Source organism: Rhodovulum euryhalinum (assembly GCF_004342445.1).
Lineage (GTDB): Bacteria > Pseudomonadota > Alphaproteobacteria > Rhodobacterales > Rhodobacteraceae > Rhodovulum > Rhodovulum euryhalinum.
The window spans coordinates 1-43,099 of sequence record NZ_SLWW01000019.1; the positions used below are offsets into that span (position 1 = coordinate 1).

Annotated in this window: 46 protein-coding genes and 1 tRNA gene; 29 read left to right on the forward strand and 18 right to left on the reverse strand. The window is 66.4% G+C overall.

Going from position 1 to position 43,099, the window contains the following annotated elements; translation table 11 throughout:
* The 12 genes from EV655_RS17010 to EV655_RS17065 all read left to right on the forward strand — a co-directional run.
* Positions 1 to 1,200: phage tail tape measure protein (locus EV655_RS17010; RefSeq protein ID WP_207902014.1), on the forward strand; the 1,200-nt coding region annotated here is incomplete at its 5' end.
* Entirely contained in the window at positions 1,200 to 1,727 is a 528-nt protein-coding gene (locus EV655_RS17015; RefSeq protein WP_132546558.1) for a hypothetical protein, read from the forward strand. The genes EV655_RS17010 and EV655_RS17015, both read left to right, overlap by 1 nt.
* Positions 1,724 to 3,370: a hypothetical protein gene (locus EV655_RS17020; protein ID WP_132546559.1), complete on the forward strand. Its 1,647-nt coding sequence runs from the start codon at positions 1,724 to 1,726 to the stop codon at positions 3,368 to 3,370. Before EV655_RS17015 ends, EV655_RS17020 begins: the two co-directional genes overlap by 4 nt.
* Positions 3,370 to 5,877, forward strand: coding sequence for a hypothetical protein (locus EV655_RS17025; protein WP_132546560.1), 2,508 nt, complete (start codon positions 3,370 to 3,372; stop codon positions 5,875 to 5,877). The genes EV655_RS17020 and EV655_RS17025 overlap by 1 nt, the downstream gene beginning before the upstream one ends.
* A 69-nt stretch (positions 5,878 to 5,946) precedes the next feature.
* The gene (locus EV655_RS17030) at positions 5,947 to 6,483 is read left to right on the forward strand and encodes a sigma factor (protein WP_165905385.1); all 537 of its coding nucleotides are present in this window, start codon (positions 5,947 to 5,949) and stop codon (positions 6,481 to 6,483) included.
* Positions 6,484 to 6,497: 14 nt separating this feature from the next.
* On the forward strand, positions 6,498 to 6,794 hold the full coding sequence (locus EV655_RS17035; RefSeq protein WP_132546562.1) for a YjcB family protein: 297 nt from the start codon (positions 6,498 to 6,500) through the stop codon (positions 6,792 to 6,794).
* Positions 6,794 to 6,985 carry a hypothetical protein gene (locus tag EV655_RS17040; protein ID WP_132546563.1) on the forward strand — a complete coding sequence of 64 codons (192 nt, stop codon included), beginning with the start codon at positions 6,794 to 6,796 and terminating at the stop codon, positions 6,983 to 6,985. Before EV655_RS17035 ends, EV655_RS17040 begins: the two co-directional genes overlap by 1 nt.
* Positions 6,982 to 7,380: a hypothetical protein gene (locus EV655_RS17045; RefSeq protein ID WP_132546564.1), complete on the forward strand. Its 399-nt coding sequence runs from the start codon at positions 6,982 to 6,984 to the stop codon at positions 7,378 to 7,380. The genes EV655_RS17040 and EV655_RS17045 overlap by 4 nt, the downstream gene beginning before the upstream one ends.
* Positions 7,359 to 7,631, forward strand: coding sequence for a hypothetical protein (locus EV655_RS17050; protein ID WP_132546565.1), 273 nt, complete (start codon positions 7,359 to 7,361; stop codon positions 7,629 to 7,631). Before EV655_RS17045 ends, EV655_RS17050 begins: the two co-directional genes overlap by 22 nt.
* Entirely contained in the window at positions 7,631 to 8,512 is an 882-nt protein-coding gene (locus tag EV655_RS17055; RefSeq protein ID WP_132546566.1) for a metallophosphoesterase, read from the forward strand. Before EV655_RS17050 ends, EV655_RS17055 begins: the two co-directional genes overlap by 1 nt.
* Before the next feature lie 69 nt (positions 8,513 to 8,581).
* The gene (locus EV655_RS17060) at positions 8,582 to 8,779 is read left to right on the forward strand and encodes a hypothetical protein (protein ID WP_132546567.1); all 198 of its coding nucleotides are present in this window, start codon (positions 8,582 to 8,584) and stop codon (positions 8,777 to 8,779) included.
* Positions 8,776 to 9,873 carry a tyrosine-type recombinase/integrase gene (locus EV655_RS17065; protein ID WP_132546568.1) on the forward strand — a complete coding sequence of 366 codons (1,098 nt, stop codon included), beginning with the start codon at positions 8,776 to 8,778 and terminating at the stop codon, positions 9,871 to 9,873. The genes EV655_RS17060 and EV655_RS17065 overlap by 4 nt, the downstream gene beginning before the upstream one ends.
* 74 nt (positions 9,874 to 9,947) lie before the next feature.
* Here EV655_RS17065 and EV655_RS17070 read toward each other — a convergent pair.
* A tRNA-Ile gene (locus EV655_RS17070) sits at positions 9,948 to 10,023 on the reverse strand.
* 116 nt (positions 10,024 to 10,139) lie between these two features.
* Between EV655_RS17070 and purM the strand changes: the two genes are divergently transcribed.
* The 3 genes from purM to rnd all read left to right on the forward strand — a co-directional run bounded on the left by purM (position 10,140) and on the right by rnd (position 13,085).
* A complete protein-coding gene (purM, locus tag EV655_RS17075; RefSeq protein WP_132546569.1) occupies positions 10,140 to 11,186 on the forward strand; it encodes a phosphoribosylformylglycinamidine cyclo-ligase in 1,047 nt (348 codons plus the stop codon).
* Positions 11,183 to 11,773: a phosphoribosylglycinamide formyltransferase gene (purN, locus tag EV655_RS17080; RefSeq protein WP_132546570.1), complete on the forward strand. Its 591-nt coding sequence runs from the start codon at positions 11,183 to 11,185 to the stop codon at positions 11,771 to 11,773. The genes purM and purN overlap by 4 nt, the downstream gene beginning before the upstream one ends.
* Before the next feature lie 148 nt (positions 11,774 to 11,921).
* Complete coding sequence (rnd, locus tag EV655_RS17085; protein ID WP_132546571.1) at positions 11,922 to 13,085, forward strand: ribonuclease D; 1,164 nt, start codon at positions 11,922 to 11,924, stop codon at positions 13,083 to 13,085.
* 37 nt (positions 13,086 to 13,122) lie between these two features.
* Here rnd and EV655_RS17090 read toward each other — a convergent pair whose 3' ends face one another.
* On the reverse strand, positions 13,123 to 13,587 hold the full coding sequence (locus tag EV655_RS17090; protein WP_132546572.1) for a hypothetical protein: 465 nt from the start codon (positions 13,585 to 13,587) through the stop codon (positions 13,123 to 13,125).
* A gap of 135 nt (positions 13,588 to 13,722) precedes the next feature.
* Here EV655_RS17090 and EV655_RS17095 point away from each other — a divergent pair, with 135 nt between their 5' ends.
* Complete coding sequence (locus EV655_RS17095; protein ID WP_132546573.1) at positions 13,723 to 14,154, forward strand: SufE family protein; 432 nt, start codon at positions 13,723 to 13,725, stop codon at positions 14,152 to 14,154.
* Positions 14,155 to 14,170: 16 nt separating this feature from the next.
* Here the strand turns inward: EV655_RS17095 and EV655_RS17100 are convergent, their stop codons facing one another.
* From EV655_RS17100 to EV655_RS17110, 4 genes are all read right to left on the reverse strand, one after another.
* Positions 14,171 to 14,809, reverse strand: a complete 639-nt coding sequence (locus EV655_RS17100; protein ID WP_132546574.1) for a DUF1638 domain-containing protein — start codon at positions 14,807 to 14,809, stop codon at positions 14,171 to 14,173.
* Complete coding sequence (locus EV655_RS18760; RefSeq protein ID WP_165905386.1) at positions 14,806 to 14,964, reverse strand: hypothetical protein; 159 nt, start codon at positions 14,962 to 14,964, stop codon at positions 14,806 to 14,808. Before EV655_RS18760 ends, EV655_RS17100 begins: the two co-directional genes overlap by 4 nt.
* Before the next feature lie 60 nt (positions 14,965 to 15,024).
* On the reverse strand, positions 15,025 to 15,729 hold the full coding sequence (locus tag EV655_RS17105; protein ID WP_132546575.1) for a corrinoid protein: 705 nt from the start codon (positions 15,727 to 15,729) through the stop codon (positions 15,025 to 15,027).
* Positions 15,730 to 15,878: 149 nt separating this feature from the next.
* On the reverse strand, positions 15,879 to 16,868 hold the full coding sequence (locus EV655_RS17110; RefSeq protein WP_165905387.1) for an SGNH/GDSL hydrolase family protein: 990 nt from the start codon (positions 16,866 to 16,868) through the stop codon (positions 15,879 to 15,881).
* A gap of 114 nt (positions 16,869 to 16,982) precedes the next feature.
* On the opposite strand from EV655_RS17110, the gene EV655_RS17115 reads away from it, so the two are divergent.
* From EV655_RS17115 to EV655_RS17125, 3 genes are all read left to right on the forward strand, one after another.
* Positions 16,983 to 18,053 carry a PA0069 family radical SAM protein gene (locus EV655_RS17115; protein WP_132546576.1) on the forward strand — a complete coding sequence of 357 codons (1,071 nt, stop codon included), beginning with the start codon at positions 16,983 to 16,985 and terminating at the stop codon, positions 18,051 to 18,053.
* A gap of 89 nt (positions 18,054 to 18,142) precedes the next feature.
* Positions 18,143 to 20,119, forward strand: coding sequence for a heme lyase CcmF/NrfE family subunit (locus EV655_RS17120; RefSeq protein ID WP_132546577.1), 1,977 nt, complete (start codon positions 18,143 to 18,145; stop codon positions 20,117 to 20,119).
* Positions 20,120 to 20,129: 10 nt separating this feature from the next.
* Positions 20,130 to 20,585 carry a cytochrome c-type biogenesis protein gene (locus tag EV655_RS17125; RefSeq protein ID WP_132546599.1) on the forward strand — a complete coding sequence of 152 codons (456 nt, stop codon included), beginning with the start codon at positions 20,130 to 20,132 and terminating at the stop codon, positions 20,583 to 20,585.
* Between the two features lie 73 nt (positions 20,586 to 20,658).
* On the opposite strand, the gene EV655_RS17130 is transcribed toward EV655_RS17125, so the two are convergent.
* Positions 20,659 to 22,230 (reverse strand): lysine--tRNA ligase, encoded by a 1,572-nt coding sequence (locus EV655_RS17130; protein ID WP_132546578.1) that lies wholly within the window; start codon positions 22,228 to 22,230, stop codon positions 20,659 to 20,661.
* Positions 22,231 to 22,344: 114 nt separating this feature from the next.
* Between EV655_RS17130 and EV655_RS17135 the strand changes: the two genes are divergently transcribed.
* From EV655_RS17135 to EV655_RS17160, 6 genes are all read left to right on the forward strand, one after another.
* The gene (locus tag EV655_RS17135) at positions 22,345 to 22,764 is read left to right on the forward strand and encodes a tellurite resistance TerB family protein (protein ID WP_132546579.1); all 420 of its coding nucleotides are present in this window, start codon (positions 22,345 to 22,347) and stop codon (positions 22,762 to 22,764) included.
* Positions 22,764 to 23,132: an inorganic pyrophosphatase gene (locus EV655_RS17140; protein WP_132546580.1), complete on the forward strand. Its 369-nt coding sequence runs from the start codon at positions 22,764 to 22,766 to the stop codon at positions 23,130 to 23,132. The genes EV655_RS17135 and EV655_RS17140 overlap by 1 nt, the downstream gene beginning before the upstream one ends.
* 290 nt (positions 23,133 to 23,422) lie before the next feature.
* Positions 23,423 to 24,310 carry an ABC transporter permease gene (locus tag EV655_RS17145; protein WP_132546581.1) on the forward strand — a complete coding sequence of 296 codons (888 nt, stop codon included), beginning with the start codon at positions 23,423 to 23,425 and terminating at the stop codon, positions 24,308 to 24,310.
* The gene (locus tag EV655_RS17150) at positions 24,307 to 25,110 is read left to right on the forward strand and encodes an ABC transporter permease (RefSeq protein ID WP_132546582.1); all 804 of its coding nucleotides are present in this window, start codon (positions 24,307 to 24,309) and stop codon (positions 25,108 to 25,110) included. Before EV655_RS17145 ends, EV655_RS17150 begins: the two co-directional genes overlap by 4 nt.
* Positions 25,107 to 26,216, forward strand: coding sequence for an ABC transporter ATP-binding protein (locus tag EV655_RS17155; RefSeq protein ID WP_243645127.1), 1,110 nt, complete (start codon positions 25,107 to 25,109; stop codon positions 26,214 to 26,216). Before EV655_RS17150 ends, EV655_RS17155 begins: the two co-directional genes overlap by 4 nt.
* Before the next feature lie 233 nt (positions 26,217 to 26,449).
* On the forward strand, positions 26,450 to 26,935 hold the full coding sequence (locus EV655_RS17160) for a HugZ family pyridoxamine 5'-phosphate oxidase (RefSeq protein WP_132546583.1): 486 nt from the start codon (positions 26,450 to 26,452) through the stop codon (positions 26,933 to 26,935).
* Positions 26,936 to 26,944: 9 nt separating this feature from the next.
* Here EV655_RS17160 and EV655_RS17165 read toward each other — a convergent pair whose 3' ends face one another.
* Positions 26,945 to 27,352: a DUF4864 domain-containing protein gene (locus EV655_RS17165; RefSeq protein WP_132546584.1), complete on the reverse strand. Its 408-nt coding sequence runs from the start codon at positions 27,350 to 27,352 to the stop codon at positions 26,945 to 26,947.
* A gap of 98 nt (positions 27,353 to 27,450) precedes the next feature.
* On the opposite strand from EV655_RS17165, the gene EV655_RS17170 reads away from it, so the two are divergent.
* Entirely contained in the window at positions 27,451 to 28,350 is a 900-nt protein-coding gene (locus EV655_RS17170; RefSeq protein ID WP_132546585.1) for a CHAD domain-containing protein, read from the forward strand.
* Here the strand turns inward: EV655_RS17170 and EV655_RS17175 are convergent.
* The 9 genes from EV655_RS17175 to guaA all read right to left on the reverse strand — a co-directional run bounded on the left by EV655_RS17175 (position 28,347) and on the right by guaA (position 37,493).
* Positions 28,347 to 28,964, reverse strand: coding sequence for a TetR/AcrR family transcriptional regulator (locus EV655_RS17175; RefSeq protein ID WP_132546586.1), 618 nt, complete (start codon positions 28,962 to 28,964; stop codon positions 28,347 to 28,349). The genes EV655_RS17170 and EV655_RS17175 overlap by 4 nt on opposite strands.
* Positions 28,957 to 29,829: a polyphosphate kinase 2 gene (gene ppk2, locus EV655_RS17180; protein ID WP_132546587.1), complete on the reverse strand. Its 873-nt coding sequence runs from the start codon at positions 29,827 to 29,829 to the stop codon at positions 28,957 to 28,959. Before ppk2 ends, EV655_RS17175 begins: the two co-directional genes overlap by 8 nt.
* Before the next feature lie 35 nt (positions 29,830 to 29,864).
* On the reverse strand, positions 29,865 to 30,824 hold the full coding sequence (locus EV655_RS17185; RefSeq protein WP_132546588.1) for an alpha/beta fold hydrolase: 960 nt from the start codon (positions 30,822 to 30,824) through the stop codon (positions 29,865 to 29,867).
* A gap of 65 nt (positions 30,825 to 30,889) precedes the next feature.
* Positions 30,890 to 31,762, reverse strand: a complete 873-nt coding sequence (locus EV655_RS17190; RefSeq protein WP_132546589.1) for an alpha/beta fold hydrolase — start codon at positions 31,760 to 31,762, stop codon at positions 30,890 to 30,892.
* Complete coding sequence (gene metA, locus EV655_RS17195) at positions 31,759 to 32,691, reverse strand: homoserine O-acetyltransferase MetA (RefSeq protein WP_132546590.1); 933 nt, start codon at positions 32,689 to 32,691, stop codon at positions 31,759 to 31,761. The genes EV655_RS17190 and metA overlap by 4 nt, the downstream gene beginning before the upstream one ends.
* Positions 32,692 to 32,854: 163 nt before the next feature.
* Positions 32,855 to 33,721, reverse strand: a complete 867-nt coding sequence (locus EV655_RS17200; RefSeq protein ID WP_132546591.1) for an ATPase — start codon at positions 33,719 to 33,721, stop codon at positions 32,855 to 32,857.
* Between the two features lie 408 nt (positions 33,722 to 34,129).
* Positions 34,130 to 34,948 (reverse strand): outer membrane protein transport protein, encoded by an 819-nt coding sequence (locus EV655_RS17205; protein WP_243645128.1) that lies wholly within the window; start codon positions 34,946 to 34,948, stop codon positions 34,130 to 34,132.
* 102 nt (positions 34,949 to 35,050) lie between these two features.
* Positions 35,051 to 35,926 carry a DMT family transporter gene (locus tag EV655_RS17210; RefSeq protein WP_132546592.1) on the reverse strand — a complete coding sequence of 292 codons (876 nt, stop codon included), beginning with the start codon at positions 35,924 to 35,926 and terminating at the stop codon, positions 35,051 to 35,053.
* 7 nt (positions 35,927 to 35,933) lie between these two features.
* Positions 35,934 to 37,493, reverse strand: a complete 1,560-nt coding sequence (gene guaA / locus EV655_RS17215) for a glutamine-hydrolyzing GMP synthase (RefSeq protein WP_132546593.1) — start codon at positions 37,491 to 37,493, stop codon at positions 35,934 to 35,936.
* A 263-nt stretch (positions 37,494 to 37,756) separates the two neighbouring features.
* Here guaA and EV655_RS17220 point away from each other — a divergent pair, with 263 nt between their 5' ends.
* On the forward strand, positions 37,757 to 39,310 hold the full coding sequence (locus EV655_RS17220) for a trimethylamine methyltransferase family protein (protein ID WP_132546594.1): 1,554 nt from the start codon (positions 37,757 to 37,759) through the stop codon (positions 39,308 to 39,310).
* A gap of 6 nt (positions 39,311 to 39,316) precedes the next feature.
* Here EV655_RS17220 and EV655_RS17225 read toward each other — a convergent pair whose 3' ends face one another.
* On the reverse strand, positions 39,317 to 39,622 hold the full coding sequence (locus EV655_RS17225; RefSeq protein ID WP_132546595.1) for a DUF6477 family protein: 306 nt from the start codon (positions 39,620 to 39,622) through the stop codon (positions 39,317 to 39,319).
* Positions 39,623 to 39,853: 231 nt separating this feature from the next.
* On the opposite strand from EV655_RS17225, the gene EV655_RS17230 reads away from it, so the two are divergent.
* The gene (locus EV655_RS17230) at positions 39,854 to 40,948 is read left to right on the forward strand and encodes a DUF6456 domain-containing protein (RefSeq protein WP_132546596.1); all 1,095 of its coding nucleotides are present in this window, start codon (positions 39,854 to 39,856) and stop codon (positions 40,946 to 40,948) included.
* 746 nt (positions 40,949 to 41,694) lie between these two features.
* Positions 41,695 to 43,099: methyl-accepting chemotaxis protein (locus EV655_RS17235; RefSeq protein WP_165905388.1), on the forward strand; the 1,405-nt coding region annotated here is incomplete at its 3' end.

The window sequence follows — 43,099 nt, forward strand, 5'->3', positions numbered from 1 at the left end:
CCCCGACGAACTCCGTCAGGGGCAAGGTTCCACATGGGTCAAATCTCAGTGACAATTCCGACTGCTGCCGGGTCAGTTCTCAGTGACAGCCAACAAAACGCTGTGAAGAATGCCGAAATCCGCGTCCAGGGCCTGATCGGCGAACTCGGCAAGCTGGACTCCGCAACGCGCGATCTGGGGATCGAGCTGGCGGAGGAAGGTGGACTCCTCGAAACCATGACGAAGCTGGTGCAGAAGACCACCGAGTGGGTTTCCAAGCTGGGTGAGGCATCGCCGAAAACAATGCAGTGGGTCGCCGGAATCGGTGTCGGGCTTTCGCTGCTCGGGCCCTTCCTGGTGAATGTCGGTCAAGCCGCGATTGGGATCGCGCTGCTGGCTAAAGGCCTTGCCCTGGTGGGGCTGCGTTTCGGTGTTCTTCGAGTCGCGGTTGCCGGGCTGTTCAAGCTGTTCGGGAAGCTCCTCAATCCAATCCAGCTGGTTGCCGGATTCTTGTGGCGGATCGTCGGCTTTGGTTCGAGACTCGGCGCCATCCTGACAGTCCTCAGAACGATCGCGCTCGCGATCGCCGCGTTCATCGGTGGGCTTGTTTCAGTGCCGGCAGCGATTGTCGTGGCTATCGTTGCTGCCCTGGCCAGTCTTGCCGCCTTGATCTGGAAGTTCCGCGACGAGATCGTCCTCGCCATTTCGAACGCATGGGAAGCTTCTGCGGAAGCCGCAAGAGCTGCGTTCTCCAATGTCCTCTCCTGGCTGTTCGACAAGTTCATGGCGCTCTGGGATTTGATCCCGTCGCGCGAAGATATTGCCAGCGCATGGGAGGGCTCGACGCTCGGCAAGGCGATCAACAAGATCCCCGGCTTCGCTACCGGTGCCGTCGATATCCGCGGGCCCGGGACTGGCACGAGCGACAGCATCCTCGCGTGGCTTTCGAACGGTGAGAGCGTGATCAGCTCCGCGGCGACCAGGTTCTGGGGGCCGGGGTTCCTGGATGCTGTGAATAACATGGTCATGCCGCCCATGCCGGCGATGGCGGCCGCAGGTGCTGCGCCGGCCGGCCGTGTCCTGGTCGATATCCCGGGGCCGGGCGGGTCGATGTTCACGCTCGAAGCTGACGAGGAAACCGCGAACAGGATGAGCCGCTACTACGGCAGGGCCTCCTCAACCCGCATGAAATCGGCGTCAAGATTCCAGAGGAGGGGCTGATGGGATACCAGACTAGGCTCCGCATCTTCGGCGCCGATGGCAACGAGATCCCGATCCCGGAGGGGGCCGGGCGTGGGTTGTCGATGTCCCAGTCGGCGATCGCGGCCGCGCAGAAAATCCGGCGGGATATCTACGCTACCGCGCACAACCTGAGCGATCCAGCGTTCCAGAAATACGCTGTCGAGATCTACTGCACTGACCAGGACCTGCCCGCGTTGGGTGGTGTCTGGCCGGGCGACGTCATCACCATTCATTCGATCCAGTCGATATCGGAGCGGATGTCAGCGTCCGGGGCCATGATCCTGTCCAGGGAGCCTGTTCATGGAACGGTCAAGGCGTTCAACGCGGCTGGGGCGGTCGTTGCCCACACAGAAACCGCTGTCCCTGGGGGCGTCGAGGTGTCCGCACCCGGGGCTGTGCGTGTGAAATACCGCCCGATCCTGCACATCATGGTCTTCGACAAAGGAGGCGATGAGCGCGAAATCGAAGCCTCGATCAGCTGGAGCTTGTCGGGAGAAGAGGTATGACACTGCCGTTCATTGCCCTAGTTGGCCCAGGCGAGACCTTCGATCCCGCGACTCACGCCAGGAAAGACCTGACGCCCTTTCAGTTGCGGATTTCGCAGCGGGAAGAAGAGTATGCCAGGGCTGATCTGGAGATCGAGAATCCGAAGGCCGGCTTGTCGAGCCTGGATGGAAGCCGCGTTTTCATCTCGCTCGATGGTGTTCTTCTCTTCGATGGTGAAGTCGAGACCATGCCGCGCGGCAGCCTTGAGGAGACAGTCGAGGTTGGTTTCGTCGGTAAGCCGGGGACTGCAGACCTAGATTTGGCTTCGCTCCTGGAGAGCCTGAAAACCGCGCCATACTGGGACGCCCTCTGCGTTCCAGAGGGCGAAGAGGACAACCCCTCCGAGGTCCTCGCGGGACATGGTCTCGTTCTTGCCTGGCCCCGCGATGGTGGTCAGGTGCAGGCGGCGGATCCGCTGTCCGGCGCCCGGACGCTGGTTCTGACGCCGTTCGAGGGGTCACTGGATGTCCAGCCCATCGAGCCGGTCCCGCATCAGGTCATGGTGAAACTGTCCGTCCAATTCACGCAGCTCGGCGTGGAGACATTCACGCTGACCTCGGACCTATTTCCCCTCGAGACGATGTGCGCCGACACTCTCCTGGAGAACTGGCCCGGGCCCGGCGCGTCCCTCGGCGACGGCTTCAGGATCCGCGAGTCCACCATCGAAGAGGATGGCGATCGCGAAATCGTTCAAGTGCTGCGGCCCGTTGCATCCGACGAGCTGGATCCTGTCTGGATTGACGCCGGCACGGTTCCGGTTCGCTACGAGGTGGCAACGCTCGACGGCAGGCTCCGCGTCGAACATCGCTACAAGACACGCAGGATCGAGACAGCGGAGATCACCGTCGCGGCCGGCATTCAGCAGTCGCTCCGTTCCGGAGAGGTCGAGGAAATCGAGATCGGGCTGCGCGATATCGCCGGCGTCTCGGATATTCCGGCATGGCGGCCCCAGGCGGAATACAGCGCCGGAGATCAGGTGGTCGACGGTGCCAGCGTTTACGAAGCGCGCGAAGACCACACATCCGGCACAAACCGGGATCCTTCGAAGTGGTTCCTGGTCGGAGAAACAAGCTACGTCGCCTCTAGGCGTGCGGACTCGTTCCTCCGGACTGACCGTGGCCGCGCAGTTATTCAGCATGCGATAGAGCGCGCCAGGGCTCGACTTCGGTATCTCGCTCGGAACGCCCGGGTGTCGTTCGATTGCCCGATGCCTGATCCGTCTCTCTTGGATCACGACTGCATGGCATCTGTGCAAACCGCCCAGGGTATGATCACCGGCCGCGTGGTTTCCTACACCCTGTCCTGGTCGGGGGAAGGCGAGAAGGTCGCGAGCGTCGAGATCGAGGCGGCGATCGGAACAGGTTCCGATGATACGTTCGCCTGGTCCGAGATCCCCGGGGTGCCCGCATATTCCGGCGGCCGGGTTTCCGTTTCCGTATCCGGACGCGGAGAGGATCAGCGCAACGCAGCGACAGAAGGAGACGATATCCCGGAAACCGTTATCCGGATCGAGCCTGTCGCTGCCCCCGCTGTCGATTTCGAACATGAAGTCGAATACGAGGTCAGCGGTGAGATCTCAGTCCCCAGACAGATCGAGATCTGATGTCCACCACCCTCGAGAATGTCGTCCTCTCCGGAGCCCTGAAGCCGCAAGATGGGCACAGAGAGAGTCCGACCGAGGACCAGGCAACTAGCGATCTGGAAATCCGCGGCGGTGTGCCGGCGCCGCGTGATCGCGGGCATCATGACTACGGCCAGACAATACAGCACAATGCCGAGCGCAGGTCGGACCTGAGGACGCTGCGCTATCAGGTCAATGACGGCGCGATCCGGCCATCCGATTACAGCCGATACATGATCAGGACGACCGGCGACCTGACCGTCTCTCTCGGCCGGACGATAGAAGTTCCCGCGGACCAGCGGCATCCGGAGCTGGGCGCGCGCGTCCGAGAAGCGGACGTTGAGGTCATAATCTACCACGCGTCCGACGCGAATATTTCTTGGCCGTCGAATGTGGTCTGGGGAAGGGTGGGCTACACGCTGACGCCCGACAATCCCGCGACCGCGGATACCGACGAGACTGCTCTTGCCGAGGTTGCCGGACCGCCGCCGAACCCTCGCGCGGCCGGCACCGCTGACCGATTCACGCTGCGATACAACGAGCGGACAGCAGAGTGGTGGGCGATCGCGACGCATACCGGCGTCGCTTCAGCGGACCCCGACGACGCGGCAGATGACGCGACCGACCCGGAGCCGGACCCCGAGGATCCTGGCGAGGACGGCACCGCGGAGCCCGGGGATACGGAGCACATCTATTTCGACCCGGAGACTGGCGAGCCGATGGCCACCGTCCAGCCCGGTGGCTGGAGCGGGGATCTCCTGGCCGTCCATCCTGGAGCCGTGTCTGTTTCGGACGACTGCGGCGCCACGTGGACGAAATACAATGACGCGCCTGGCTCGCCGCTGTCTGTCTCCGCGCAGCGCAGCAGCACCGTCATTGCCTCCGGCGGCAAGGCATACCGCAGCGTGAATTATCAGGACTGGACGCCGCTCCAGCTCGAGTCCGAATTCACTGCTGAAGTTCCGCTTGTGAATGGAGATTTCGAGACCGGCGGACTGGACGGATGGACGCTTGTGGCCGGCGACGAGCCGCGCGTGCTCGACACCTCGCAGCCGCCGCAGCGTCCTGGATCGTCGCATTACCTGAGTCGCGACTGGGTGGTTTTCACGGACGGCGAATTCGAACTCGAGCAGAATGTCGTCATCCCGAGCAACGGCGTCGTCCAGCTCTCTGCCGATCTCTTCGCGGAGCCTGGCGCGATCGCGACCGTCGAGTTGCTCGGCCGATCGACGCTGCCCGTGATCCACGGCAGCCCGCAATTCTCCGGCGGCGTTGCGGCAGGTTTCGCCACCGCGCCAACCGGGGAGACGCTCGACCTGCATCACACCGGCGGAAGCCTCGCGGGCGTCGCTGGAGGCGTCAATGGCGGCGATGGCACCAGAACTTTCGAAGTCCGATATGCTGAAACGAGCGAGATTTACAATCGCCCGATCGCGCTGTATTTCGGCGATATCGACGACCACGAAATGGTCGAGGTCGATACGGCGGATATTCTCGGCTATGACTTCGGCGACTCCCAATATCTTTCCGCGAACATAGTCGGATCGAAAACGCGTTTCACATCGTCTCGCGATAATGAAGGTCCTCTCGCAATTATTTTCCGAAACGGGAATATTTCTTTCTACCTCGATCTCATTCTTTCCGTTGTTGGGCTCGGCGGGACGCCCCCTCAATTCGAGGGGCTCTCTGCCGAAAGCACGATTATTTCTGCATCGAATGCCGGAAGCGGGGATTGGCTGAATGTCGTGAAATCAGCTCCTGCAGAATCCGGTGAAGCCGTAATTCGCATTCGCGGCGAGGGTTCGCCCGCGAATGTCTATTTCGACAACATCCGCCTTTCTCTCGTGAGCCAGCGCGACGAAACCGCGACCGCCGTTGCTCGGGATCTGGATGGGCGCCGGCATATCATAGCGACGAATACGTCGCTGCACATGCAGGACTCCGGCCTGCCGGAATACCTGGCGCCGGTGCCTTTCCCATCGGCATTCCTCGCCGCCGCGCACGGCGATACGATCCTGCTTTCCGACGGCGTGAAGGTCGCGATATCCGACGACGACGGACAGACCTGGGCGACTCACGTGCCGGCGGCTGGAGTGTCGCAGCTATTCGCTGCGCCGCGGCCGCTCGCGGTGCTGTCGAGCGGCGCGGTTGTGTCCGTCGAAACCGACGCCCTGACCGTCCTTTCGACGCGCGCGGCCGGCGCCTGGGTCGCCTGGGATGCCCGGCGCCAGCGCTGGGTCGCGGTCGAACCGGGCGGCGCGGTCTCGCAGTCGCCGGACCTCGAAATCTGGTCCGACCCCGGCGTTTTCCCGAGTCAACCCTCCGATACCGTTGCCGGAGAGCGAAGAATCCTCGCGACCGATATCGGGCGATACATCGGCTGGCTGGATGAAGTGCGCGACCTTTTCCATGCCGATCGTCCGATCGACCAATGGTCTCTTTCGCCGTCGCTGACTGCTCCGATCCTGCACCTCGTAGAGATCAAGTGATCCGCTTTCCGAAAGGAAGTCCGAGGACCTAGTTCCCTTATAACGGGAACGGGGACAATGGGGCCTGGGATGATTTCGAAGCAAGAAGCGGACACGCTTTGTGTGCAGTATATGGGGTTCGCTTCAGCGGAAGCTGCCCGATTCCATCGGAAGAATCCGGATATGATTTCGGATGATCTCGAAGGAGTAGCGATTGAAGCGATGGTGAAGGCAGCGCCTCGTTTCAATCCGGCGCGGGGATACGATTTTTCAACATTCGTCCGACATCGAATTCGTGGGGACCTCCTGGACTTTTCGAGAAAAGAGAGGAGGGCGCGTGGAGATCTGGACGCGGAAACGGTGGAACCCTCATTCGAACCGGATCACAGCGAAAAATGCGATGTCGCCGCAGCATTGGAGCGAATGTCGGATATCCCGGGTCAGCGCGGCATGACGGCACGATATGCGCAGGAGCTCCTGCTGCGCCGTGCGTGTGGAGAGTCTCACCGAGACATTGCCGCGTCTGAAGGCGTCCAACCATCCACAATTCTACGGCGCGAAAGACGCGCGCTGGATATGGCTCGCGCAACGCTGAAGGCGACCAGAAGCGATATCTCGGAAACATAGACGGGACGAGATTCATGGCTGAGCCAACCAGTGGCGTCGATTTCGGGGTTGTCTCCTGGGTGATAACCACGCTCCTCGGAATCGCAATGGCGGTGCTGGGTGCGATGTGGAAGCTGCACAACGACGAGATCCGGACGACGAAAGAGCGGCTCGACAAAACGCGACATGATCTCGCCGATCACCGCGTCGAAGTCGCCAACAAATACGTCTCCCATGAGACGCTGTCGAAGATGGAAAACCGGCTCGACAAGCGCTTCGATGAGCTGCGCGATCTCCTGAATGCGGTGCTGCAATACGACAGGAAGCAGTGATGCGAAAGCTGGGCACCAGAGAAACGGCTTGGGTGATGCTCGCATTCCTGCTCGGATCAGCCGGATATCTCATCGCCATTCTGCCGGACGCGCAGAAAGTCCAGGTGTTCGAAAGCCTCGTCGTCCCGATCACCGGTTTCGTCGCCTTTGCGTTCGGCGCGAAGGTCTATCAGGCGCGGGGTGAGCAGTGATCCTGAACATCCTGAAATGGGCCACGCTGCCGGCGATCCGATTCTTCACGAGCAAGCCGGGTCGATGGGCAATTGTCGAGAGCGCGTCTGTGCTCGCGATCGCTGCGCTGGGGGCCCTTTTCTACGTCCAGGCGGGGCAGCGAGCGGACGAGATCCACGCCCTCCGAGATCGCATGTCTGGTGTCCAGGAAGAGCTCCGGGCAGAAAGACAGAAAAATGCCGAGCTGGCCGCCCGCCACGCCGCCGAGCTCGACGCGATCCGCGCTGCCGCCGAACGCCGCGATGTGCTCCGGTTCAGTAGCGACCTGCTCACCGACCGTCTCGATGCCGTCGCCGACCAGCCCCTCGCCGCCAGCACCAGGGAGTTGCTCGAATGGGCCGCCGAAACGCGCTGACCCTTGTCGCCCTGGCCCTGGCCGGGTGCGCGGATCCTGTGGTCCGAGTCGTCGAGCGGCCCGTCATCGTCCTGCCGCCAGCGGAACTGCGGTCGTGCGCGCCGGAACCCGCGGCGCCTGTCGGGACCGCGAGCCAGCGCGATGCAGATGCGTGGGCAGGGGCGGCGATCCTGGCCGGTCGCGACTGTCGTGAGACGCTGGAAGCCGCCATGGATTTTCTCATCGACCAGGACAAACCGAAAGGGCCCTAATGGACCCCGCACGCCTGATCTCTATCTCGCCCGGCAAGACAGCTCTCGTCATCCCGGATCTCCACGTCAAGAACGGAGAACGCCAGCGCACCTTGGACCGGCTGCGGGCGATCTCGAAAATGATCGTCGACCTCAAGCCGGACTATGCGATCGTCATGGGCGATGTCGGCGAGTTCGCGAATGTCGCAGACTGGCTGAAGGTATTCGACGGCGCAAAGGCCTGGCAAGACGCGCTGGCGTTCCGCGAAGCGCTGAAGTTGCTGCGGTCCTTTGTGGATGCAGAGAATGCGCGACACCGGCGCAACCGGCACTCGGAGCGCGTCTATGAGCCGGAAGCCTGGTATCTGCTCGAGGGTAATCACGAGGAGCGCTGGCGGCGCCGGTCCGAAACCCGGGGCGGTGATGGGCAGCGCGGAACCTGGGGGCACGACCTGCTGCAGGTGATCGCTGAAGATCTCGGTTTCACCTGGATCCCGCTCGGAGAATATCTCTGGCTGCACAAGATCGGGTTCGCGCATTTCCAGAAGACAGGGACGAAGAGGCAGGCCGCTGCGCTCTCGACGATGAAGAACCGGCACCGGTCGTTCTTCGCGGTCCACGAGCACACATACGGCCTCCTAATGGATTGGGCGGCTGATGGCGACCGCCTGGTGGTCGGGAAGCTTGGCTGCTTCAAGCCACCAGAAGACACCGATGTGACGGCCGGCGAATGGTCCGGGATCACCTTCCTCGCGGACATGCGCGACGGCCAGTGCATGCCGCACTCCTGGACATATGATCAGGTCCTCGAGCGCTACGGCGAGGGCGACTACGCGGAGGAGCTTCGCACCTCCCGCGCCCTCGATGCCGGCATGCGGTCGGCGGCGGCGGCGGCGTTCTAACGACGCGTTTCAAATGTTTCAGGCGATCACAAAGTCTTACGATAGAGCGCCACGACTAATATTCCACGCATGAACAAGACCCCAACCAAAGCCCTGATCGCTCGCGCGATCTCTGCAGTCGAAGCGGCGGGCATGACTCCTGGCGCCCTGGTCATCCGGCCGGACGGATCGTTCTCTGTTGAAATCCTTCAGCCGTCACGCGAACCAGAAGAGACTCCGCGCGAACGGAACTTACCGAAGAAGTGGGGTGAGAAGAGAGCGGCATGAAGCACCATTTTCCAGGTCTACTGAAAGACCACACCGCCGCCGGCACTCTCCGGTGGCGTGTCCGTGTCGAGGGTCATCCGAACCGGAAAATTCGGATCCCGGTTGGGCCAGGTGAGCCCGGGTTTCACGAGCATTATTTCGCGGCGCGGGCGGGGCACACGCTTGAGACGGTGAAGCCCAAGGCGCCAAAAGCCGGCACGCTCGACGCGTTGTGCGACCGCTATCTTGAAGCTATGGAGGCGAGGGTCCAGGCCGGGAAGGCATCGCCTCTGACGCTCCGCGGCCACCGATCGCTCCTGAACCAAGTCCGCGAATTCAAGGATCCGGACGGCGACAGGATGGGATCGCTTGACGCCGACATGCCGAAAGCGGCCTTCATCCACATTCAGGACTCTTTCGGATCCCGGACCGGGGCCGCGGACAACGCCCTCAAAGCGCTGTGTGCGGCGTATCGTTGGGGCGCGGACAGGGGCTTCCCGGAAGACTCCGCCGTTTTCCGAGTCAAGCGGGTGCATCAGCCTGGTGGTGGTGCGACGCCATGGACAGAGAAGGACGTGAAGGCGTTCTTGAAGACTCATGGGCCCGGCACAACCGCCCGGCTCTGGTTCCTGCTCGCGTTTAACTCGCTCGGCCGTATCGGTGATATGCACCGGCTCGGCCCCGGAAACCTCGACCAAGCTGATGGCGAGACCTTCCTTTCCTGGCAGCCGAGTAAGAAAGGATCTGCGCCGGTCAGTGTGCCGCTCCTGCCGTCCCTCGAAGAGGAACTCGGCCGGCATGACATCCAGGGCGCATTCCTCCGAACGGAATACGGTCGCCCCTTCGCGTCATCGAACTCGCTCGACAACCGCGTCAGAAAATGGACCATCGCCGCCGGCCTGGTCGGGCTCGACGGCAAGGCCACCCGCAGCCAGCACGGCATCCGCAAAGCAACAGCAGAGGCCATCGCCGCAGCCGGCGCCACGCAATACGAGCTCATGTCGGCCATGTCCCACACCCAAGCGAAGACCTCTGAAATCTACACAAAAGCTGTTCAGAGAAGGGGACTCGCGGCCGCCGCGATCGCCCGCCTGCGCGACCTCGACCTCGGCTAACCTGGACCACGGCCCGGATTTCGTGGTCCATATCGCCAGCTAACCGCTTGAAAAACATACAGAAAACAGGAAAATGGTAGGCCCGGAGGGACTCGAACCCCCAACCAAGGCGTTATGAGCGCCCTGCTCTGACCATTGAGCTACAGGCCCGACAGGTTCCCTGACTAGCAGACAGGGACGGTCCGTCAAGCCGTGGCCAGCCCCGGCCCCCGTGGACAGCGCGCGGGCGATCGGCTAACGCTGCCCCGACCAGACGGAGGGCGTCCATGACCGAGCGCAACAAGGGCCTTACCTACGCCGAGGCGGGCGTGGACATCGACGCGGGCAACGCGCTGGTCGAGCGGATCAAGCCCGCGGCCCGGCGCACGGCCCGGCCCGGCGTGATGTCGGGTCTGGGCGGCTTTGGCGCGCTGTTCGACCTGAGGGCCGCCGGGTACACCGACCCTGTGCTGGTGGCTGCGACCGATGGGGTGGGCACAAAGCTCAGGATAGCGATCGACACCGGGGAACTTGGCGGCGTCGGCATCGACCTTGTCGCGATGTGCGTCAACGATCTGGTCTGTCAGGGGGCGGAGCCCTTGTTCTTCCTCGACTATTTCGCGACCGGCAAGCTGTCGGTCGACGAGGCCGCGGCGGTGATCGAGGGTATCGCCGAGGGCTGCGCCCGGGCGGGCTGCGCGTTGATCGGGGGCGAGACGGCGGAAATGCCGGGGATGTATCACGACGGCGATTTCGACCTCGCGGGGTTTGCCGTCGGCGCGATGGAGCGGGGCGCGGACCTGCCCGCCGGCGTGGCCGAGGGCGACGTGCTGCTGGGGCTTGCCTCGGACGGGGTCCATTCCAACGGCTACTCGCTGGTGCGCAAGGTGGTCGAGGTGGCGGGGCTGTCCTGGGACGCGCCCGCGCCCTTTGCCGCGGGTCCGCTGGGCGCGGCGCTGCTGACGCCCACGCGCCTGTACGTGAAACCGGCGCTCGCCGCGATCCGGGCGGGCGGGGTCCATGCGCTGGCGCATATCACCGGTGGCGGGATCACCGAGAACCTGCCCCGCGTCCTGCCCGAGGGGCTGGGCGCCGGGATCGACCTGGATGCGTGGGACCTGCCGCCGGTGTTCCGCTGGCTGGCGGAGACCGCCGGGATGTCAGAGTCCGAGATTCTCAAGACCTTCAATTCCGGGATCGGCATGGTTCTGGCCGTGGCGCCCGACCGGGCCGCGGCGCTTGCCGAGTTGCTGACCGCCGAAGGCGAGACGGTGGTCCGGATCGGCCGGGTTCAGACGGGGCAGGGGGTGGCCTACCGGGGCAGCCTGTTGTGAAGCGCGTCGCGATCCTGATCTCGGGGGGCGGCTCGAACATGGTGGCGCTGGCCGAGAGCATGGCGGGCGATCACCCCGCGCGCCCCGTGCTGGTGCTGTCGAACGTGCCGGGGGCGGGGGGGCTTGCAAAGGCCGAAGGGATGGGCATCCCCACCGCACTCGTCGATCACCGCCCCTTCGGCAAGGATCGCGCAGCCTTCGAGGCGGCGTTGCAGGCCGAGCTTGACCGGGCCGCACCCGACATCCTGTGCCTTGCCGGTTTCATGCGGGTTCTGACCGAGGGCTTTGTCACCGGCTGGGCGGGACGGATGCTGAACATCCATCCCTCGCTCCTGCCGAAGTACCGCGGGCTCGACACCCATGCCCGCGCCATCGCGGCGGGCGACACGCAGGCCGGCTGCAGCGTGCACGAGGTGACCGCCGAACTCGATGGCGGGCCGATTCTCGGGCAGGCGCGCGTGCCGGTCCTGCCGGGCGACACGCCCGAGACGCTGGCCGCGCGCGTCCTGACGATGGAGCACCGGCTTTACCCCGCGGTCCTGCATCGTTTCGCGATGGGCGACCGGCGCCCGGTGATGTTGCCTTGAACGCCCCGCAATGCCGCGATTCCAGTGAGCTTTTGCCTGCTGTACCGGGTCGCGATGAACCCTTCCCAAGGCCTCGGGCTTTCTTTATCAGGGGGTAAAGCGGCACGAAGCCGGGGGTGTGGATGCGAGCGGCAGGATACGGGCGCGGATGAAGACACTGACCACCACCGAAGCGCTGGCCGCCTTCTGCACCGAGGCCGCGCAGGCACCTTACGTCACCATCGACACCGAGTTCCTGCGCGAACGCACCTATTACGCCAAGCTCTGCCTGCTGCAACTGGCCATTCCCGGTGCGACCGGCCCGGATGGCGAGGCGGTGCTTGTCGATCCGCTGGCCGAGGGTCTGTCGCTCGATCCGCTTTACCAGCTGTTCCGCAACACCAACGTCGTCAAGGTATTCCACGCCGCGCGCCAGGACCTCGAGATCTTCTTTATCGAGGGCAAGGTCTTTCCCGAACCGCTGTTCGATACCCAGGTCGCCGCCATGGTCTGCGGCTTTGGCGAGCAGGTGGGCTACGAGACGCTGGTGCGCAAGATCGCCAAGGCCAATCTCGACAAGACATCGCGTTTTACCGACTGGTCGCGCCGGCCGCTGTCCGAGGCGCAAAAGGTCTATGCGCTGGCCGATGTCACGCATCTGCGGGTGATCTACGAATACCTCGCGGCCGAACTGGACCGCACCGGGCGGGCCAAGTGGCTGCACGAGGAACTGGGCGTTCTGACCGATCCCGAAACCTATATCGTCCGTCCCTCCGAGGCGTGGGAGCGGGTCAAGACCCGCACCAATTCCGGCAAGTTCCTTGCCGTGGTGCGCGAGCTGGCGCGGTTCCGCGAGGGCTATGCCCAGTCGCGCAACATTCCGCGCAGCCGGGTCTACAAGGACGACGCGCTGCTGGAGTTGGCCTCGACCCGGCCGCAGAACCTCGAGGAACTGTCGCGCGCGCGGCTTTTGCTGCGCGAGGCGCGGCGGGGCGAGATTGCCGAGGGCATCATCGCGGCGGTCAAGGTCGCCCACGAGACGCCGCCCGAGGATTATCCCAAGCTGTCCGGGACGAACGCCAAGTTGCAGGTCAATCCCGCGCTTGCCGATCTGCTGCGGGTATTGCTGAAGGCCAAGTCAGAAGAGACCGGCGTGGCGCAAAAGCTGATCGCCACGGCCTCGGATCTCGACCTGATCGCGGCGGGCGAACGCGATGTGCCCGCGCTCAGGGGCTGGCGGCGCGAGGTATTCGGCGAGGATGCGCTGCGGCTTTGCTCAGGCAAGATCGCGCTTGCCGCCAAGGGCAGCAATGTCGAGGTCGTGACGCTCTGAAAGGGTGCCGCGGGCAAGACTTACCCGCCGCGGGATCCTAACGGCTGGAGCGTTGCTGGTTGCGGGCGCCACGCACGACGATGGCACGCACGCCCTCCAGATCCTGCGTGCTGAGGAACGCGCCCGCGGTGACCTCGCGCGAGGGCTCTGTGCCGGCCCGCGTCGGCTGGTCGGGGGGCGCGACGCGGAAATCGTAGACGATCACCCCCGCCTTGTCCGGTGTCGCCGGATCGCGCACGAGGTCGGCCATCCAGAATCCCTGGCGCGGCGGGCGCCCGGTTGCCTGGATGATCGCGCCGCCCGGCGTGCGCTCGACGCTCATCTCGACCACGAGATCGGCCAGCGGACGCGGATCGGCCGCCGCCTGGCCCGGGGCCACCGCGACGACTTCCACGGTCGAGCCGCCGAACCAGTTGAACGGGTTGAGGCGCGACTCTCGAACGGTGGAACAGCCGCCCAGCGTCAGCGCGACCGACAGGATGACCAGAAGCGGTGCCCGCATAATGCTCTCCGGGGTTGCCTTCTGCCCACGGGTTAGCCCAATCGGGGCCCGTTGAAAAGCCGCGACAGGCAGGGTGCTGGACCTTTCGCCCCGCGCCGCCTAGGTAAGGGGCGCAATGGCAAGGAGGCCCGGGCAGTGGCGAGCGTGGCGTTCGAGGAGATCGTGGAGACCTTCGACTTCCTGGAGGACTGGGAGGACCGCTATCGCCACGTGATCGAGATGGGCCGCGCGATGGAGCCGCTGGCCGACGCCTTCAAGGTGCCCGCGACCAAGGTGGATGGCTGCGCGAGCCAGGTCTGGCTGATGGCCGAGATCGACGGCACGGGGCCGGAGGCCGTCTATCATTTCAAGGGCGACAGCGACGCGATGATCGTGCGCGGGCTGATCGCGGTGCTCAAGGCGCTATATGACGGGCGGACGGTGGCCGAGGTTCTGGACACCGACGCAGGCGCGCAGATGGCCCGGCTGGGGCTGGACGAGCACCTGTCCTCGCAACGCTCGAACGGGTTGCGCGCGATGGTCGAGCGGGTTCGCAGCCAGGCCGCAGGCGCCGCCGAAGGCGTCTGAACGGACCGTCGCCGGTTCAGGCGCGTGCCGCCAGGAACCGCGCAAGGTCGCCATAGCCCGTAGGGCGCCGCTCATAGGCCAGCCCCAGCCGCGCCGCGCAGTCCCGCGCCCGCGCGTCCAGCGCGGGATCCTCGGTCTGGGCAAGGTAGACGAGCCGGTCGTAATTTCCGAAATAGGCCTCGATCAGGTCGGGATGACGATCGAGCCCCAGCGGGCGCCAGACGAAGGCGTCGAACTGGCGGGCGAGGAAATCGGTCAGGTAGAAGGCCGTCAACTCGTCCTCGGCGCGGGCGGCAAAGGCGTCGAGCCCGTCGAAGAACGCGTAGCAATGCGGCCCCTCGATCATCTCGACGCCCAGTTCGGCGCAGGTGCGCGCCAACGCGCCGCCGGTGCCGCAATCTGCATAGGCCACCAGGATCGTGCCATAGCCCGCCCGGTGCCGCCCGACGGCCTCGCGCAGGCCCGGCGCGATGCGCTCCGGGTGATTGTGCCAGATCGCGGGCAGGCAGGCGAGGTCGAGGTGGTTCCAGCCATTCGCCCGCTTCAGGGCCAGGATCTCGTGGGCAAGCGCGCCGCAGGCGATCACCAGAACCCGGCCCCGGCCCCCGGGCGCAAGCCCCGCTTCGGTCAGCGCGCGGTCGTCGGGGGCGGTCATCTGCGCGGGAAAAGGCGCAACAGCAGCGCCGCGGCCAGCGCCAGCGGAATAAGGATCGCCATCCCGTGGCCGGGCAGGGCGGTCACCAGACCGGCCGTAAGGGCACCGGCTGCGATCACGCCGGCGAGGATCAGGGCGAAGACGCGGAACGGCATGGCGATTTCCTCTGCATTGCAAAGGATATGTGGGGCCCCGGACCCGGGGCCCGCAAGGGGTCAGCCCGCGACGGCCTGGTTGTGCTTGCGCGCGACATGGGCCTTGGCCGTCTCGACCGCCACGGCCGCGTCGCGGCAATAGGCATCCGCGCCGATCGCCCGGCCGAATTCCTCGTTCAGGGGCGCGCCGCCCACCAGAACGATGTAGTCCTCGCGGATGCCCTTTTCGGCCAGGGTGTCGATCACGACCTTCATGTAGGGCATGGTGGTGGTCAGCAGCGCGGACATGCCCAGGATGTCGGGCTGCTCGGCATCCAGCGCAGCCAGGTAGCGGTCGACATCGGTGTTGATGCCCAGATCGACCACCTCGAAGCCCGCGCCTTCCATCATCATCGACACGAGGTTCTTGCCGATGTCGTGGATGTCGCCCTTGACGGTGCCGATCACCATCTTGCCCATCCGGGGCGCGCCGGTCTCGGCCAGCAGTGGCTTGAGGATGCCCATGCCGGCCTTCATCGCGTTCGCGGCCAGCAGCACCTCGGGCACGAACAGGATGCCGTCTCGGAAATCGTTGCCGACGACGGTCATGCCCGCGACCAGCGCCTCGGTCAGCACGCGGTAGGGCGTCCAGCCGCGCTCGAGCAGGATCTCGACGCCTTCCACGACCTCGTCCCTGAGCCCGTCATAGAGGTCGTCATGCATCTGCGGGACAAGTTCCTCGTCCGGCAGTTCGGACAGGATCAGATCATCGTCTTCGTCGGCCATTCCCGTATCTCCGGTTCCCGCGGGCGCGGCCCGCCGGGGCCGTCCCTTTGCTGCGATCTATCGCGATTTCACGCGGTACGACTTGGCCGGTTGCGACATCGCCCGCGCAAGGCGCGACGTTTTCGGCCGGGACCGGCCGCAGGGTTGGCTCAGGCCGCGTGAATGGGGGCGGGACCATCCGCGCGCCGCCGCCGGACCAGCGCAAAGCCCCCAAGCCCCGCGATCAGCAGCGCCCCTCCGGCGGGCAGCGGCACCGGCGCGACGGTCGCGACGAATCGCTCAGCAATGAGCGCATGCGCCTGTTCGGTCGGGTGGATCGTGTCGTAGAACAGGTAGCCGCCGCAGTCGCCAACCGCGCCCGCCAGCAAGTCGGCAAGACAGGGCGTGGCGGTGTTCGTCAGGCCATAGGCGGCGCCGTCCGCCTGGACCGCTGCGAACAGGCCGAAGATGTCGACATAGCGGACCTGGCCGCCGGTCACGCCATTCAATCCGGCCTGGAGGGTGGCGTTGAACGCCGTGGTCGCGCCCGTGGCGGCGGCAGAGGCGGCGCTTCCCAGTGCCATCACCTCGGGGATCCTGCCAAGATCGGGCAGGCCGACCACCGCAACCGTCCTCAGCCCGGCGCCGATCAGGTCCTGCACCCCGGCGACGATCTGCGCGACGGCGCCACCGATCGCCGCGGCAGTCGCGGCGCCGGGATCGGGCGCGCGGAACGCATCGCGCAAGTCGTTTCCGCCGAACCAGACCGCCGCCAGCGGGTTCGCCCCCAGCGTCGGGGCCAGCGGGGCGAATAGCGCGCGCTGGTCGATGAAATCGGGCACGTCCACCGTGTAGGGCCCACCGGGCAGGTCGATGGCAAATTCGCCCTGCTGAACCGCCGTGGCGCCGCCGAAGGCAAAGTTGGTGCCCGAGACCAGATCGGCGCCCAGTTGCGTGGCCCAGGTATCGCCATCGGTAAACTGGCCTTCCGGATAGCGCGACGCAAGTGGCGAACCCGGCGCGGCCAGAGATCCAAGGACATTGCCCGGATCGCTGAGGCTGTCGCCGAAGACGAAGAAATCGGAATAGGGGCCAAGCGACCCGGCGCCTGCGCCAAGCGGCGCAAGCGCAAGCGCGGCCGCGAATGCGAGATGTTTCATGTGTCCTCCCTGACGGTTACGCTTGTCGAGGGAAGTAGACCGGGCGGTGCGCCCGCTGTCCACGCCCTTGTGCGCGACCTTGCGGATGTTCCTTTTATGTTCCATCTTTTGCGGATGGACAGACCGCTTGCGCGAACGCCCGGCCGTGGGGCTGCCTCGAACCCAGCCAACCGCTATGACCGGTTCTCGGCCGAGGCGGTCGCGGATGGCTGGGCGCCCGAGGCGGAGCTGCCCGTCCTGCGCACCGAGTTGCGGCTGGAACGGCCGCGCAGGGTCATCACGCGGAACGCATCGCCGGACGTGCCGTTCGATCGCTCGATCAATCCCTACCGGGGGTGCGAGCATGGCTGCATCTACTGCTTTGCCCGGCCGGGCCACGCCTGGCTGGGCCTGTCGCCGGGGCTGGATTTCGAGACGCGGCTGGTCGCCCGGCCCGACGCGCCCGAGATTCTGGCGCGCGAGTTGTCGGCGCCCTCCTACCGGCCGCGCACCATCGCGATCGGCACCGCGACCGACCCCTATCAGCCGGTTGAGGGCGAGCAGCGGATCATGCGGCAGCTTCTCGAGGTGTTGCTGGCGTTTCGCCACCCGGTGGGGATCGTTACCCGCGGCACGCTGGTCGAGCGCGATCTCGACATCCTGTCCGAGATGGCCGGGATGGGCCTTGTGCGGGTGGGCGTGTCGCTGACCACGCTCGATCCCCGCCTTGCCCGCGCGATGGAGCCGCGCGCGCCCGCGCCCGAGCGGCGGCTCGCCACGGTCGCGCGGCTGGCCGAGGCCGGGGTCGAGGTTCGCGCGATGGTCGCGCCGGTGATTCCGGGCCTGACCGATCACGAGATCGAGGCGATCCTTGCGCGTGCCGCGGGCGCCGGGGCCGTCGCGGCGACCTGGGTGATGCTGCGCCTTCCGCTGGAGGTGTCCGGGCTGTTCCAGGATTGGCTTGCGCGGCACCGCCCGGACCGGGCGGGCCGGGTGATGGCCCGGCTGCGCGAGATGCATGGCGGGCGCGACTATGCGCCCGACTGGGGGAGGCGGATGCGGGGCGAGGGGCCCTATGCCCAGATGATCGGCCAGCGGTTCCGCGTGGCCGCGGCCCGGCTGGGGCTGGCGCGCGACCTGCCCGAACTGAGGACCGATCTTTTCCGCGTGCCGCCCAAGTCCGGCGATCAGTTGTCTCTGTTCTGACCGGGGGCCGCTCACGATCCCGTCAGCGCGGCGGCGCGCCGCGCGAAAAGCGATTGGCGGGGGCGGCCGCGCGGTCTAGAACTTGGCCCATGTTCATCGAGCTTGGTCACTTCGCCCTCACGCTTGCCTTCGCGATCTCGCTGGTGCAGGCCGTCGTCCCCCTGATCGGCGCCCACAAGGGGTGGAGCGGCTGGATGGCCATGGCCGAGCCCGCCTCGATCGCCCAGTTCATGCTGACCGCGTTCAGCTTTGCGGCGCTGACCTACGCCTTCGTCACGTCGGATTTCTCGGTCAGCCTGGTGGTCAACAACTCGCACACGCTGAAGCCGATGCTCTACAAGATCTCGGGCGTCTGGGGGAACCACGAGGGCTCGATGCTCCTCTGGGTGCTGATCCTGACGCTGTTCGGCGCGATGGCGGCGTGGTTCGGCGGCGGTCTGCCGCCGTCGCTCAGGGCCCGGGTGCTGGCGGTGCAATCGGCAATCTCGGCGGCGTTCTTCGCGTTCATCCTTTTCACCTCGAACCCGTTCGAGCGGATGGCCGCGATCCCGTTCGATGGCAGCGACCTGAACCCGCTGTTGCAGGATCCCGGATTGGCGTTCCATCCGCCGTTCCTCTACCTCGGTTATGTGGGGCTTTCGATCTGCTTCTCCTTTGCGGTCGCGGCCCTGATCGAGGGACGCGTCGATGCCGCCTGGGGCCGCTGGGTGCGGCCCTGGACGCTGGCGGCCTGGATCTGCCTGACCATCGGCATCGCGCTGGGGTCGTGGTGGGCCTATTACGAGCTTGGCTGGGGCGGGTTCTGGTTCTGGGATCCGGTCGAGAATGCCAGCTTCATGCCCTGGCTGATCTCGGCTGCGCTGCTTCATTCCGCCATCGTCGTGGAAAAGCGCGAGTCGCTGAAAAGCTGGACGATCCTGCTGGCCATCGTCGCCTTCGGCTTTTCGCTGATCGGGGCGTTCATCACGCGGTCGGGGATCATCACCAGCGTTCATGCCTTCGCCTCGGATCCGGAACGGGGGATGTTTCTTCTGCTGATCCTCGGCGTCTTCATGGGCGGCGCGCTGATGCTTTTCGCAGCGCGGGCCAGCGTGATGGAGGCCAAGGGCGTGTTCGGCACGGTCAGCCGCGAAACGGCGCTGGTGTTCAACAACATTCTGTTGGCGGTCGCGGCCTTTGTCGTCTTCGTCGGCACGATCTGGCCGCTGGTCGCCGAGATGGCCTTTGGCCGCAAGCTGTCGGTTGGCGCGCCGTTCTTCAACATGGCGTTCACGCCCTTCATGGTGGCGCTGGCGATCCTGCTGCCGCTGGGCGCGCTGCTGCCCTGGAAACGGGCGCGGCTTGGGCGGGCCGGGGGCGCGCTGGTGCCTGCCCTGGCCCTGGCGCTGGCCCTGGGCGCGCTGGCCTGGGCGATGCAGACGGGTCGCACGGCGCTTGGGCCGGTCGGGGTCGCCCTTGGCACCTGGCTGATCGCGGGCGCCGCGGTCGATCTGTGGCTGCGGGCCGGGCGGGCCGGGATCGTCGATCGGCTGCGCCGGATTGCCCGGTTGCCGCGGGCCGACTGGGGCAAGGCGGTGGCCCATTCGGGGCTGGGCATCACCATGATCGGCATCGCCGGGGTCACGGCCTGGCAGGTCGAGGACATCCGCGTGGCCCAGATCGGCGAGCGGTTCGAGGTGGGCGGCTATGGCGTGACGCTGGACAAGGTCGAGCGGGTGCAGGGGCCCAACTACGTCTCGACGACGGCGACCATGGGCGTCTGGCGGGGTGATCGCCGGGTTTCGACGCTTCACCCGGAAAAGCGCATCTACCCGGTGGCGGGGATGCCGACGACCGAGGCGGCGCTGGACAGCGGGCTGCGTCGCGACGTCTATCTGGTGATCGGCGACCCGCAGGAGGGCGGCGGCTGGGCGGTTCGCAGCTACATCAAGCCTTTCGCCAACTGGATCTGGGCGGGGGCGATCATCATGGCGCTGGGGGGCGGGCTGAGCCTGTCGGACCGCCGTGTGCGGGTGGCCGCGGGCGCGCGCCAGGACCGCGGCGCCGCACCCATGCCGGCGGAGTGAGGGACAGATGCTGAAACGGCTGACACTGATCCTCTCGCTTGTCCTTGCCGCTCCGGCCCTTGCGGTCGAGCCGTCCGAGGTTCTGGACGATCCCGGGCTGGAGGCCCGGGCGCGCGAGTTGTCCAAGGGGCTGCGGTGCCTTGTCTGCCGCAACGAGAGCATCGACGATTCGAACGCCTCGCTGGCCAAGGACCTGCGCATGCTGGTGCGCGAACGCATCTCGGCGGGGGATTCGGACCAGGACGTTCTGGACTATGTGGTGGGCCGCTATGGTGAATTCGTGCTGCTGAAGCCGCCGGCGACCGGATCCAACCTTGTGCTCTATGTGGCCGGTCCGGCGATGCTGGGGCTCGGTATGATCGTCGCCGCCTTCTACATCCGCGGCCGCCGCGGGCGCGAGACGCCGGGCGCGGCGGGGCTCAGCCCCGAGGAAGAGACACGCCTGAAAGAGATCATGGGCGAATAGGGTCCGCGCCGGGTTCGGCGGCCGCTGCCCTTGCCCGATCGCGCAGGCAGGAAGTGGGCAGCGGCGCTGACATTCACGCCCGCGCCAGCGCGTCCTCGATCAGTTTCACCGTCTCGGCCACGCCGTAAAGCGCGATGAAGCCGCCAAAGCGGGGGCCCTGGCTCTGGCCCAGCAGTACCTCGTAGAGCGCCTTGAACCAGTCGCGCAGGTTCTCGAAGCCATGATCCTTGCCCACCGCGAAGACGAGGCTTTGCAGTTCTTCGGCATCCAGCCCGCCCTGCCAGTCCTTGAGCCGGGCCACCAGATCCGCCATCGCGGCGCGTTCCTGCGCGTCGGGCGCGCGGAAGTGCAGGCTGGGGGCCACGAAATCGTGGAAATAGCGCACGGCGAACCCTGCGGCGGCGTCGAGATCGGGATGGGTCTCGGGCGATGCCTCGGGCGCATAGCGACGGATGAAGCCCCACAGCCCGGCCTTGTCCGTGGCGCCCGCCACCGAGGCGAGGTTCAGCAGCATCGCGAAAGGCACCACCATCCGGCTTTCGGGGGGAGCGCCGTTGTGGATGTGCCAGACCGGGTTGTCGATCTGCGCCTTGAGATCCTGGCCCGGGAAGGCGCGCAATTGCTGGTGGTATTCGTCCACCGCCCTGGGGATCACGTCCCACCACAGCCGCTTGGCGGTCTTGGGCTTCTGGTACATGAAGTAGGACAGGCTTTCGGTGGCGGCATAGCTGAGCCATTCGTCGATCGTCAGGCCGTTGCCGCGCGATTTCGAGATCTTCTCGCCGTTCTCGTCGAGGAAGAGCTCATAGGTGAAATGCTCGGGCTTGCGGCCGCCCAGAATCTCGCAGATCCGGTCGTAGATCGGGGTGTTGGTGGAATGGTCCTTGCCATACATCTCGAAATCGACGCCGAGCGCGGCCCAGCGCGCGCCGAAATCGGGCTTCCATTGCAGTTTCACCTGCCCGCCGGTCACCGGCAGCGTCCATTCCCGGCCATCCTCGTCGTCGAAGGTGATGGTGTGGTTCACCGCGTCGACATTCTTGAGCGGCACATACAGAACCCGCCCCGTCTCGGGATGGATCGGCAGGAAGATCGAGTAGGTCTGCTGGCGTTCCTCGCGCAGCGATTTCAGCATGACCGCCATCAGGTCGTCATAGCGTTCGGTGGCCAGCCGCAGCGTGTCGTCGAAGGCGCCGGAGCGGTAGAACTCGGTTGCCGAATAGAATTCGTACTCGAACCCGAAGGTATCGAGGAACCGGCGCAGCATCGCGTTGTTGTGGTGCCCGAAGCTTTCGTATTCTCCGAACGGGTCGGGCACGGCGGTCAGCGGGCGTTGCAGGTGTTCCTTCAGCATGTCCTGGTCGGGAACATTGCCGGGCACCTTGCGCATGCCGTCCATGTCGTCCGAGAAACAGAACAGCCGCGTGGGGATGTCGGAGATCGCCTCGAAGGCGCGGCGGATCATCGTGGTGCGCAGCACCTCGCCGAAGGTGCCGATATGGGGCAGGCCCGAGGGGCCATAGCCGGTCTCGAACAGCACGTATCCCTTGGCGGGCGGCGCCTTTTCATAGCGTTTGACCAGCCGGCGCGCCTCTTCGAAGGGCCAGGCCCTGGAGTTCATGGCGGCATCGCGCAGGTCGGTCATCTTGCATACTCTCTTGGCGCGCCGGGCCCCTTGCCCGGCAAGCCTCTTGTCCTATTGCCCCCCCGCTCCGGCGTCAATATTCTGCGCCGCAACATCGCCCCGAGGAGAGCCAGGATGCAGCCCGAAACCCCCATGACGCCGCAGGACGCGCTGGTCGCGATCATGGTGGCGGTGTCCGCCTCGGACGAGGCGATCCGCACCGCGGAGCTGGTGACCATCGAGCGGATGGTGAACCACCTGCCGGTCTTCGCCGATTACGACGTGGACCGGATTCCGGTCGTGGCGCAGACCGTGTTCGACCTGTTCGAGGAATACGAGGGGCTGGATGCGCTGTTCGGGCTGGTGCGCGAGGCGCTGCCCGAGAAGCTGCATGAAACCGCCTATGTCATGGCCTGCGACGTGGCCGCGGCGGACGGGCGGCTGGGCGAGCAGGAACTGCGCCTGCTCGAAGAGATCCGCTATGAGCTGAACATCGACCGGCTGGCGGCGGCGGCCATCGAACGCGCGGCGCGGGCGCGCCACAGGCTGGCCTGATGCGGGCGGTGGGCCCGCCCGAGCGGTTCTGGCCCTTTGCCGACGGGTTCGTCGCGGGGACGCGCGTGGTGATCGACCGTCCGCGCGGCAGCGCCCATCCGCGGTTTCCCCAGATCGCCTATCCGCTGGACTACGGCTATCTTGAGGGGACGCGGGCGATCGACGGCGACGGGGTGGACGTGTGGTGCGGGTCGGGCGACCGCGGGCGGGTGGCGGCGGTTGTGGCCTCGCTTGACCTGACCAAGCGCGATGGCGAACTGAAACTGCTGCTGGGCTGCACGGCTGACGAGGTCGAGCTGGTCCGCGCCTTCCACAACCAGTCCGACTGGGTGGCGGGGGCGCTGATCGCGCGGCCCGAGGGGGTCTAGGACCCGAATCTCCCGTGCGGTTCTGCCGGGCCCCCACAATGACGGCAGATGCCGCAGCGCGTGCGCAACGCCCGCCCGCCGGGGTTTCGCAAGAGTTGGGCGCAGCGGTTTTGGTGCCGATCCTGCGACAAATTCGGCCGCATGGTGGCGGATGCCGATCGGGGGGATCACCGATCTGCTGCAATTCCGGGCAGCTGCCCGGTTTTTCGCCCCCCGCACGCATGCGCCCACTTGCACAGGCGGACATCCCTTTCCATGATCCGGGCGGACTTTGGAGGCGCGCGACACGGATGAGCGACAGGAGCACGGGGCCGCGGTTCGGCCGGAGCGAGGCGGCGCAGGGCTACCTTCTGGTGGCGACGCCGCTGGCCTATGCGCTGCTGCTGCTGGCGGTGCCGCTTGGCGCGATCCTGCTGTTCAGCTTCTGGACGCAGGACTACCTGACGCTCGACACCACGCTCACGCTCAAGAACTATCGCGAGGCGTTCACCGACCCGCTTTACGGCGAGTTGCTGCTGCGGTCGCTGCTGATCTCGGCGGCGGTGACCGCGGCGACGGTGCTGACCGCCTTTCCGATCGCCTATTTCGTGTCGTTCTACGTGCCGCCCGAACGCAAGGCGATGTGGATCTTCCTGATCACCATCCCGTTCTGGACCAGCTACCTGATCCGCGTGTTCCTGTGGAAGGTGATCCTGGGCTATAACGGCGTCTTCAACACGACGCTGATGGGGCTGGGGATCATCGACGAGCCGCTGACCTTCATCCTCTACAACGTGAACGCGGTCGTCATCACGCTGGCCCATGCCTATGCGCCCTTCGCGATCCTGCCGATCTTCGTGGCCCTTGAAAAGATCGACCGGACGCTGCTGGAGGCGGGGCGCGACCTGGGCGAAGGCTATGTGATGACCTTTCTCCGGGTCACCCTGCCACTGGCGATGCCGGGCGTCGTGGCGGCGGTATTGATCGTCTTCATTCCGACGATCGGCGACTACGTGACGCCGCGGCTGGTGGGCGGGCCCGACGGGCTGATGATCGCGAACATGATCCAGACCCAGTTCCTGAAACTCAACAACGCGCCGATGGGGGCCGCGCTCGCGGTGCTGGCGATGGCGATGGTGGGGTCCGTGGCGCTGATCTTCATCGCGCTGACCCGCCGCTTCCTGAGGGCGCCGCGATGAAACGGTCGCTGCATGTCTACGCGGTTCTCTACCTCGCCTTCCTCTATGCGCCGATCGCGCTGCTGCCGGTCTTTGCGTTCAATGACGGCACCGTGATCGCCTTTCCGCTGCGGGGATTTACCTTCGAATGGTTCCGGCAGTTGACCGAGATCCCGGCGCTGCACGCCGCTGTCCTGAACAGCCTGACCATCGCGGTCGCCTCGGCCGTGCTGGCGACCTGCCTCGGGATCCTTGCCGCGCGCGCGGCCACCCGGTTCGAGTTTCCGGGAAAGAAGGGCATCATGGGGCTGATCATGCTGCCGCTGGTTCTGCCCGAGATCATCGTGGCGGTTTCGCTGCTGGTGGTGCTGCTGCAACTGGGGCTGTCGCTGGGGGCGTGGACGGTGATCCTTGGCCATGTGCTGATCGCCACGCCGTTCTCGATCGCGATTCTCAACTCGGCCTTCCAGGGCCTCGATACCTCGCTGGAAGAGGCCGCGATCGACCTTGGCGAGACGAAACTGTCCAGTTTCCGGCTGATCACGCTGCCGCTGGTGATGCCGGGGATCATCTCGTCCCTGCTGATCGCGTTCACCATCTCGCTCGACGAGTTCATCATCGCCTTCTTCCTGACCGGGACCGATCCGACGCTGCCCGTCTACCTGTGGGGCCAGTTGCGCTTTCCGCAGAAGCTGCCGGTGGTCATGGCGCTGGGGACGATCCTCGTGGTGGCCTCGGTCCTGCTTCTGACGATTGCAGAATATTTCCGCCGCCGGGGTGCCGCGCGCACCGGGCAGAAAGACGCCGGAGGGTTCCTTTGAAAGACACGCGTGCCGCCGCCCAGCCGATCATCACGCTGGAGAAGGTCGAGAAGTACTACGGCGACTACTACGCCCTTCGCGGGATCACGGCCGAGATCCGGCAGGGCGAGTTCTTTTCGCTTCTGGGGCCGTCGGGCTGTGGCAAGACCACGCTGTTGCGGACCATCGCGGGGTTCGAGGAGCTGTCGGGCGGGCGGCTGACCATCGACGGCAAGGACATGAAGGGGGTGCCGGCGAACGTGCGGCCCACCAACATGGTGTTCCAGTCCTACGCGATCTTCCCGCATCTGACGGTGGCGCAGAACGTGGGCTTCGGCCTTCGGCGCGAGCCGCTGAGCCGGGCCGAGAAGGAACGCAAGGTCATAGAGGCGCTCGATATGGTGGGCCTCAAGGGCTATGGCGCGCGCGCGGCACATGCGCTGTCGGGCGGCCAGCGCCAGCGGGTGGCGCTGGCGCGTGCGCTGATCCTGGAACCCAAGGTGCTGCTGCTGGACGAACCCCTCTCGGCGCTCGACAAGAAGATGCGCGAACAGATGCAGATGGAACTGCGCCGCCTGCAGCGGCAGGTGGGCATCACCTTCATCCTGGTCACCCACGATCAGGAAGAGGCGCTGATCATGTCCGACCGGATCGCGGTGATGTTCGAGGGCCAGATCGCGCAACTGGACACGCCGCAGATGCTGTACCGCCGCCCCGTCAGCCGCCAGGTGGCAGAGTTCATCGGGGTGATGAACTTCCTGCCTGCCAAGGCCACGGTGACCGACGCCACGCATATCGAGGTCGAGGCCGCCGGGCTGGGCCGGGCGGTGATCGACCCCGAGCAGTTGCCGGGCGGCTGGCACCCCGGCGAAACCCAGAGCGTGGGCATCCGTCCCGAAACCATGTCGATCCTGTTCCCGGGCGAAACCACCGACCGGCGGGTTGCGACCGGGGTGGTCGAGGATCGCGCCTATTACGGCGACATGACCTATTACGAGGTGCGGCTGGACGGGGTCGAGAAGCCGATGACGATCTCGATGAAGAACCTCGTCGGACGGCCGGTGCTGGAACGTGGTGAACAGGCCCGCGTGGCCTGGGATGCGCGTTCGCTGGTGCTGTTCGCCTGACATCGAAGCCCGCCCCGGCGGGCGCATGGCTGGCCCCCAACGGCTGATCGGCTATATTCAGGTGTCAACAGCCTTGTGCCCCCGGCACTGGGTTTGGTGCTATTATGCGCAGCCGCTGTGGACGGCGCGCATCGAGACTGGACTTGATGGCCGACCGCATCCATGCAACTTAAAGGCGAGTGACGCCATCATCCGCGGCCGATCAAACAGAGGCACCCTGAAGAAAGGACGCCATGCCCGAGAAGGATCCGTTTCGCCCCGCCGACGACGAGGCCCGCTCCCTGGCGCGCCGGCTGATCGAAGAGGCGCGGTTCGGCGCACTTGCGGTGATGCGGGGCGGGCTGCCTTTTGTCACACGGATCGCGCTGGCGCCGGGGCCTGACGGGGTGCCGCTGACGCTGATCTCGGACCTTGCACCCCACACCCGCGCGCTGCGCGAGGCGCCGGTCTGTTCGGTTCTGGTGGGTGAGCCCGAGCCCAAGGGCGACCCGCTGGCCCATCCGCGTCTGACGATCGAGGCGCGTGCCGAGTTCATCGACCGCGATGCGCCCGATCACGCGGCACTGCGCGCCCGGTATCTGGGGATCCAGCCCAAGGCCAGGCTCTACGTCGATTTCGCGGATTGCCATTTCGTCCGGCTGATGCCCTGGGCGGGGCATCTGAACGGCGGGTTCGGCAAGGCCTTCCTGCTGCGGCCGGACGATCTGATCGTCGGCTGACGGGCGGGGTCAGGCCATCGGCGGCGGTGCTGGCAGGATCCTGACGCCGTCGATCCGCCAGCCTTCACCGGTCAGGATCATGCTGTATTCCAGCCGGTGCACCCGCCCCGCCCGGTCGGTGATCTCGACCACCTGGCGGCGCGCGTCCGCCTCGCCGTCGAATTCCAGATAGCGCAGGTCGCCCGGGCGCCAGACCATCGGATAGCCGTTCCGCACCATCTGCCCGAACCGGTCCGGCGTGCCGAAGATCCCCTTGATGCCCGGCGAGGCAAAGTCGAAGGCGGTGGCAAAATCGTCGGCAAGGAACGCCTCGATCTGGCGCGAGATGACGCCCTGAACAGCTTCGGCCGCCGGGTCAGCCCGGACCGGCCCGGCAAGGAGGATGGCCAGCAGAACGACACTCGAAAAGTCGCGCATCGGGTTGGCCTCTCTTGGTCATTGGCCTGCGTTAACGAAATGTCATACGAACGGAATACCGCTCTGGATCGGATTCGGGGCGGACGCGGGAAGGGGCCATGGCCTATCGGCTGAAACGATCGGACGAAAGCTGCGAGGCGGCGCTGCGGCGGATCGCCGTCGAGGAACTGGACGCGGCACTGGCCGAGATCGACGACCCGGCGATGGACCTGCACGACAAGGTCCACCAGGTGCGCAAGCGCGCCAAGCGGCTGCGCGGGTTGATCCGGCTGGTCCGGTCCCGGTTTCCCGACTATGCCGCCGAGAACGCGGCCATCCGTGATGCGGCGCGGCGCTTGTCGGGGCTGCGCGACCGCGAGGGCGTGGTCGAGACCTTCGACAAGCTGGTGGCTGCGACCGGAGCCGAGGGTTTCGATGCGATCCGCGCGCATCTGGTGGGCTTGCGCGACGCCGCCGCAGCCCGGGGCCATGTGGAGGACGACCTCGCCGCGTTCCGCGCCGACATGGTGGCGCTGCGCGAGCGCGCCCAGGGCTGGACGCTGCGCAAGGACGGGTTCAAGGCGATGCGGCCGGGGCTGGAAAAGGTGTTCGCCCGCGCCCGCCGCGACCGAAAGCTTGCCGCCGAGAGCCCTGGGACGGCGGTGATCCACGACTGGCGCAAGGCGGTGAAATACCACTGGTACCACACAAGGCTGTTGCAGCCCCTCGACCCCGAGGCGCTGGACCGGCGCGCCGACCGCCTGCGCGACCTGTCGGAACTGCTGGGCGATCACCACGATCTTGCGGTGCTGGATGCCTGGATCGCCGCGGCCGCGGATCTGCCGGGGTCGGCCGGTCTGTGGGCCGGGTTCCGCGCGCATATCGCCGCGCGCCAGCGCGTGCTGGAAACCGAGGCGCAGGCGCTGGCCGCGGACCTCTTCGCCCGCCGGACCGAGGACATGTCGCGGCGCTGGAAGCGGCGCTGGAAGGCGTGGCGGTCGCGCAAGGCCGCCGGCTAGGCGTCGGCCGGGATAAGGCCAAGGCCGCGCAGGTAGATGCCGATCCCGGTTTCCAGCAGATCCTCGGCCGGGAAGGGCGCCCGCGCGCCGGGCGTGCCGCGGGTGTAAAGCTCGACCACGCCGTGGCTCATCGCCCAGATATGCGCCGAGACCATCGCCACCGGCGGCCGCTTTTCGGGCGGGATGTGACGCGACAATGCCTGCGCGGCCCGTTCCAGTACCGCGCTGGCGCGGTTGGCCACGGTGCAGAGATCGGCATTGGCGTTCAGCGACAGGCCGGATTCGAACATCGCCATGTAATGGCCAGGGTATTTCCGGGCAAAGGCAAGATAGGCGCGGCCGACCGCCTCGAGGCTGGCCAGCGCCGAGGGCTGGCCGGTCTGGTAGGCATGTTCCATCAGGTCGGCGAAGATGACAAAGCCCTGGCGTGCACATTCCGCGATCAGGTCCTCGCGGCCCTGGAAATGGCGGTAGACCGCGGCCGGGGTAACGCCCACGGCCTTGGCGGCCTCGGTCAGGGTAAAGCCCTGCGGGCTTTTCTCGCGGATCAGATCCAGTGCCGCCTCGACCAGCGCCTGGCGCAGGTTGCCGTGGTGATAGCCGCGCTTAGACATCCCAGATCTCGGGGCCGCCGCAGATCCGCGGGTCGGGCGCGGCCACCACCTTCGCATCCTTGCCCGCGTAATCGACCCGTGCCAGCACCCGCCGGATCGCCGCAAGCCGCGCGCGCCACTTGTCGTCGGATCGGATCACCGTCCAAGGTGCGGGGCCGGTATGGCTGCGGGCAAAGGTGTCGCGGATCGCGGCGGTATAGGCATCCCAGCGTTTCAGCCCCTCGACGTCGATCCATGACAGTTTCCACTGTTTCAGTGGGTCGGCCTCGCGTTTCAACATGCGGCGCAGCTGTTCGGCCCGGCCGACGTTCAGCCACAGCTTGATCAGCACGATCCCCTCGTCGACCAGCAGCTTTTCGAACTCGGGCACCTGGGTAAAGAAACGCTCGCGCTCATCGGGGGTGCAGAAGCCGAAGACATGTTCGACCACGGCGCGGTTGTACCAGGACCGGTCGAAGAACACGAGTTCGCCGCCTGCGGGCAGGTGCGGGATGTAGCGCTGGAAATACCACTCGGTCTTCTGCCGGTCGGACGGCGCAGGAAGGGCGACAAGGCGCGCGACACGCGGGTTCAGGTTCTCGCGGAACCGCTTGATCGTGCCACCCTTGCCCGCGGCGTCGCGGCCCTCGAAGACGATTGCGACGCGCTTGCCGGTTTCCTTGACGTCGGCGAGCAGCTTGACCAGTTCGATCTGCAGCGCCTCGAGCTGGTCGTAATACTCCTTCTCTTCCATGCGCTTGCGGTAGGGGAAGGTGGCGGACAGGATGTCGTCCTTGTCGCCCGTCTCGATCGCCTCGCGGATGTCCCCGGCGATCTCCTCGCGAAAGAATTTCGTGATCGCGCCTTCGAATGGCAGGTCCTTCATGCACGCCTCCGTCGCGGTTTTCGCCAGTATGGCGATCAGGCGCGCGGGCGCAATCCGGCGCGGGCGGCGGCGCGGTCGATGGCGGCAAGCGTGGCGGCGGGGGCCGCGTGATGCGGCATGTGGCCGATCCCCGGCAGTTCGGTCAGCCGCGCATTGGGAAGGCGGCGGGCGAGTGCGCGGGAATGGATGTCGATCCCGACGGCGCCGTCGGCGGTACCGTGGACGATCTCGACCGGCGTCTTCAGGCCCGGATAGCGCGCCGCCATCGCCGCAAGCCGGGGTTTCAGCCCGTCCACCTGGCGCGCGCTGGTGCGCAGCGACGCGGGGCGCAGCGCCAGTTCGATGCCGAAATAGTCGAGATAGCCCGCCGGCGGGCGCTGCGGCGCAAAGATCCGCCGCGCGGCGCTTTCGGCGGTGCTGCGCCCGGCAAACGTGGACAGAAGCGCGCTGCCCAGCCCGCTGGAGGCAAAGCTGTAGAACCCGCCCAGATTGCCCGGCCAGGGCATCGTGACCCCGGCCAGCGTGACCACGCCCGCGGCGCGGGCAGGATGGTTCAGCGCCCAGGCCATGGCGACCGCCGCACCATAGGAATGGCTGACGATGACGGACCGCCCGATGCCCAGCTGCGCCGCGGCGGCGTCGAGATGGGCGGCCTGTTCGGCCGGGCTTTCGCCGTTTCCGTGCAGCGGGTCGGAATGGCCAAGGCCCGGACGGTCGAAAGCCACGACGCGGTAGCGCCGCGCCAGGCGTCCGACCAGCGAAAAGGTGAAATCGCGCGTGTTCCCCGACGCGCCGTGCAGCAGGATGACCGCCGGGCCGCGCCCCTCGACATGGGCATGCACGGTGCGGCCGCGCACCTGCAAAAGCCGGCCCGTCGGCGGGTAGAGTTGCGCGGCCCGATCCGGCGGCGCCTCGGACGGGGGCTGACCGGTCCGGGCGCAGGCGGACAGCAGCGAGGCGGCCATCAGGGCGGTCATGGTGCGTCGTGTCGGCATGGGTTTCGTGCTCCCTCGGTGCCTATATAGCGGCCGGGCGCCAAAGGGCCACGGGGGGCGTGCAGTCAGGCGGTCTTGCGCAGCCCCGCCCGCGCGGCCGCGCGAAGGATCGCGTCGACCGCGGCATCGGGGCAGGCATGGTGGGGCATGTGGCCGACGCCCGGCAGTTCCACCAGGTTGACCGAGGGCACCCGTTCGGCAAGCGCGCGCGAGTGGATGTCGATCGGCACGATGGTGTCGGCGGTGCCGTGCAGGATCTCGATCGGCATCTTCAATTCGCCATAGCGTGCCGCCATCGCCCGGATATGCGGCTTCAGCCCGTTCACCTGCCGCGTGTTGGCCCGCATCGTGTCCGGCCGCAGGCTGAGCTCGATCCCGATATGCTCGGCATAGCCCTCGGGCACGGGGTCGGGCTCGAAGATCCGGGCGATCGTCTGGTGGGCGAGCGCGCGCGGCGCAAAGGCCGCGATCAGCGGGATGATGACCGCGCCGCCGAAGGGTGTCGACGCCAGTTCGTACCAGGGGCCAAGTCCGCCCGGCCAGGGCATCGCGGCGCCGGCGAGCGAGACCACCGCCGCGGCGCGCGCGGGATGGTCCAGCGCCCAGGCCAGCGCCACCGCGCCGCCGAAGGAATGGCCGACCAGCACCGCGGGTCCAAGCCCCATCCGGACCGCCGCCGCCTCAAGGATTTCGGCCTGTTCGAAGGGGCTTTCGCCATGGGGATGCAGCGCGTCGGTGTGGCCGAGCCCCGGCCGGTCGAAGGCCGTCACCCGAAAGCTGCCGGTCAGCCGCCCCATCAGGTCGAAGGTGAAATCGCCGGTGTTGCCGCCGGCCCCGTGCAGCAGGATGACATCCGGCCCCGCGCCCTCCTGGTGGGCATGGACGCTGGTGCCGTCGATGTCGAAGACCACTCCGGTCGGCGGGAACTGCGCGGTCATGGGCAGGGGGTTCCGATCCGGTCGATCTCGAACGGGGTGGTCTGGTAGATCTGGTTGATCCAGTTGCCGTAAAGCAGATGCGCATGGCTGCGCCACCGGTTCTGCGGCGCCTTCGACGGATCGTCGCCGGGATAGTAGTTCAGGGGCACGTTGATCGGCGTGCCATTGGCCACGTCGCGGTCGTATTCCTGTTTCAGCGTGTCGCTGTCATATTCGAAATGGTTGAAGATGTAGAGCGCGCGGTGGCCCTGGTCCTCGATGAGGCACGGCCCCACCTCGTCGCTGCCCAGCAGCGTCACCAGCCCCGGGACCGCGTCGATCTCTGGCTGGCGCATCTCGGTCCAGCGGCTGACCGGGATCACGCAATCGTCCGAAAACCCGCGCAGATAGGGCGAGGCGGGGGCAAGGTTGCGGTGCCGGAAACAGCCAAAGGCCTTGTGGTCCAGCATGTGCTTTTCGACGGCGTGGAAATGGTAGATCATCGCCATCCCGCCCCAGCAGACGCCGAAGGTGGAATGGACATGGGTCTGGGTCCAGTCCATCACGCGGACAAGTTCGTCCCAGTAGGTGACCTCGGTGAAGGGCAGGTGTTCGATCGGGGCGCCGGTGATGATGAGACCGTCGAACTTTTCGCCTGTCGCCTCGACTTCGGCAAAGGGGCGGTAGAACGCCTCCATGTGCTCGGACGCGGTGTTCTTGGTCTGGTGCTCGGTCATCCGGATCAGGCTCAGTTCGATCTGCACGGGCGTCGCGCCGATCAGGCGTGCGAACTGGGTCTCGGTCTGGATCTTCTTCGGCATCAGGTTCAGAAGCCCGATCCTGAGCGGCCGGATGTCCTGGCGCGCTGCCGCCTCCTCGCCCATCACCATCACGCCCTCGCGGGTCAGCACTTCAAAGGCGGGCAGGTTCGCGGGGATCTTGATGGGCATCGAACGCCTCGCTCCGGGTCGGGTAGAAGCCAGATAATGCGATCGCCCGGGGATGTCCAATGCCCGGGCTTTCCCGGTGACGACATGCGTGCAATCTGCTCAGATCGACAGGGGATGCGATTGGCGAAAGGCGCGAGAATATTGACAACCATGCGCCATGGGCTCAGCCCCGGGCCCGGTCGATTGCCGCGGCGATTGCGTCGACGAAATCGGCCTCGTCCCGCAGCGCCGCCATGTCGGCCGCCGCCACCTTGACCCCCCAGTTCCGCGCCATCGCCGCATAGCGCGGCCGGCGATGGGCCAGCGCGCGGGCATAGGTCCAGCGCACGAAGGCGTCGGGGTCGACCTCGGCCTCGGTCAGGCCCGTCTCGTCCAGATAGGCGGCCCAGGCCGCGTGCAGGAAGTCGGGCTGGTAGTACATCGGTTTCGGCGCCCGGTCGAAGCGGCGGACCAGGTCCGCGGTATGCGCCTCGGTGCCCTCTATCCAGACCAGAAGCAAGTGGCGGGACAGCGTGGTCAGGACCTCGTCCTCGGGGTTCTCGGGGTCCACCACCTCGCAGATCGAGCCGCCCGAATCGCAGACGAAATTGCCATAGTCGTAAAGATCTTCGGCCCGGTCGATGAAGCGCGGCGTGTCCAGCAGCGCGCTGATCTCGGCCAGCCGGTGTTCTTCCTGACGGCGCATGTATTCGTCGAAGGGCAGGCCGCCCCGCTCGGGTGCGCCCGGCTTGCCGAGATAGGTCGACAGCGGCGCAAGGTTGTCAAAGGTGATGTTGGACGCGATGTAGACGCTGTCCGACAGCAACAGTTCGCGCAACAGCGGCACCTTCATCGCCTCGCGCTTGAAATTGTCGGCGATCAGTTCGCCCATGTAGCGGGTGCCGATGCGGTAATCGACCGAGTAATGGAACCAGCCGCCCTGCGTCCGCAGCATGGTCGAGACATGGGTCTTGCCCAGCCCGGACATGCCGAACAGAAGGACGCGCTTCTTTGGCGCCGCGCGCCACTCCTCGCCTGTTCCGTAGATCATCTGCCCGGTCGCCTCTGCAAATCCGGCCCATCTGGTAGCGGGCGGCTGCGGGGCGGTCAAACGAATCCGCCCGGCCGAAGGGCCGGGCGTCGCGGGACCGGGCCGAAGGCCCGCTCAGAACGAATAGCCGACGCGCATGCCGAAGCCCCAGCCGGAGTTGCCGCGGAAATCGCCGTTCAGGCTGCGACTGGTCGCGTCACCGATATCGACATAGCGCAGGCCGCCGGTCAGCTTGATATTGTCGCGGGTATAGGTCGCTGCGACTCCGATGGAGGTATAGCCATCAGTTGGGCCAAGGTTGCCGGTGATGTTGCCGTTGCTTTCCTCGTAGCCCAGCAGAACGGCACCCGACCAGGTCTCGTTGAACTTGCGGCCCAGGCCGAGATTGTAGGTGATCCGGTCATCCTCTTAATCGACAAGCGCGTTGCCTGGATAGACATTGCGGTATTCGTCGGGGTCGATGGTGAATTCGGTCCAGTTCACCCAGCGGATCGAGCCGAAGAGCAGCGTGTCGGGCGCGATCCCGGTCTGGAATTCCAGGTTGATCGATTCCGGGATCTCGGTCTTGAAAGTGCCCGCGACCGGCAACCCGCCGGTCAGGATGCTGCTTTCGGTGGCGTCGAAATCATGGGTGATGGCGGAATTGTAGCTTAGGGCCACCCGGGCCGCGATCTCGGGCCTTTCCCAGGCCACGCCCACAACATAGCCGAAATCGGTTTCTTCCGATGTTTTCAGCGCATAGGGCGGCGCCGCCGGGACAGGCGGCGGGTTCGGGATCGAGACGATCCCCGAGGTCTGCATCACCCGCACCCCGCCGATCAGGCTGATGCTGGACGGCAGCTTGTAGCGGATGAAGCCGGTGATTGCATTGTTCTTGAGTTCCGCCGTCGTGCCCTGGATCGGATAGCCCGTGCCCAGCGGGTAATCGACATTGGCGCCGATCGGCTGATCGAACACGATGGCAAGGTCGATCTGGTCCGTCAGGGCATGCTTGTAGGCCAGCGTTACATTGGTGAAGCTATCAAGCATGTTGCCCGAGCCCGCCGGGGCGAAAGGGGCGCCGACGCGGCCCGATACGCTGGGCTCGAAATAGCTGAAGGAAAACTCGGCGTAGTTGCCCTTCTCGAACAGGATCCCGACCGACTGGGTTGACCGTTCAACCCCACCGGCATGGGCGGCACCTGCGCCGAGGGCGGCGAGGACGGTGCCAGTCACCAGATGCTTCATCTTCCCTCCCAGACACATTGTTTCCGGGATGACGCTAGTGTGACCGGCCTCGAACGGTCAATTGCAAACGCTGCGTTAGGGCCCGCGCGCGCGGCTTTGTCGTCATGCGTGTTGTCGAGGGCGCAGTTCCGATCTCAGGTTGAGGACGTTCGCCACGAGGATCACCGCCGCGCCAAGGAACACCGCGGCCTCCAGCGGCTCGCCATAGAGCGCCATGCCGACGATGGCGATCACCGGCAGGCGCAGGAAATCGAGCGGCATGACGATGCTGGCGGGAGCCACCATCAGCGCGCTGGTCAGGCAGAAATGCGCCACCAGCCCCGCCACCCCGATCACCGCAAGCGGTACCCATGTCGCGGCCGTGGGCCAGGCGATCGCGCCGTCGGCCCCGGCGCAGATCAGTCCCATCGCGGCCTGCATCACCGTCAGCCAGAACAGGATCGAAACGATGGACTGGCTCGCCGTCAGCCGCTTGGTGAACAGCGCCGAGCCGGCAAAGCAGATCGCCGCCCCCAGCGCCGCCAGCGCGCCGGGCTCCAGCGCCGCGGGATCGGGGCGGGCGACGATCAGGATGCCGGCAAACCCGGTCAGCGCCGCCAGCGCCCGCGCCCGGGTCAGCCGTTCGCCCAGGACCAGCGGCGCCAGCACCGCAACCCAGAGCGGCGCGGTGAATTCCATCGCGAAGACCTGCGCAAGCGGGATCAGCGCGATTGCCAGGAACCACAGGTTCTGCCCTGCAAAATGGCAGACATTGCGCACAAGGTGCAGGCCGAGCCTTTGGCGCGACACCTCGCCCAGCCGCCCGGCAAGGCCGGCGACGGCGACCACCAGCACGATCCCGATCAGCGAGCGGTAGAGCATCAGCTCGAACGTATCGAGTTCGAACGTGACCTGGCGGCCCGCCACCGCCATGGACGAGAACGACACGATCGCCCCGGTCATCCACAGCGCCGCACGGCCTATATTGGCCTCGCTCATGGCGGGGTCATTCCCACTCGATCGTGCCCGGCGGCTTCGAGGTGATGTCATAGGTCACCCGGTTGATGCCTTTGACTTCATTGATGATCCGCGTGGCGGTCTCGGACAGGAAGTCGTGGCTGAACGGGTAGTAATCCGCGGTCATGCCGTCGACCGAGGTGACCGCCCGCAGTGCGCAGGCGAAATCGTAGGTCCGCCCGTCGCCCATCACGCCCACGGTGCGCACGGGCAGGATCGCGACGAAGGCCTGCCAGATCTCGTCATACAGCCCGTGGCGGCGGATCTGGTCGATATAGACCGCGTCGGCCTTGCGCAGGATCTCCAGCTTTTCGCGCGTGATCTCGCCGGGGCAACGGATCGCGAGGCCCGGGCCGGGGAAGGGGTGGCGGCCGATGAAGCTGGCGGGCAGGCCCAGTTCGTGACCCAGTGCGCGGACCTCGTCCTTGAACAGCTCGCGCAAGGGTTCCACGAGTTTCAGCCCCATCTTCTCGGGCAGCCCGCCGACGTTGTGATGGCTCTTGATCGTGACCGAGGGGCCGCCGGAAAACGACACCGATTCAATGACATCGGGGTAAAGCGTGCCCTGCGCCAGGAACTCGGCCCCACCGACCTCGGCGGCGTGTTTCTGGAACACGTCGATGAACAGCTTGCCGATGGTCTTGCGCTTGACCTCCGGGTCCGAGACGCCGTCCAGCGCGCCGAGGAACAGGTCGGACTCGTCGGCATGGATCAGCGGAATGTTGTAGTGGTCGCGGAACATCGCGACGACTTCCTCGGCCTCGTTCTGCCGCAGAAGCCCGTGATCGACGAAGACGCAGGTCAGCTGGTCGCCGATCGCCTCGTGGATCAGCACCGCCGCGACCGACGAATCGACGCCCCCCGACAACCCGCAGATGACCTTGGCCCCGCCCACCTGATCGCGGATTTTCTGAATGGCTTCCTCGCGATAGGCGCCCATTGTCCAGTCGCCCGTGAAGCCCGCCAACTGCACGAAATTCGCGTAAAGCGTCCGGCCGTTCGGGGTGTGGTGCACCTCCGGGTGGAACTGCACGGCGTAGAAGCGGCGCGCGGGGTCGGCGGTGATCGCGAAGGGGGCGCCGGGCGAGGTGCCCAGGACCTGGAAACCCGGTGCAATTTCAGCGACATGGTCGCCGTGGCTCATCCAGACCTGTTCGCGGCCGTCGCGGAACCAGCCGGACAGGAAGTCGTCGTTTTCACCCGCCCTTTCAACATAGGCGCGGCCGAATTCGGCGGTGGCGTGCTCGCCCGCCTCGACCCGGCCGCCGAGGTTCTGCATCATCACCTGCTGGCCATAGCAGATCCCGAGGATCGGCACGCCAAGGTCGTAGACCGACCGGGGCGGGCGCGGGCTGCCCGGCCGCGTCACCGAATCCGGTCCGCCTGAAAAGATCACGGCCCTCGGTGCGAAGTCGGCCAGAAAGGCGTCGGTGACGGTCTGGTAGGGGTGGATTTCGCAGTAGACGTTCAGCTCGCGCAGGCGCCGCGCGATCAGCTGGGTCACCTGGCTTCCGAAGTCGATGATGAGAAGGCGGTCATGCTGGGTCATGTCAGGTCTGATAGGGCCGGTCGGGGATGCGCGCAAGCCTGCGCCGCCGCCGCCCGCGCAGCCTTTCGGCCTTTTGCGCAGGGAAGACGGGGCGGCCCTCGGGGCCACGGTCTGGTCCGGATACGCTTGCGGGCCGCACGCAGCACCGATGCGGGGCGCAGATGTCGCACTTGGCAATGGAAAGGGCGGAAATCGGCCGCCCCCGGTGCGGTCTTGGCGCTAGATACCGGGGCGGCTGAGACGACCAGCGACAGGAGATATGCATGGGCGAGGCGGAACTGCAGGGCGCGCGCGGACGGGGCCGGGCGGGCGGCGGTGCGGCACGGCGCGCGGCGCGCACCGGCCTGTCGGTCGAGACCGCCCGCTTCATCGAGCGCAACATTCCCGATTTCGAACTGCTGACCCTCGAGGCGCTGGAGATCATCGAGACCAATGCCGAGCGCGTGCTGGAAGAGATCGGCGTCAGCTTCGTCGACAATCCCGCCGCGCTGGACCGCTGGCGGGCGGCCGGGGCGGACGTCCAGGGCGAGCGGGTGCGCCTGCCCCGCGGTCTTGCCCGGCATCTTTGCGCCACCGCCCCCGCGCGCTTTACCCAGCATGCCCGCAACCCCGAGCGCAATGTCGAGATCGGCGGGCGAAACCTTGTGCTGGCACCGGTTTACGGGCCGCCCTTCGTGCGGGATCTCGACGGCGGGCGGCGCTATGCCACGATCGAGGATTTCCGCCGCTTCGTGCGCCTGGGCCAGATGTCGAAATGGCTGCACCATTCCGGCGGCACGGTCTGCGAGCCGACGGACGTGGCCGTGAACAAGCGCCATCTCGACATGCTGCTGGCGCACATGACGCTGTCGGACAAGCCGTTCATGGGGTCGGTGACCGAACCCTCGCGGGCGCGTGATTCGGTCGAGATGTGCGAGGTGCTGTTCGGGCGCGACTTCGTCGCGGAAAACACGGTGATGACGTCGCTTATCAACATCAACTCGCCGCTCACCTTCGATGCGACGATGATGGGCGCGCTCGAGGTCTATGCCGCGGCGAACCAGGCCTGCATCGTCTCGCCCTTCATCGTCGGGGGTGCCATGGCGCCCGTGTCGGTTGCCGGCACGCTGACCCAGGTGCTGGCTGAGGTGCTGGCGGGCGTGGCGTATTCACAGTTGATTCGCCCCGGCGCCCCGGTGATCTTCGGCGCCTTCGTCACCTCGATCGACATGAATTCGGGGGCGCCCACCTTCGGTACCCCCGAGGCCAGCCAGATCCTGTTCGGCGCGGGCCAGTTGGCCCGGCGGATGGGGCTGCCGTTCCGGTCGGGCGGGGGGTTGTGCGGATCCAAGCTGCCCGATGCGCAGGCGGCCTACGAGACGGCGAACACGCTGAACGCTGCGCTTCTGGGTGGCGTGAACTTCATGCTGCATGCCTGCGGCTGGCTGGAAGGCGGGCTGGTGGCGAGCATCGAGAAATTCGTGATGGATGCCGACCAGCTGGGCGCGCTGCACAAGATGGCCGCGGGCGTGGCGATGGACCAGGAGGCGCAGGCGATGGACGCGCTGGCCGAGGTCGGGCCGGGCGGGCATTTTCTGGGCTGCGCCCATACGCAGGCAAATTTCCAGCGGGCGTTCTGGCGCTCCGAGCTGCTGGACTACAAGCCGTTCGAGACCTGGGACGAGGAAGGCGCGCGCGACACCGCGACCCTGGCCTCCGAGTGGGCGAAAAGGCTTCTGGCCCAGTATCAGCCGCCACCGCTGGACGAGGGCGTGCGCGAGGCGCTTGAAGCCCATGTCGCGCGGCGCAAGGCCGAGATGCCCGACGCCTTTGTCTGAGGCCGCTCAGGCCGCAATGCTGAGCGGAGGATGGGTCGCCGCGAAGGCCCGTGCCTCGGCCATCAGCGCGATCAGGATCTCGATGTGGCGGGCGTAGGAATAGCCTGCGTCGCCGCCCTGGCGGCGTTCGTCCATTCGGGCCTCGGCCTCGATCAGGCGATCGACCACCGCTTCGGTGTTGGTCGTGCGGGCGCCCGGAAGAAGGCGCGCGAGATCGCGCTCACGGCGATAGTCGGCAAGGCCGAAGCGCGCCGCCTGAACCATCAGGCGGGGGCGGCGGAGTTGGGCGAGCGGCGCGGGAACGTAGGACATGGCAGAGCCTCCGATGATTTGATCGCAGCCAACATCGCACAACCCTGACGGGTGTTGCGCGACTGTGGATTACTGCGTACGGAGGTTTCAGAACTCTTTACCGTTTAGAAACAATACTCAGCAACGTGTTCTTTGTTAACCGGACGGTAACCAATTCAACCTTGGATTGCATGCGGTAAAGGTAGACCCAAGACCCGTCCGGGTGCATCACGATCAGGAGGATGCCGCATCATGGATTGCGTCACGCCGACGAATGGCGCGCCGAGTTGGCTGCCCCAGGCAGCCCGTTGGTATCTCGCCCATACCGAGGGTGGCTGCTCGCTCCGGGCGCTCGCGCGCAAGGAAGGCTGTCATCCCTCGACGGTGCTCCGCCAGGTAAGGCGGATCGAGACCCAGCGCGATGACCCCCTTGTCGACGAGGCCCTCGCCCGGCTGGGCGCACAGGCCCGCACTGCCTTACCGCCAAAGGAGATCCCTTCGATGACTGCCACGTTGCGCTCGGTCCGTCCGACGGCGGACGACGCCACCACAACCGGCGACGCGCGCCGCATCCTGCGCCGCCTGAACGAGCCGGGCGCCTTCCTCGCCGTCGCGCGCGACATGGAAAAGGCGGCTGTTCTGCGGGAGGGGCCGGATGGGCACACCACCCGCGTCGCGGTCGTCGACCGCACGGCGGCCGAGATGTTTGCGCTGAAGGACTGGATCTCGTGCCGTTCACGCGGGCGCGTCACGGTCTACGAGATCACCCAGGCCGGCCGGGCGGCGCTCAAGCGCATCCTCGCCGAGGACGAGGCGGCCCGGCCCGGTTTCGCCGAAGCGCCCGCGCCCTTCGCCGACCAGCACCGCGACTGTGAAACGGCGACCACCGACAAGGCCGAACGCATCCGCTACAACCGCGCCGAATCACCTCTGTCGATCCTTGGCCGGCGCCGCGACAAGGACGGCACGCCATTCCTGACACCCGATCTTGTCGCCGCCGGCGAGCGGCTGCGCGAGGATTTCGAGGTCGCGCAGATGGGCCCGCGGGTTGCGCAGAACTGGGATCGATTTCTCACCGGCTCTGATCGTGGCGGATTCCAGCCCGGCAATGGTCCCCTCGATGGCCCGATGGGCGCGCGTGAGCGGGTCGCCTCGGCGTTGCGCGACCTCGGCCCCGGGCTTGGCGACGTGGTGCTGCGCTGTTGCTGCTTTCTTGAAGGGATGGAGCAGGTCGAGGAGCGGATGGGCTGGTCGGCGCGGTCGGGCAAGATCGTGCTCCGGATCGCCCTGCAACGCCTGAAGCGTCACTATGAACGTCTGGGTGATCGCGCCGGCCTGATCGGCTAGACGCCGCGCTCATCCCCGCGGCATGTTCCTCGCCACGCCGGCGCCATGCGCCGGCAGATATCGCGCCCCTTCACGGTTCCTTGCAACCTGTGGGACGGCTTCGCACGACTGCGACCCTGGAAAACCCGACGAATCAGCTGCCATGGGCCGCAGGCCGCGCCTCCGCATGGTGCCGCCGGATACGGACCCGGGTTGCGACGGATTGTCCGGCACGGGCAGGGCCGCGGCGCCATTTCAGGGGCGCAAGGCGCCCTCCGCCACGCCATCACGCCGGCCAGTCGGCCGCGCAACTGCCAACGGGCTGACGATTTCGGACAGTCCGGCCCGCAAGGCGCCAGGCCGCGCCGCCCTTCGCCCACCGGTTCGTCGCGAGGCCGCGGCCATTCCCGCGGCGGGCCCGTCGCGACGGGGGTCTCGTTGTGCCTGATCCCGCATCGACCCGATCCCGCCGGACCGGAACCGGCATCGAAGCCAGGGTCCAGCCCGGCTGTCCGGGGCGACCGGTACGAATTCGGCAGGGGCACCCGCGAACCGAGCGGGTCGGAACCTGTTAACCTTGATTTGTTTCCCGAAACGGGGCGTTGCGGGCGGGCAGTCCATATTTTGTGCAGAGCCGGAAACAAGTGCCCAAATTAAGCCCTGGAATGGTTCTCGAATTAGGCTCTTGTTCACGCAGTTCGGCCAATCTTTGACGTCAGAAGCTGCCGATGAACCTAAAATTTTCACTATCCTCAGGAACAAGTGTCATGTCGCTCCGGTCCAAGATCATCCTTTCCATTGCGGCCTCTGTCGCGCTGTCCGCCCTTGTCGTGCTGGTGCCCATGCTGGTCGGCATGAACGGCATGATCGAGCAGGGCACCAAGCGCGAACTCGAGATGGTGCGCCTGCGCTTCCAGACCGCGCTTGAGGACCGGTTCCACAACGCTCTGTCTATGGCGACCATGGTGGCCCGGATGCCCGTGGTCGAGGAGGCCGTGGCCAAGGGCGACCGGCAGGTTCTGAACGATCTGTTCGTGCCGGGTTTTGCCGAAATGCGCGATACTCAGGGCGTGCGCCAGTTCCACTTCCATACGCCCGACTCCCATTCGTTCTTCCGCGTCAACAAGCCCGACACGTTCGGCGACGACCTGTCCGGCTTTCGCCAGACCGTGGTCGAGGCCAACGCGAAACGCGCCGCGGTCACCGGGCTCGAACTTGGCCGCGGCGGCGTCGCCGTGCGCGGGATCGCCGCGATCGCACATCAGGGCGCCCATGTGGGGACGATCGAGATCGGGTTCAGCATCGACGACGCCTTCTTCCAGTCCATCGTGGCCGAATCCGAGGCAGAGATGGAATTCTACGTGCTGCCCCGCACCGACGTCGCGTCCTTCGCGACATCGGATTCGGCGTCGCTCAACCGCAGCGTTGCCAGCATCGAGGGTGCGCCGCTGCTGACGGCCGAGGATGTGCGCGCCGGTCAGGAGACCGGGGTGGCTGCACGCGAGATCGCCATCGGCGGCGCGCTTTACATGGCGGCGGCCTTTCCGGTGAAGGATTACTCGGGCGCGACCGTCGGGCTCTTGCACGTGATGGTGCCGGAAGCGGCCTATCTGGCGCTCAAGAACGAGATGCGGCTGATCGCGCTTGGCGCGGCCGCGGGGGCGCTGCTGCTTGGACTTGTCGGCGCGGCGCTGATGGGCGGCCGGATCACCGGGACGCTCGAAGAGATGATCGGCAAGCTCAAGCGCCTTGCGGATGGCGATCTCGAGATCGACGTCTCATCGGCGCAGGCCCGGGGCGGCGAACTTGGCCATCTTGCCGACGGCATCGCCGTCTTCCGCGATCATCGCCTGCACGAGGTCGAGACACTGGCGCGCGAACGCGAGGCGGCACAGGCCCATCGTGCGGCGCTGGTCGGCATCCTCGGCTCGGGTCTGCAGCGGCTGGCCGAGGGCGATCTCACGGCTCCGATCCATGACGATCTGGGCGAGGGCTACAACAGCGTGCGCGACGACTACAACGCGACGCTGGCAAGCCTCGCGGACCTGATCGGTGCGCTGCACGAGACATCGGGCACGATCCACGCGCGTGCGGAGGAGATCGGCGGGGCGTCGGACGATCTTTCGCACCGGACCGAGAACCAGGCGGCGACGCTGGAGGAGACGGCGGCGG

Coding starts and splice junctions, on each gene's coding strand:
- EV655_RS17015 (WP_132546558.1), top strand. CDS start 1,200: ATGGGATACCAGACTAGGCTCCGCATCTTCGGCGCCGATGGCAACGAG.
- EV655_RS17020 (WP_132546559.1), top strand. CDS start 1,724: ATGACACTGCCGTTCATTGCCCTAGTTGGCCCAGGCGAGACCTTCGAT.
- EV655_RS17025 (WP_132546560.1), top strand. CDS start 3,370: ATGTCCACCACCCTCGAGAATGTCGTCCTCTCCGGAGCCCTGAAGCCG.
- EV655_RS17030 (WP_165905385.1), top strand. CDS start 5,947: ATGATTTCGAAGCAAGAAGCGGACACGCTTTGTGTGCAGTATATGGGG.
- EV655_RS17035 (WP_132546562.1), top strand. CDS start 6,498: ATGGCTGAGCCAACCAGTGGCGTCGATTTCGGGGTTGTCTCCTGGGTG.
- EV655_RS17040 (WP_132546563.1), top strand. CDS start 6,794: ATGCGAAAGCTGGGCACCAGAGAAACGGCTTGGGTGATGCTCGCATTC.
- EV655_RS17050 (WP_132546565.1), top strand. CDS start 7,359: ATGGGCCGCCGAAACGCGCTGACCCTTGTCGCCCTGGCCCTGGCCGGG.
- EV655_RS17055 (WP_132546566.1), top strand. CDS start 7,631: ATGGACCCCGCACGCCTGATCTCTATCTCGCCCGGCAAGACAGCTCTC.
- EV655_RS17060 (WP_132546567.1), top strand. CDS start 8,582: ATGAACAAGACCCCAACCAAAGCCCTGATCGCTCGCGCGATCTCTGCA.
- EV655_RS17065 (WP_132546568.1), top strand. CDS start 8,776: ATGAAGCACCATTTTCCAGGTCTACTGAAAGACCACACCGCCGCCGGC.
- purM (WP_132546569.1), top strand. CDS start 10,140: ATGACCGAGCGCAACAAGGGCCTTACCTACGCCGAGGCGGGCGTGGAC.
- rnd (WP_132546571.1), top strand. CDS start 11,922: ATGAAGACACTGACCACCACCGAAGCGCTGGCCGCCTTCTGCACCGAG.
- EV655_RS17090 (WP_132546572.1), bottom strand. CDS start 13,587: ATGCGGGCACCGCTTCTGGTCATCCTGTCGGTCGCGCTGACGCTGGGC.
- EV655_RS17100 (WP_132546574.1), bottom strand. CDS start 14,809: ATGACCGCCCCCGACGACCGCGCGCTGACCGAAGCGGGGCTTGCGCCC.
- EV655_RS18760 (WP_165905386.1), bottom strand. CDS start 14,964: ATGCCGTTCCGCGTCTTCGCCCTGATCCTCGCCGGCGTGATCGCAGCC.
- EV655_RS17105 (WP_132546575.1), bottom strand. CDS start 15,729: ATGGCCGACGAAGACGATGATCTGATCCTGTCCGAACTGCCGGACGAG.
- EV655_RS17110 (WP_165905387.1), bottom strand. CDS start 16,868: ATGAAACATCTCGCATTCGCGGCCGCGCTTGCGCTTGCGCCGCTTGGC.
- EV655_RS17115 (WP_132546576.1), top strand. CDS start 16,983: ATGGACAGACCGCTTGCGCGAACGCCCGGCCGTGGGGCTGCCTCGAAC.
- EV655_RS17120 (WP_132546577.1), top strand. CDS start 18,143: ATGTTCATCGAGCTTGGTCACTTCGCCCTCACGCTTGCCTTCGCGATC.
- EV655_RS17130 (WP_132546578.1), bottom strand. CDS start 22,230: ATGACCGACCTGCGCGATGCCGCCATGAACTCCAGGGCCTGGCCCTTC.
- EV655_RS17135 (WP_132546579.1), top strand. CDS start 22,345: ATGCAGCCCGAAACCCCCATGACGCCGCAGGACGCGCTGGTCGCGATC.
- EV655_RS17140 (WP_132546580.1), top strand. CDS start 22,764: ATGCGGGCGGTGGGCCCGCCCGAGCGGTTCTGGCCCTTTGCCGACGGG.
- EV655_RS17145 (WP_132546581.1), top strand. CDS start 23,423: ATGAGCGACAGGAGCACGGGGCCGCGGTTCGGCCGGAGCGAGGCGGCG.
- EV655_RS17150 (WP_132546582.1), top strand. CDS start 24,307: ATGAAACGGTCGCTGCATGTCTACGCGGTTCTCTACCTCGCCTTCCTC.
- EV655_RS17160 (WP_132546583.1), top strand. CDS start 26,450: ATGCCCGAGAAGGATCCGTTTCGCCCCGCCGACGACGAGGCCCGCTCC.
- EV655_RS17165 (WP_132546584.1), bottom strand. CDS start 27,352: ATGCGCGACTTTTCGAGTGTCGTTCTGCTGGCCATCCTCCTTGCCGGG.
- EV655_RS17170 (WP_132546585.1), top strand. CDS start 27,451: ATGGCCTATCGGCTGAAACGATCGGACGAAAGCTGCGAGGCGGCGCTG.
- EV655_RS17175 (WP_132546586.1), bottom strand. CDS start 28,964: ATGTCTAAGCGCGGCTATCACCACGGCAACCTGCGCCAGGCGCTGGTC.
- ppk2 (WP_132546587.1), bottom strand. CDS start 29,829: ATGAAGGACCTGCCATTCGAAGGCGCGATCACGAAATTCTTTCGCGAG.
- EV655_RS17185 (WP_132546588.1), bottom strand. CDS start 30,824: ATGCCGACACGACGCACCATGACCGCCCTGATGGCCGCCTCGCTGCTG.
- EV655_RS17190 (WP_132546589.1), bottom strand. CDS start 31,762: ATGACCGCGCAGTTCCCGCCGACCGGAGTGGTCTTCGACATCGACGGC.
- metA (WP_132546590.1), bottom strand. CDS start 32,691: ATGCCCATCAAGATCCCCGCGAACCTGCCCGCCTTTGAAGTGCTGACC.
- EV655_RS17200 (WP_132546591.1), bottom strand. CDS start 33,721: ATGATCTACGGAACAGGCGAGGAGTGGCGCGCGGCGCCAAAGAAGCGC.
- EV655_RS17205 (WP_243645128.1), bottom strand. CDS start 34,948: ATGAAGCATCTGGTGACTGGCACCGTCCTCGCCGCCCTCGGCGCAGGT.
- EV655_RS17210 (WP_132546592.1), bottom strand. CDS start 35,926: ATGAGCGAGGCCAATATAGGCCGTGCGGCGCTGTGGATGACCGGGGCG.
- guaA (WP_132546593.1), bottom strand. CDS start 37,493: ATGACCCAGCATGACCGCCTTCTCATCATCGACTTCGGAAGCCAGGTG.
- EV655_RS17220 (WP_132546594.1), top strand. CDS start 37,757: ATGGGCGAGGCGGAACTGCAGGGCGCGCGCGGACGGGGCCGGGCGGGC.
- EV655_RS17225 (WP_132546595.1), bottom strand. CDS start 39,622: ATGTCCTACGTTCCCGCGCCGCTCGCCCAACTCCGCCGCCCCCGCCTG.
- EV655_RS17230 (WP_132546596.1), top strand. CDS start 39,854: ATGGATTGCGTCACGCCGACGAATGGCGCGCCGAGTTGGCTGCCCCAG.